Source organism: Paracoccus broussonetiae, from assembly GCF_031854425.1.
GTDB lineage: Bacteria > Pseudomonadota > Alphaproteobacteria > Rhodobacterales > Rhodobacteraceae > Paracoccus > Paracoccus broussonetiae.
In genome coordinates this window covers 1-54017 of sequence record NZ_JAVRQI010000010.1, presented here as the reverse complement: position 1 = coordinate 54017, position 54017 = coordinate 1, and the positions used below count along the sequence as shown (strand labels likewise).

The window sequence follows — 54017 nt, the reverse complement described above, 5'->3', positions numbered from 1 at the left end:
CGGTCTTTCACCAGCGCGAGGCGTTCGCCATCGGCACCGTGGACCGCGTAAAGCGCATCCGCATCCGGTACCTGCTTGCGGACGTCGTCGGGCAGCGAGTCAAGCTCGACCCGGCGGATATAGACCAGATTGCCCGAAGGCTCCGAGGCTTCCGGTCCGAATTCAAATTTCTCGTTCATCTGCGATCCCCTTTCATTTGCGGCTGATCGGAATGGTCTGCACGATGCTGTCGGGCACCGAACGGCACAGGTCGACGTTCAGCAACCCGTTCTCAAGCCCGGCCGAGACGACCTCGACCCCGTCGGCCAGAACGAAGCTGCGCTGGAACGCGCGGGCGGCGATGCCACGGTGCAGAAAGACGCGGCCTTCGTCCGGTTCGGCCTGTCGGCCCCGAATCACCAGCTGCCGATCCTCGAGCGTGATCGAGAGATCGTCATCCGAAAACCCGGCCACGGCCAGGGTGATGCGGAACCCGTTCGGGCTCAGGTGTTCGATGTTATAGGGCGGATAGCCCTCGGCCCCCTTGGCGGCCCGTTCGGCCAGGCGCTCCAACTGGTCGAACCCCAGCAGGAACGGATGTGTGGCCAGACTGATCTTGGTCATTTCCCCAAGCCCTTTGCATCAAAGCGACTGTCGGCCGGACCCCGGTATGGCGATCCGGCTGATCCAATATGTGGGCGGCATCGGCACGGCGCAAGGGCGGGGCGCCATTCACGATCAATGCGCTGCCCCATTAACAGTGCGGATTCGGTGGGTTATAAGAAGGGCAGTCCAGCCCGAGGCCCGACATGAACGCCCACCACGAAATGTCCCACGAGGAGATCGCGCGCACCCGCCTTGAGGTGCTCAAGCGCGAACACCGGGACTTGGACGCCGCCATTGATGCGCTGTCGAGCCAAAGCCTGACCCATTCCCTGACATTGCAGCGTCTGAAGAAGCAGAAACTGTCGCTGAAGGACCGCATCGCCCGGCTGGAAGACGAACTGACCCCCGATATCATCGCCTGAAGACCGGGCGCGATTGCATCGCTGCGCCGCCCGCGCTAGGGCGGGGGCAACAGGTGCGAACAGGGGGCTTTGCGTTGGAGAAACCCGTCGGAATCATCATGGGCAGCCAGTCGGACTGGCCCACCATGCGCGAGGCTGCCGCCATTCTGGACGAATTGGGGATTGAGTATGAGGCCCGGATCGTCAGCGCGCATCGCACGCCCGACCGCCTTTGGGATTATGGCAAGACCGCCGTTTCGCGCGGTCTGAAGGTCATTATCGCGGGGGCGGGCGGAGCGGCCCATCTGCCCGGCATGATGGCGTCCAAGACGCGGGTGCCGGTGATCGGCGTCCCGGTCCAGACGAAGGCGCTGTCCGGCGTCGATTCGCTCTATTCGATCCTGCAGATGCCCAAGGGCTATCCGGTGGCGACCATGGCGATCGGCGCGGCGGGCGCGGCCAATGCCGGACTGATGGCGGCGGGGATCCTGGCGATCACCGATCCCGCTCTGGCCGCGCGGCTTGATGCCTGGCGCCAGGCCCTGTCCGATTCCATCCCCGAGGAGCCGAAGGATGACTGAACTGAAACCGGGCGCGACGATCGGCATCCTGGGCGGCGGACAATTGGGGCGGATGCTGTCCGTTGCGGCCAGCCGGCTGGGCTATCGCACCCATATCTATGAACCGGGTGCGGCCCCGGCGGGTGACGTGGCGCATCGCGTGACGAATGCGCCCTATGAGGACGAAGCCGCGCTGCGTGCCTTTGCCGGTTCGGTGGACGTCATCACCTATGAATTCGAGAACGTGCCGACGGCGGCGCTGGATCTGCTGGAATCGATCCGTCCGATCCGCCCGAACCGCCGCGCATTGGCCGTGTCGCAAGACCGGCTGACGGAAAAGGACTTCCTGACCGGTATCGGCCTGACCACCGCGCCCTATCGCAACGTCGAGACCGAGGCCGATCTGCCCGCCGCGCTGGCCGAACTGGGCGCGCCCGCGATCCTCAAGACGCGGCGCATGGGCTATGACGGCAAGGGGCAGATCCGGTTCAAGGATGCGGACAGCCGCGACTGGACCGGGGCGCCCTCGGTCCTGGAAGGGTTTGTCGATTTCTCGGCCGAGATCAGCGTGATCGTTGCGCGCGGCGCGGATGGGCAGGTCGCGGCCTTCGATCCCGGCCTGAACGTCCATCGCGAGGGCATCCTGCGCACGACCACCGTGCCCAGCGGATTGCCGCAGGCGCTGCTGACCGATGCGGTGCTGATGGCGGCGCGGATCGTCAACGCGCTCGATTATGTCGGCGTGATGGGGGTCGAGCTGTTCGTGACGCCGGGCGGCCTGATCGTCAATGAGATCGCGCCGCGGGTCCACAATTCGGGACACTGGACGCAGGCGGGTTGTGCAGTCGACCAGTTCGAGCAGCATATTCGCGCTGTTGCGGGGCTGCCTTTGGGCGACGGCCAGCGCTATGCCGATGTCGAGATGGAAAACCTGATCGGCGAGGACATGGACCGCGTGCCCGAATTGCTGCGCGCGCCGCGTGTGCAGGTTCATCTTTACGGCAAGGGCGAGGCGCGCTCCGGCCGCAAGATGGGCCACGTCAACCGGCTGCTGTAAGCGCCGCGCGAAGCCGGTCGAATTCGTCCCGGTCCGCCGGGATGCCCAGCCGGACCCAACGCGGATGCCAGGGAAAGATCCGGCTCCAGATTCCGGCGCGGGCCAGACGGTCCCGCGCCGATTGCGCATCCGGCGTCCTGTAAAGGCGGAACAGGTGGGTGCCGCCCTGGGGCTGCCAGCCCGCGGCACTGACGATCTGGTCAAGGTGCAGGCTGGCCTCGGCCAGCCAGGTCACGGCCGCATCATTCCAGGCATCGTCCATAAGCGCGGCCGTCCCGGCCTGGATCGCGGGACCGGAAACGGACCAGGGTCCGGCCCGCTCGGCCAGTCGGGCCAGCAGGCCCGGCTCCGAGATCGCAAAGCCCAGCCGCAGGCCCGCCAGACCCCAGAATTTGCCGAAGGACCGCAGCACAGTGACATTGGCCGGCCGCACCGCCGCGACCGACAGGTCGGGCCGGGCATCGGCGAAGCTTTCATCCACGACCAGATGCCCGATGCGATCCGCGATCCGCGCGATAAGGTCGGGCGTCAGGCTGCGCCCATCGGGATTGTTGGGGTTCACCACCACCGCAAGCTCGCCAGTCAGCGATTCGGGGTCGGTGGTCTCGGCCACGTCCCATCCCGCTGCCCGCAGGCTTGAGGCATGTTCGTTATATGTCGGCGACAGGACCGAGGCCCGGCGACCCGCGATGACATGCGGCAGAAGCTGGATCGCTGCCGAGGCCCCGGCCAGAGGCAGGATCTGGGATTCGGGCGCGCCATAGCGGCGGGCGGCGGCGCGGATCAGCCCAGCCTCATCGGCGCGGGTCGGCAGCGCGGTCAGGGCATGGGCCGACATCGCGGGGACCGGCCATGGCCGGCGGTTGATGCCGGTCGACAGATCGATCCAGTCCGTGCCTCCGAAGACCTGCGCGGCGCGATCGATATCGCCACCGTGGTCGCGTGCCGTGCCATCCGTCATGCCCGGTTCTCCTGCCCGCTGCGGGGGGAATGCAATTGCAGCAAAACTGCGGCGTGTAGCATCATTTCCTCTTTACACCCAGATGGAACGGTAACACGATATATTGTAGGCGCGCCCGGAGACAACGCCGGGTGTAGCTGGGGTCCACCAAGGTTGGGGTGGGCTCACCCTACTCTGGAAAGGCAGGGAAAATGGCGCAGCTTGGTGACTTCATTCACAGTGACGAGATCCATCCCATCGACATCGTCGAGACGGTCGCGACCCATCACGAATGGGATTTCGATCGCCTGGCCGAGGACCAGATCGCCATGGCGGTCGAAGGGCAGTGGCGCAACTATTCGATCACGCTGGCATGGTCCCCGCGTGACGAGGTGCTGCGCCTGATCTGCACCTTCGACATGGACCCGCCCAGCGACCGGCTTCCCGCGCTTTACGAGGTGCTGAACCTTGCCAACGATCAGGTCTGGGATGGCGGGTTCACCTTCTGGGTGCCGCAAAAGCTGATGGTCTGGCGTTATGGTCTGGTTCTGTCGGGCGATGCCATCGCCAGCCCCGAGCAGATCGACCAGATGATCCGCAACGCCATCGATTCGGCCGAACGCTTCTATCCTTGCTTCCAACTGGCCTGCTGGGGGGACTCGACACCTGCCGCAGCTATGGACATCGCGATGTCCGAGGCCTACGGACGAGCCTGAGGAGCCGCCCCTGAAACCGGTTCGGGCGGCCAAGCAGGGGGAATGCAATGGATATTTCGGCGTTGAATGCCCGTGGGCTGGTCCTGGTCGGTTGTGGTCGCATGGGCGGGGCGCTTCTGGACGGGTGGCTGAAGAACGGGCTGGAACCGGGCGCAGTGCATGTGGTCGATCCCAATCCGCGTGCGGAACTGTCAGGGCTGGGTATTTCCATAAACGGTGAATTGCCGAAGTCTCCGGCCGTTCTGGTGATTGCGGTCAAACCGCAGATGATGGCGGGCGTGCTGCCCCAGTTGACCGGCTATGGCGCAGACACGCTGGTCCTGTCGGTCGCGGCGGGCGTCACCATTGCGGCCTATGAGGCGGCGTTTCCGACCTCTCCCATCGTGCGCGCCATGCCGAATACGCCCGCTGCGATCGGGCAGGGCATCAGCGCGATCATCGGCAATGACAAGGCCTCGGCCGCCGATGTCGCGCTGGCCGAGGCGCTGCTTCTGGCCGTTGGCCGCGTCGTGCGGCTTGATCGCGAGGATCAGATCGACGCGGTAACGGCGCTGTCGGGATCGGGGCCGGCCTATGTCTTCCATCTGATCGAGGCGATGACCGCCGCCGGCGTGGCCGAAGGCCTGTCGCCGGATCTGTCGCTGGCACTGGCGCGGGCGACCGTCGCTGGCGCCGGCGCGCTGGCTGTCCATGCCGATGAGGATCCGGCAAAGCTGCGCGAGAATGTCACCTCGCCGGGGGGGACCACGGCTGCGGGGCTGCGTGAATTGATGGATCCCGAAACCGGCCTGCCACCCTTGATGCGCCGCACCATCGCCGCCGCGGCCGAACGCGGGCGGGAGTTGGGGAAATGAGCGCGGGAGAAAACGGCGCCAGCGCACAGATCGGCTGGGACGATTTCGCGGCGGTGGATATCCGCACCGGCCGGATCACCCGCGCCGAACCCTTCCCCGAGGCGCGGCGTCCCGCCATCAAGCTGTGGGTCGATTTCGGCCCCGGGATCGGAGAGCGCAAATCCTCGGCCCAGATCACCCGGCATTACTCACCCGAAGGGCTGGTTGGCAAACAGGTGCTGGCCGTGGTCAACTTCCCCCCGCGCCAGATCGGACGCTTCATGTCCGAGGTTCTGGTGCTGGGCCTGCCCGATGAATCGGGCGAGGTCGTGCTGATCGCGCCGGACAAGCCGGTGCCCGTCGGGGGAAGGATGTATTGATGAAGCTTCTGGTGACACGCCGCATGACGCTTGCGGCCGAACAGGCCCTGGCCGAGCGGTTCGAAACGGTCGTTCTGGACCGCGAAGGCGGGCTTTCCCCCGAAGAAGCCGCGACCGCGATGCGCGATTTCGACGCGGTGATGCCCACCTTGGGCGACCGCTTCGCCGCCGAGGCGTTTCGGGGTGACCTGCGCTGCAAGCTGATCGCCAATTTCGGTGCGGGCTTCAATCATATCGACGTGGCGGCTGCGGCGAATGCGGGCATCATCGTGTCGAACACGCCCGATGCAGTGACCGAGGCGACTGCGGATATTGCCCTGACCTTGATCCTGATGACCGCCCGTCGCGCGGGCGAGGGAGAGCGGCTGCTGCGTCGCGGCGAATGGCGCGGCTGGCAGCCGACGCAATTGCTGGGCCGCCATGTCACCGGGGCGACGGTCGGCATCATCGGCATGGGTCGTATCGGCAAGGCCATCGCGCGCCGCTGCCATTTCGGTTTCGGGATGGAGGTGCTGTTCCACAACCGCTCGACCGTCTCGGCGCTGGACTTCCCGGCGCGGCAGGTCGAGGGGCTGGACGAGCTGCTGCGCAGCTCGGATTTCGCCGTGGTTGCCGTGCCGGGGGGCGCGGGCACACGTCATCTGATCGGTGCGCATGAGTTGGCTCAGCTGGGCCCGCATTCGTTCCTGATCAACATCGCCCGTGGCGATGTCGTGGACGAGGCCGCGCTGGTCGAGGCGCTGCAACAGGGCCGCATCGCGGGCGCGGGACTTGATGTCTACGAACGCGAGCCGCAGGTCTCTCCAGCACTTTGCGCGATGGAGAACGTGACGCTGCTGCCGCATCTGGGCACCGCTGCCGAAGAGGTCCGCACCGCGATGGCGATGCGTGCGATGAACAACCTGGTGGCCTTTTCCGAAGGACGGCCCTTGCCCGACCGGGTGAACTGATGCGGTCGGTCGATCGGGCGATGGACCTGATCCGCGCGGGCATTGCTGCGGCGGATCCCGCCGCGGCGGTGCGCCGTGGCATGGCCGAGGTGCTGGCCGACCCGCCCGGTCCGGGCGGGCGCTGGCAGGTGATCGCGCTGGGGAAGGCGGCCCGCGCCATGGCCGAAGCCGCGCTTGCGGTCCTGCCGGGGGCGGGGGCGCTGGTCGTTACCAATGCCGGAAACGATGCGCCGCTGGACGGGGCGCGGGTCTTGCGTGCTGGCCACCCCCAGCCCGACGCGGAAGGCGCCGCGGCCGCGGCCGAGGTCGAGGGCCTGCTGCGCGCGACGGTGCCGCACGACCGCGTGCTCGCGCTGATCTCGGGTGGAGGATCGGCCATGCTGCCCGCCCCGGCGCCGGGCATGACGCTTGCCGACAAGCAGGAAGTGAACCGCCTGCTGCTGGGTTCGGGCGCGGATATCGCTCAGGTGAATCTGATCCGCCAGAACCTTTCGCGGCTGAAGGGTGGGGGCTGGTTGCGCCTGTCCCCTGCGCCGATTGTGGCGCTGATCCTGTCGGACGTGCCGGGGGACGACCTGCGGGTCATTGCCTCGGGGCCGACCGTGGCCCCGGTCGGAGGACGGGCCGAAGCGATGGCATTGGCGCGGCAATTGGGTATCTGGGACCGGATGCCGGAAACGGCCCGCGCCGCATTGCTGCGGCCCGATGGAAACCCGGCCTTGCCGCCGGCGCGCAATATTCTGGTCGGATCGAACTCGATCTCGGTCACCGCGATGGTTGAAGGCGGCGCGACCGCCGCGCCGATCCCGCTGGAGGGCGACGTGCAGGAATGCGCCGAGGCGATCTGGCGCCTTGCCCCCAGCCTGGAGCCGGGACAGGCGCTGGCCCTGGGTGGAGAGACCACCGTGCGCCTGACCGGGGACGGCATGGGCGGTCGCAACCAGGAACTCGCCCTGCGTCTTGCGCTGCTGGCCGAGGCGCGACCCGTGGATTTCGACTGGGCCTTTGCCTCGGTCGGCAGCGACGGGCGCGATGGGCCGGGCGAGGCCGCGGGCGGGCTGGTCGGACCGGGCACCCCTGCCGCCATCCGCGCGGGTGGCATCGATCCGGTGGTGGCGCTGGCGCGAAACGATTCCACCCCCGCGCTGCAGGCCGGGGGCGCGCTGGTCATGACCGGACCGACCGGCACCAATGTCGCCGACCTGGCGGTGCTGGTCAGGGCCTGAACCTATTCGGCGGCGATGCCCGGCCCCTCGATCACGGGGCCTTCGTCGGTGCGACCGGTGCGACACAGCAGATGAGAGAACCGCGACCTTGCCTCGCCGCCCAGATAGGCAAGGCGGCCGGCGCAGATCGTTGCCTCGACTTGCCCGGTCCGGCGCGACAGGATGATCATGTCGGCTCGGCAGCCCTGATCCAGCCTGCCGCGATCGGCCAACCCCATGATCTCGGCCGGACGGGTCGAGAACAGCGGCCATATCCGGGGCAGGGCGGCCAGATCGCACCCGGCCAGTGACAGGGCGACGGGCACCATGCGGTGTGGTGCACCGTCAGAGACGATGGCATCCCCCAGCCCCGCGCGCAAAAGGTCGTGCAGCCGGTCTTCGTCCGCAGCCGACAGCAGGACCGGATCGCCCATTGCCCGCGCCGCCGCCGCCGCGGAATGGGCGGCGGGGCAGGCGGCAAGACCTGCGCCGATCATGGAATGGGTCTCGCGCATGGCACCGCCGGTATCGCCGATGCTGCCATAGCGGGCGCGGATGTCGTCAAAGGCTTCGGCCAGACGGCACAGGTGCCGCGGAACCTCGCGCCGCCGTGTGGCGGCTTCCTCGATGTCGCGCGACAACGCGGGGATGGTCATGCCCAGCCGCGCGGCGGCCTGCGCAAAGGCCGCCGGGTCGTGCTGCAGCAGGTTGTGAAGCCTCGCGAAGTCGCTTTCGAACCACCCCGCCTCGATCCGCAGGCGCTGGCACAGGTCGGCCAGCCGCTGCGTGCAATCCGTGCGATAGCTTTCGATCCGCAATGCGGGGCGCAGATCGGGCAGGGACTGGCGCGGCATCGCGGCCAGCAGCGCCTCGGCCGCATCGGGGCTGTTTACACTGCCATCCCAGGACCAGGACGGGGCCAGCCACGCGGTCGTGATCCCTGCCGCCGCCGCCCGCTCGGCCGAGGCGCGCAGTCGCTGGCGGGCACTTCCCTGCACCTCGGGGCGATACAGCAGGTCGACGATCCCCGGCAGGATCAGGTAGCCGTCCAAATCGACGCCGGGCAATGGCCCCTTGCCGATCCGGCCGCCAATGATGGCGACCGACCGCTGGCGCAGCTCTCCTTCACGCAGGATGGTGGCGCCGACAAGGCGCAGAGGTGGCAAGTGGGGCATGGCAATACTCGGGCCGGTTGTCCCATGAAGAATGCCGTGACGGTGTGAAATGCGCATGACATTCCTGTCTGTCGCAAAAACCTTGCTTGCGATGCCACGCTTGACCCCGGCGAGCGCGCCCAGCAGTCTGGCGCGACGGCGCAAGGACGAAACGAATGCTGCATGCCTATGTCCGGTCGGGAACCGGCTTGACCCTTTTGCAACCGGCCGAGCCGCTGGACGCTGCGCTGTGGATAGACCTTTACCGCCCGCTGGCCGAGCAGGTCGAGGCGGTGAACGCGCTTGGCTATGACGTGCCGACGCTGGCCGACATGGAAGAGATCGAGATCTCGAACCGGCTGTATATGGAAAACGGGACCTATTACATGACCGGCGTCCTGCCGGGCCAGCTTCCCGATGGCAGCCCCGTGGCCATGCCTGTGACGTTCATTCTGGATGGCAAGCGGCTGGTCACGGTCCGTCACCACGCGCCGCGTCCATTCGTGACCTATCCGGCCCGCGCCGACCGCTCAAGCAGCGGCTGCACCAGCGCCGAGCGCATCTTCCTGGGTCTGGTCGAGGAAATCGTGGGCCGGCTTGCCGATATTTCCGAAGGCGTGGGGCGTGTCCTTGACGCAACCGCGGCGCAGGTGCTGGGCAAGACAGCCAGCGGCAATTCGGCAGATCTGGAAACGGCGCTGGTCACCATCGGCCAGCAGGCCGAACTGATGGGCCGCGTGCGCATGGGGCTGCTGTCGATGGACCGGATCCTGGTCTATCACCGCGCCGGAACCGGGCAGGACCGCGAGAAAGAGGACGCCGGCACCCGCGCGGTCCGGTCGGCCGTGCAGCGCGACATTCAGGCGCTGGAGGTCCATGCCGATTTCCTGACCTCGCGCATCGGCATGACCATCGACGCCACGATGGGCATGATCGGCCTGCAGCAGAACGAGCGCGTGCGTCTGCTGTCGGTGGTGACGGCGCTGTTCCTGCCGCCGACGCTGATCGCCAGCATCTATGGCATGAACTTCCAGCACATTCCCGGCCTGCAACGCGTCCTGGGCTTTCCGATGGCGCTGGTCCTGATGGTCGCCTCGGTCGGAGGGGTAATCGCGCTTCTCAGGTGGAAGAAGTGGTTCTAGCGCGCAACGGGAAATCTTCGATCCGGTGCATGCGGCCCTCGGCGTCCTCGCCGACCAGCGAGACCGCCCGGACCTCCATCGGTGCCGCGATCAGCGGTTTTACCACGGGGGCAAGTGCCGCGACCAGCGCCGTGGCCCGGTCCTGATCCAGCCCGCCCGACAGGGTCAGGTGATAGTTGAACAGATCAAGGACAAAGGGATAGCCCCAATGATCCAGATGCGCCCGTGCCTGCGGGGGCAGGGCGTCCGGGCGACGGCGATCACGTTCGGCTGCGGTCAGGGGCGCACGCAGATCGTCCAGCCGAGTCACCAGCGCCTGTTCCAGCGCATGCAAGGCGGGCGGCTGTGCATGCGGTCGCAGGGCGACGAAACCCCAGTCCAAACTTAGCCGCAGGTCCAGCAGGAAAGGTGACAGGTGGTCGCAGACCAGTCCGCAGCGCAGGATCAGGTCGTCCACCGAATGCCCTTCGGCCAGCCGGAAGGGTGCCTTCAGCGTCGCGTGGAAGCCGTAGCGGCGCGGGACGTCGGTCAGCGCCTCGGCCGTGTCGGGCAGGCCAGCCACCGCCGGCCGATCAGCCGCTTTCACCCCGCGTGCGTCCCAGCCCAGCCATGCCGCACCGAAATCGCCAAGCGGGCCCTCGGGCAGGTGATAGATCGCAAACCGCCTGAAATTCATCCGCTTCTCCTGCTCGTGCCGCAATTCCGGCAAATTTGCGCCACCCCGGGTTGTCCGGTGGGCGCCTGCAGCTTATGGCTGCATATGCTGGTCCACAATCGGGGACGACGGATGAAATCCACACTCCGCTACATGACCTGGCCCTTCATCGTCACCGCAATCGGGCTGGTGCTTGCGGGGCTGATCGGCCTGCAATACCAAAGCACCGCGGGGGGCGCGCTGTCCTTTTTCCTGATCGCCGCCGTGCTCGCGGTGCTTGAGATCTCGCTCAGCTTCGACAACGCCATCGTCAACGCGAACAAGCTGAAACAGATGACGCCGCGCTGGCAGCGCCGCTTCCTGACCTGGGGCATCGTAATTGCGGTTTTCGGGATGCGGGTCCTGTTTCCGCTGCTGGTGGTGGTCATCGCCGCGCGCCTTGGCCCGATCGAGGCCCTGCGTCTTGCCGCGACCCAGCCCGTCGAATATTCCCGCATCATCCACGAGGCCCATTTGCCCATCGCGGGCTTCGGCGGCGCCTTTCTCATGCTGGTCGCGCTCAACTACTTCTTCGACCAAAGCAAGGATGTTGACTGGATCGCGGGCGTCGAAGGGGCGCTGCGCAAGCTCGGAGAGATCCGCGGCATGGAGGTCGGCTTCGTCCTTGTCTGCATGATGACAGTCATGCATTTCCTGCCCGCGGAAAAAGAGCACAGCTTCGTCATCTCGGCGATCTGGGGCGTCATTACCTATCTTCTGGTCGAGGCGCTGGGCCATATCCTGGACCGCTGGGGTGGCGGCGCGCCCTCGGCCGGCGACGTGGCGCGGGGTGGCTTCGGCGCCTTCTTATATCTCGAGGTGCTGGACGCATCATTCAGCTTTGACGGCGTGATCGGCGCCTTCGCCCTGACACAGAACCTGTTCCTGATCGCCATAGGCCTTGGCATCGGCGCGATGTATGTCCGCTCGATGACGGTGATGCTGGTCGAAAAGGGAACGCTGGCCCAGTTCCGCTATCTTGAACATGGCGCGTTCTGGTCGATCTTCGTGCTGTCGATCATCATGTTCGTCCAGACCCTGCGCCCCATCCCGGAATACATCACCGGCCTTCTGGGCGCGGCCTTCATCGCGGTCGCCTTCGTGAACTCGCTCAGCTGGCGGCGCCGCCACCCGGATCGGATCAGGCCGGACTAGCGCGACCGCCGGGCTTTCACCGTTTTTAAAATACCCGAAAGTCGGTGCGCCGCGACCTGCGCGGCGCCCGATGCCTTCAGCCCCGCGCCAGCGGCCGGGTGGCCGCGTCCAGCCAGGGGCGCGTGGTCTCTGCCACCAGGGGGCCGATCTCGGCCAGGACGCGCGCGTGATAGGCGTCCAGCCAATCCATCTCGGCCGGGGACATCAGCGCGGGATCGATCAGGCGGCGGTCTATCGGACACCAGGTCAGCGTCTCGAACCCCAGCATGTCGCGCCCGTCCGGACTTTCCGCCGGCTCGACGACGATCAGGTTCTCGATGCGGATGCCGTATTCGCCCTCGCGGTAATAGCCCGGCTCATTCGACAGGATCATCCCGGGTTGCAGGGGAATGTCCGACACGCGCGAGATGCGGACCGGCCCCTCATGCACGGACAGTCCCGCGCCGACGCCGTGTCCGGTGCCGTGATCGTAATCCATGCCCTCGGCCCACAAGGGGGCGCGGGCCAGTGCGTCCAGGTGCCCGCCCGCGACGCCGCGCGGAAAGCGAGCGCGCGAAATCGCGATCATGCCCTGCAGGACACGCGTATAGGGCCGGCGGACGGCCGGATCGAAATTGCCCATCGGCAGCGTCCGGGTAATGTCGGTCGTCCCGTCCGGGTATTGCCCGCCCGAGTCGATCAGCACGATATCGCCGGGCAGGATGCGCCGGTCGCTTGCTTCCGAGACGTGGTAATGCGTGATCGCCCCGTTCGGACCCGAACCCAGGATGGTGTCGAAGCTGATGTCGATGATGCCGCGTGCCAGCCGCAACTCTTCCAGCTTGCGACAGACATCGATCTCGGTCAGCGGATCATCGGCAAGGCTGGGCGCGCGCGCCTCCAGCCAGCACAGCAGGTCCGCGACCGCCGCCCCGTCGCGCAGATGCGCGGCGCGCATCCCCGCGATCTCGGCAGAGTTCTTCGTGGCCTTGGGCATGATGACCGGATCCGCGGCCTCGCGGATCGGGGTGTCCATGCTTTCGATCAGGCGAAAGACCTGGTCGGGCGCCGTGGCCGGATCGACGATGACCGGCCCGGACAGGTTGGTCAGCGCCGGGATCAGCGCATCGGGGGGAAGCACCGTCACCTGGTTGCCCAAGGCCGCCCGGATCTCGGGGCCCAGCTTTGCCGGATCGGTGAAGACGGCGACGCGCCCGTCATCCTCGATGATGGCGAAGGACAGCATGACCGGGTTCTTCGGCACATCCGCGCCGCGAATGTTCAGAAGCCACGAGATGGAGTCGGGCAGGGTCAGGACCGCGGCCTGCGCTTCGGACCGGTTCAGCAGGGCGGCGATGCGCGCGCGCTTATCCGCCGCGCTTTCGCCCGCCAGTGCGTCGGGCCACAGCCGGACCTGCCCGACAGGGGGCGCGGGCTGATCCTTCCAGATCGCGTCGACGGGGTTCGTCTCGACAGGAACCAGCCCGATTTCGGACCCGAGCAGGCCCCGCTCGATCTCGTTGATCTCGCGGCGGGTATGCAACCAGGGGTCATAGCCGATGCGTCCGCCCTCGGGCAGCGCTTCGCGCAGCCAGGCCGCCGTCTTGATTTCCGGCCAGTGAACCGGGGTGAAATGGCCCAGGTCGATTTCGGACTTCACCTGCACGCGATAGCGCCCGTCGATGAACACGCCCGCACGATCTGGCGTCACCACGGCAAAGCCGGCGCTGCCGGAAAAGCCGGTCAGCCAGGCCAGCCTGGCGTCATGGGCGGCGACATATTCGCTTTGATGGGCATCGGCGCGTGGAACGATGAAACCGTCAAGCTCGCGTTTCGCCAGCTCGGCGCGCAGCGCGACCAGTCGCGGCACATGCTGCGTCGGATTCGAATGGCTGTCGAAGCTCTGGAACATGTTCACCTCTTTTTCTTGTTCTCAGGTGGTTCTTGCCTGCCGCAGGCGAAGCTCCGCGCCCGGAAGGGTGCGGGCCAGGCCGTCGGCGACGGCCTCGGCGCTGCGGCGATGATGGAACGCCTCGGCCACCCGCGCGCGCGAGGCATGGGCCAGGCGCTGTGCCGTCTCGGGATCGGCCAGCAACCCCGCAATGGCATCGGCCATCAGGTCCGGGCGTTCGGGCGGCAGCAGGATGCCGTCCTGCCCCGACGTGATCAGTTCGTGGTTCCCCCCGACATCGGTGACGACGACCGGCATCTCCATCGCCATCGCCTCCATGATCGCGACCGAGATACCCTCGTTAAGGCTGGCCAGGGCAAAGACATGGGCGCGTTCCAGCGCATCGCGGACCGCGCCTTCGCTGACCGCGCCCAGCAGCCTGACCGCATCGCCAAGACCCTTGGCGGCGATCAGGGCCTGCAATTCACGATGATATCCGCTGCCGCCCTGCTCGTCCTCTCCGGCGATTTCCAGATGAGTGTCGATGCCCCTGGCCCGAAGCAGGGCGACCGTCTCGACCAGGTGGTCATGCCCCTTGATCGCATTCAGGCGACCGCAGCTGAACAGGCGCAGCGGCTTGCCGGGGGCGGGCGGATGCCAGGGATGGCTGCGGCGGATCTGGGACAGGTCCACGCCCATCGGCGCGATATTGACCACCGCCGGCAGGTCGGGGCCGATCTCGCGCGTCGCGACCCCGGCCAGCAGGCGAGAGATGATCGTGGCAAAGCGGGCATGGCGCCATTTCTGGCGCTGGTTCGGGCCATAACCCTCCAGTGTCGGGCCATGCAGCGTCAGGCTGTAGCTTGGCCCGCCCAGCCGCTGGGCCAGCATGGCGATATTGGCGCTGTCGGCGCAGGAATGGACATGGACGTGATCCCAGCCGCGTTCTCGGGCAATCATCTTCAGCCGTGCGGCCATTGCCAGCAGGCCCAGCATCCGCAATCTCTGCTTGGCGCCCCCCCGCGTTTCGGCCGCCAGTGCCGCCGAGACCCCGCGCGCCAGCCCCGTGGGTGCGCGCAGCGCCTCGACCCCGGCCGAGGCTAGCCCAGCGGTCGAGACGGGCATCAGATAGCGTGTCTGGCGCTGCGCCTCGGCCGCCCAGCTATGCGAGGCAACCGCGCGCGGCGGCGGCCGGGTCGAGACGAGATCCGCCTCGATCCCCATTTCCGCCAACGCCTGTCGTTCACGCCACAGGAAGATATGGGTCTGACCCGGAAATTCCGGAATGAAGAAGCCTATTCGCAGCACGTCGCGCCTCCACCGATGTCGCAGTGGTCGCATGAGGCGCGAGGCCAAATCAAGCGATCACAGCGCATGGCACGGCGCGCGAGGGGACTAGCCCCGACGCGCCGCATTCATGCCAAGGACGCGGGCCCGCTTCCTGGGATCGGCTTCAAACAGGGCGGCAAGCTGTTCGGTGATGGCGCCCGCCAGCTGCTCGGCATCGGTGATCGTCACCGCGCGCTGGTAATAGCGGGTGACGTCATGGCCGATGCCGATCGCCAGCAGTTCGACCTGACGGCGCTTTTCGATCATGGCGATCACGTCACGCAGGTGCTTTTCCAGGAAATTCGCCGGGTTCACCGACAGCGTGCTGTCATCGACCGGCGCCCCGTCCGAGATCACCATCAGGATGCGCCGCGCCTCGGGGCGGCGGGTCAGGCGACGATGGGCCCATTCCAGCGCCTCGCCGTCGATGTTTTCCTTCAGTAAACCCTCTTTCATCATCAGACCAAGGTTCGGGCGCACGCGCCGCCAGGGCGCATCGGCGGCCTTGTAGATGATGTGGCGCAGATCGTTCAGCCGACCGGGATGGGCGGGACGGCCGTTGGCCAGCCATTGTTCGCGGCTTTGGCCGCCCTTCCATGCGCGGGTGGTGAAGCCCAGGATCTCGACTTTGACCTGGCTCCGTTCCAGCGTGCGCGCCAGAACGTCCGCGCAGATCGCCGCGATGCTGATCGGACGCCCCCGCATCGAGCCGGAATTGTCCAAGAGCAGCGTCACCACGGTATCGCGGAACTCGGTATCCTTTTCGATCTTGAAGGACAGCGGCATGGTCGGGTTCGCGACCACGCGGGCAAGGCGACCCGCGTCCAGAACGCCTTCTTCCTTGTCGAATTCCCAGCTGCGGTTCTGCTGCGCCTGCAGGCGGCGTTGCAGCTTGTTGGCAAGGCGGCTGACCGCGCCGCGCAGGGGCTCAAGCTGCTTGTCCAGATAGGCGCGCAGGCGTTCTAGTTCCTGCGGGTCGGCCAGATCCTCGGCCCGGATCTCTTCGTCGAAGATCTGGGTATAGACGCGATAGTCGGGACTGGCTTCGCTGACGGGCGGAGGGATGTCGGGCGGGCTTTCCGCCTCGGACATCTCGGCTTCGTCGGCCATTTCCTCGTCGGACTGGTCGTCCATGCTGACCTGGGCCTGACGCTCGTCCTGGGTCTGTTCCTGGCTGCGCTCTGGCGCGGCCTCGGCCTCATCGTCCTCGCTCTGGTCGCGGGACTGGTTGTCGCCGGCTTCCTCGTCCTGCTCGGCGTTCTCCTCGGCGTCGTCATCCTGCGGCTCGTCCGGGTCTTCGCCCAGCTGGTCGCCATAGCCAAGATCCGCGATCACCTTGCGCGCAAGGCGGGCGAAACCGGCCTGGTCGGCCAGCGCCCTGGACAGATCGTGAAGATCGCCGCCGGCCTGCTGCTCGACAAAGGGGCGCCACAGGTCCGCCACATGCTGGGCCGAGGGCGGCAGCGCGCGGCCGGTCGCGATCTGGCGCAGCAGATAGCCCGCCGCGACCGAAAGCGGCGCGTCGGCGGGGGACTTGATCTGGCCATAGCCCTTGCGGTCGGCTTCCTGCCCCAGCTTGGCGTCGATGTTGGACAGCGCGCCGGGCATGTCGCGGGCGCCAAGAGCCTCGCAGCGCGCGGTCTCCATCGCCTCGTAAAGATCGCGAGCCATCGGACCGGCGGGCGCATATTTCGCGTGGGTCGCCACATCATGATGGCGCAGCTTCATCGCCAGCGCATCCGCCGTGCCGCGCGCCAGCAGCACCTCGTCCCGCGTCATGCGGCGGCTGACCTGAGGCAGACGCATGGTGTCGCCCGAGACGCCTGAGGGGTCGGCGCTGAAGGTGACGTTCAGCTCATGCTCCTCGGCCATGGCGCGCGTCGCCTCGGTCAGGGCCTTCTTGAACGGATCGGCGGGGTTGTCGGATTTTTTCATGGTGTCACCTGCTGGAACCCAAGGCTTCCTTGCCGTGCAGGAGAAGCTGGATGAATTCGCGTGCTCGCCCGGTTTTGAGGGCAGGCGGGTTCGTTCTTGATCGAGGACAGGAAATGCCTTGCACCTGTTCGATGCTGCCTGATGTCAGCCGTTGAGTCTGGTGGGCATGGGGTTCCGAGCCGTTTGGGCCGACCCCGAAGCCGAGGCGGCGCCCCGCCTTCGGGCCCGGGCAGCACCTTTGACCATCGGCCAGCAACAAACTGGCCGCGGTCAACAGCGCGTGCCGGACCCCCGCGCCCATCACCCCGCCTTGACCGCCGCGCTTTCGGGCAGTTCCTCGTCGAACAGACGCTGGTAGAACTCGGCGACGGTCTGGCGCTCAAGTTCGTCGCATTTGTTCAGGAAGGTCAGGCGGAAGGCGTAGCCGACATTGTCGCCGAAGATGCGCGCGTTCTGTGCCCAGGTGATCACCGTGCGCGGCGACATCACCGTGGACAGGTCGCCCTGCATGAAGGCGGTGCGGGTCAGGTCGGCCAGCGTCACCATCTGGCTGATGACCTTGCGGCCCTTTTCGGTGTTGTAGGTCGGGTTCTTGGCCAGCACGATCGCGGTTTCGGCATCGTGGCTGAGATAGTTCAGGGTCGAGACCAGCGACCAGCGGTCCATCTGGCCCTGGTTGATCTGCTGGGTGCCGTGGTAAAGGCCGGTCGTGTCGCCCAGGCCCACGGTGTTGGCGGTGGCGAACAGGCGGAAATACGGATTCGGCGTGATGACTTCGTTCTGGTCCAGCAGGGTCAGCTTGCCGTCGGCTTCCAGCACGCGCTGGATCACGAACATCACGTCCGCGCGGCCCGCGTCGTATTCGTCGAAGACGATGGCGGTCGGGTTCCGCAGCGCCCAGGGCAGGATGCCTTCGTGGAAGACCGTGACCTGCTTGCCGTCGACCAGCTTGATCGCATCCTTGCCGATCAGGTCGATCCGGGAAACATGGCTGTCCAGGTTGACCCGCACGCAGGGCCAGTTCAGGCGCGCCGCGACCTGTTCGATATGGGTCGATTTTCCAGTGCCGTGATAGCCCTGGATCATCACCCGGCGGTTATAGGCAAAGCCCGCCAAAATCGCCATGGTGGTGTCGGGATCGAATTTGTAGGTCGGGTCGATCTCGGGCACGCGATCGGTTCGGTCGGCAAACCCCTTGACCTTCATCTCGCTGTTCAGACCAAACGTCTCGCGCAGGTCGATTTCTTCGGTGGGTTTGGCGTTCACGTCCAGCATCACTCGGGCCCTTTTGTCGCAACATCGTCTTGATTGCGCATTCGGGCAGGACGTGCAAGCACCCGCGCATGGGCGGAACTTCGCCTGTGGCCTTGATTGACGGCCCGGCGCGCTGTTTCTAAGCTTTCGCGAATTGCTGGAAGAAGGACCCGCCCGCTTGACCGACGCGCGCCGGATCGCATTGGAAGGGTTGATCATGCGTGTCGCACAGGGCGACCGGTCGGCCTTCGACGCGCTTTATGATGCGACCTCGGCCAAGCTGCATGCGGTCTGCCTGTCGCTGCTGAAGGACCGCCCCGAGGCGGAAGAGACGCTTCAGGAAGTCTATCTCAACATCTGGCGCGGGGCCTCGCGCTATTCGGCGAACGGGTTGTCGCCGATGACCTGGCTGATCACCATCGCCCGCAACCGCGCCATCGACCGGCTGCGGGCGCGCGATTCCCGTCCCGCCTTTGCCCCGGCCGAGGCTGCCGCGTCGATCCCGGCCTTGGGCGCTTCGCCGGAACAGGCGGCGATCCGCGGGCAGCAGCACAGCCTGCTGGCCGCCTGCCTGGACGAGCTGGAGCCCGGCCAGGCAGGTGTTGTCCGCGCCGTCTATCTTGAGGGGCTGACCTATGCCGACCTGGCCGAGCGCCAGGGCGTGCCGCTGAACACCCTGCGAAGCTGGTTGCGCCGGGGCCTGCTGCGGCTGAAGGAATGCGTGAACAGATGAGCGAGGATACGCCCCCGGATCCCGGCCACGAACCGGACCTGACCCCCGAGCAGCAGGACGATATCCTGGCCGCCGAGATCGCCCTTGGCCTGGCTGCCCCGGACGACGCGCAGCAGGCCGTGGCGCGCCTTGCCGCCGATCCCGCATTCGCCCAGCGCGTCCGCGACTGGCAGGAACGGCTGGCGGTGCTTGCCGAGGAACTGACCCCGGTCATGCCCCCGGTGCGCGCGCGTCAGCGCATCCGCGAGGATCTGGGTCATATCTCTGCGCCGCTGAGCCATATGATCGACAGCCGCATCCGCTGGTGGCAGCGCCCGCTGCCGCTGATTTCCGCGGCCGCGGGCGCAGTCGCGGCCGTGGCGCTGGTGGTGATGCTGGCGCTGCCCGTGCTGCGGGGGCCGGAGCTGCCCAGCTATCAGGCCGCGCTGGCCTCGTCCGATGCGACCATGCGCGTCGATGCCCGCGTGGACGGGCGCGAGGTCGAGGTAATGCTGATGGATGGCACCGTGCCCGAGGGGCGAGACTGGCAGGTCTGGTGGATCAGCCCGGACGGCTCGGCCCCGGTCTCGCTGGGGCTGGTGGCGCGCAAGGGGCCGATGCGCACAAGCCTGCCCGAAGGGATCGATATGGTCGAGGGCGTGCGCATCGCGCTGTCCGAGGAGCCGGCAGGCGGCTCTCCGACCGGTCAGGCGACCGGGCCGATGTTCGCCATGGCTCCGCTGCGCCGGTCCTGACCTTCGGGAAAATGCGCGGCGCGGCGAACCGCACTTGCGCGCCCTGCGTTCGTTTCGCACAAGGGCATCACAGGGCCGTGAACGGCCGCAGGCGAAAAGGATGACGGATGAGCGGTTTGCTGGCGCTGCTGGATGATGTGGCGGGAATCGCCAAGATTGCGGCGTCTTCCGTCGACGACGTGGCGGGGCAGGCGGCCAAGGCGGGCGCCAAGGCCGCGGGTGCGGTCATCGACGATGCGGCGGTGACACCGAAATACGTCCACGGCTTTTCCGCCTCGCGCGAGGTGCCGATCGTCCTGCGCATCGCGCGAGGATCGCTGATCAACAAGCTTGTGATCCTGCTGCCGGTGGCGCTGCTGCTGTCTGCCTTTGCCGACTGGGCGATCACCCCGCTTCTGATGCTGGGGGGCAGCTATCTTTGCTTCGAAGGTGCCGAGAAGGTCATGCATGCCCTTGGCCATCACAAGGTGAACGAGCCGCAGTTGCAGACGACCGAGGATGGCGCTGCCGGGCTTGAGGAAGAGCGCGTCAAGGGCGCGATCAAGACCGATTTCATCCTGTCGGCCGAGATCATGACCATCGCGCTGGCCGCGATCCCCGATGGCGACCCGATCTGGAAAGAGGCGCTGATCCTGGCCATCGTCGCCGTCGGGATCACGGTGGCGGTCTATGGCTTTGTCGCGATCATCGTGAAGGCCGACGATTTCGGCCTGCACCTGGTCGAACGGGGTGGGGCGCTGGCAGGCTTCGGGCGCGGGCTTGTCCGCTTCATGCCGGGTTTCATGAAGGTGCTGACCGTGGTCGGCACCGCCGCGATGATCTGGGTCGGCGGGCAGATCGTGGTCCACGGGCTGCACGAACTGGGAATGCACCAGCCCTATCAATGGGTGCGCGAGCGGTCCGAGGCCGCGGCACAGGCCTTGCCGCAGGTCGCGGGGGCTGCCGGCTGGGCCACGACGGCGTTTCTGGACGGGATATTCGGTCTGGTGCTGGGCTTTATCCTGATTCCGCTGGTCCAGCATGTGATCTCGCCCGTGATCGGCGCGGTCAGGGGGATTTTCGGTGGCGCGCGCGCCTGACTCCTCTTTCCCTGCCGGGGATGCGCATGGCCCGCTTGTCCTTGGGGCACGCGCGGGATTATGACCGGCCTGCAATCAGGAGGGACACCATGCCGATACCCGTTCAGGCCGCCGAGGCGCTCAGCCAGCTTCTGGGCGCGCGCTTTTCCCAGTCGCAGGCCGATCGCGATTTGCATGGCGTATCCGAAACCTTTCACCGCGCCCCGCCGCCTGACGCGGTCGTCTGGCCCCTTTCGACCGACGAGGTCGCGGCCGTCATGCGCATCTGCCATCAGCACCGCATTCCGGTGATCGGCTGGGGTACCGGCACGTCGCTTGAGGGGCATGCGCTGGCCATTCATGGCGGCATCGTCATCGACCTGATGAAGATGGACCGCGTGATCGAGGTGCGTGCCGGCGACCTGCAGGCCAGCGTCCAGCCTGGCGTCACGCGCGAGGCGCTGAACACCGAATTGCGCGCGACAGGCCTGTTCTTCCCGGTTGATCCCGGTGCCAATGCCAGCCTGGGCGGCATGGCGGCGACCCGTGCCAGCGGCACCACAGCCGTGCGCTATGGCACCATGCGCGACAACGTCCTGGCGCTTGAGGTCGTTCTCGCCGACGGGCGTGTCATCCGCACCGGGACGCGGGCGGCGAAGTCCAGCGCGGGCTATGATCTGACCGCGCTGTTCGTCGGATCGGAAGGCACGCTGGGCATCATCACCGAACTGACCCTGCGCCTGCACGGCCAGCCCGAGGAAATGGCCGCGGCCGTCTGCGCCTTTGGCACGCTGGAGGAGGCGGTCGAATGCGTGACCGCGACCATCCAGTCGGGAATTCCGATGGCGCGGATCGAATTCGTCGATGGTGATGCCGCGCGCGCCTTCAACCAATATGCGGGCACGCATCTGCACGAAGGCCCCCACCTGATGGTCGAGTTCCACGGCTCGCCCGCGACGGTCAAGGAGGACGCCCAGAAGTTCGGCGAGCTTGCGGCCGAATTCGGCGGGCAGGGCTTTGACTGGGCAACCACGCCCGAGGATCGCGCGGCCCTGTGGAAGATGCGCCACGGCGCCTATCGCGCCTGCCTTGCGCTGCGTCCGGGCGCGACGGCGGTCGTGACCGATGTCTGCGTGCCGATGTCGCATCTGGCCGAGGCCGTGGCCGCCGCCGCCGCCGATATCCGGGCCGAGGGGCTGATTGGCCCGATGGTCGGTCATGTCGGCGACGGCAATTTCCATTCGCAGCTTCTGATCATGCCGGGGGATGCGGCAGAGCTTGCCGCCGCGAAACGAGTCGCGACCCGCATGGCGGAACGCGCGCTGGCCGTCGGCGGCACCATCACCGGTGAACATGGCGTCGGGGTTGGCAAGCGCCCGCTGATGCGCGCCCAACATGGAGAGGGGGTCGCGGTGATGGCGGCGATCAAGCAGGCGCTGGATCCCGAAGGAATCATGAATCCCGGCAAGCTGATTCCCGACGCGAACTGACGCGGATAAGCCAAGGACAGAGAGGGACAATGGCCCTGACGCTTGTTCCCGGCTTTATGCTGGACCGCGATCTTTGGACCGATATCGCCCCGGCGCTGCAGCGGTTCGGACCGCTGACCCATGCCGATCCGGCCCGGGCGACCACGATTGCCGAAATGGCCCGGGACACGCTGGACGCCGCGCCCGCCCGTTTCGCGCTGATCGGCTTTTCCATGGGCGGCTATGTCGCGCGCGAAATGGCACGGATCGCGCCCGAGCGTGTCTCGCGCCTGGTCCTGATCGCGACCTCGTCGCGAAGTGACAGTGAGTTGCAGGAGCGTCGGCGCGCGGTCGCGTTGGGGGCAAACGCCGCCGTGTTTCGGGGCGTCTCGCGCCGTTCCATCGCGCAGTCCCTTGCGCCCGAACACGAGGGCGATTCCACCCTGATCTCGCGCATTCACGACATGAGCCTGCGGCTGGGAGGCGAGACCTTTCGCCGCCAGGCCATGTTTCGCCGCGAGGGCGACCTTGACCAGCTGGCGTCGATCCGTTGCCCGACGCTGGTGGTGGCCGGGGACCGCGACCGCCTGCGCAGCGTCGAGGAATCGGTGGAAATGGCGCAGGCCATTCCCGGCGCGCGGCTGGAAATCCTGCCCACTGGCCACATGATCCCGCTTGAGGCCCCCGATCTGTTGGCCCGGTTGCTGGTAGATTTCCTGATAGAAGCCGCCTGAGCCCGGTCGCAAGGCGGGTTGTCTGCGCAGGTCTCAGCCATGGACCGGAGGCACCGCTGCCCGACAGGGAGAGGCCGTATTCCGCCGATGCCGTGCGCTGGGTCCTGCCTGCAACACTCCAAGCGAGATCGACTGACATGATCGTGACTGTCACGGCATCGTGACAGAACTCTGTGCCTTTGCGATAAAGGTCCAAAGCTCCGGCAAGACGGGCAAAGGACAGAGGGCAGTGATGAATATTCTGGGCAAGTTCCTGTGCGTGGTTTTACTGGTCAGTCTCGCGGCCTGCGGCGGTGGCCGCAGGGGACCGTCGGCGGTGACCGTGGGTTACGGGGCGGGGCCGCAATTCGGCGATTCCCAACCCCATGCCTGGGTCGGTGGTCATCCCTATGACCACCCGGTCCACGGCATCGACATCTCGCGCTATCAGGGCAACATCGACTGGGGCAGGGTGCGCGGATCCGGGGTCAGCTTCGCCTTCATCAAGGCGACCGAGGGCGCTGACCATGCTGACCCGAACTTCCGCCGCTATTGGTACGAAGCCGGGCAGGCGCGCATTCCGCGCGGCGCCTATCATTATTTCTACTTCTGCCGCTCGGGCGCGCAGCAGGCGGCGTGGTTCATCGCCAATGTTCCACGTGAACGCGGAGCGATGCCGCCGGTCATCGACCTGGAATGGACCGCGTCCAAGACCTGCCCCCGCCGTCCGCCCAGCGACGAGGTGCTGCGCGAGGCCAAGATCTTCAAGGACATCCTGCATCGCCATTATGGCCAACGGCCGATCATCTATACCACGGTCGACTTCTACCGGGACAACAACCTGGGCAGCTGGCCCGAGGAGTTCTGGCTGCGCTCGGTCGCGGGCCATCCCCGTATCGTCTATCCGGGCCAACCCTACAGCTTCTGGCAATATACCGGCACCGGCATCGTGCCCGGCGTGCAGGGCAACGTGGACCTGAACGTCTTCGCGGGCGGGGCCAAGCAATGGCGTCTATGGCTGAGCAGGCGACTTCAGTAGGCCGGCGCCTGCTTTGGGCCGAGTTCGGGGCGCTCTATATCGGGGCGCCCTTGGGCATCGCGCTGTTCATGCCCGGCCACATGCTGTTCCGGGCGCTGGCCGTCTTCAGTATCATCGGGCTTGGGCTTCTGTGGCTGACCGGCGGGTTCGCGTGGCGGGGTCTGGTGCGGGGCTGGAGGGCCTTGCCCTGGCGCGAGCTTCTGGGAATGGCCGTCGCCAGCTTTGTCATCGGGGTCGCGCTGCTGTGGTGGTTCTATCCTGGCGCGCTGTTCAACATGGTGCGCAACCGCCCCGAATTCCTGCTGGTAGTCTGGACCTTCTATCCGATTCTGTCCGCGCTGCCGCAGGAACTGATCTTTCGCCCGCTGTTCTTCCACCGTTATGCCCCGCTGCTGCCGCAGGGGCATCCGGCAATCGCGCTGAACGCGGCGATCTTTTCCTTTGCCCATCTGATGTACTGGTCCTGGGTGGTCGCGATCCTGACCTTCATCGGCGGATGGTTCTTTGCCCGCGCCTATCTGCGCCACGGCTTCCCCTCGGCCTGGCTGCTGCATGCGGTGGCGGGGAACGTGCTCTTTGCCGTGGGGATGGGCACCTATTTCTATTCCGGCAACGTGGTCCGGCCCTTCTGAAAGCTTGACTTCCCCCGGCACAAGCGGTTCATGCGTGCGCTGATACCAAGGGGAAAAGATGATGAGCGTCTATCGCAGCCACACCTGCGGCGAGCTGACCGCCGCCAATGCCGGTTCCGAAATCCGACTGTCGGGCTGGGTCCATCGGGTCCGTGATCATGGCGGCGTGCTTTTCATCGACCTGCGCGACCATTACGGCATCACCCAAGTGATCGCCGACAGCGACAGCCCGGCCTTTGCCGCGCTGGAAAAGCTGCGGGCCGAGACGGTGATCCGCATCGACGGGCGCGTGAAGCTGCGCGATGCCAGCCTGATCAACCCCAAGCTGCCGACTGGCGAGATCGAGGTCTATGCCACCGCGACCGAGGTGCTTGGCCCGTCCGATGACCTGCCGCTGCCGGTTTTCGGCGAGCAGGACTACCCCGAGGAAACGCGGCTTGCCTATCGCTTCCTCGACCTGCGCCGCGACAGCCTGCACCAGAACATCATGCTGCGGTCCAAGGTGATCCGCTCGATCCGCAACCGGATGTGGGATCAGGGCTTTACCGAATTCCAGACCCCGATCATCACCGCCTCCAGCCCCGAGGGCGCGCGCGACTTCCTGGTGCCGTCGCGTCTGCATCCGGGCAAATTCTACGCGTTGCCGCAGGCGCCGCAGCAGTTCAAGCAGCTGATCATGGTCGCTGGCTTCGACAAGTATTTCCAGATCGCGCCCTGCTTCCGTGACGAAGACCCGCGCGCCGACCGCTCGCCCACCGATTTCTACCAGCTTGACCTGGAAATGTCCTTCGTCGAGCAGGAGGACGTGTTCGCTGCGATCCAGCCGGTCATTCAGGGCCTGTTCGAGGAATTTGGCAAGGGCCGTCCGGTCGATGCCGAATGGCCGCGCATCCCCTATGCCGAGTCGATGCTGAAATACGGCAGCGACAAGCCCGACCTGCGCAATCCGATCGAGATGCAGATCGTCAGCGACCATTTCCGCGACTCGGGCTTTGCGATCTTCGCGAAACTGCTGGAGCAGGACGGGACCGAGGTTCGCGCCATTCCCGCCCCGACCGGCGGTAGCCGCAAATTCGCCGATCGCATGAACGCGTTTGCCCAAGCGCAGGGTCTGCCGGGCATGGGCTATATCTTCTGGCGCAAGGCCGAGGATGGCTCGACCGAGGCTGCCGGCCCGATCGCCAAGGCGCTGGGCGCCGAGAAGACCGAGGCGATCCGTCTGCAACTGGGTCTGGGCGAGGGCGATGCCGCCTTCTTCCTGGGCGGCAAGCCCGAGAACTTCGAGGCTGTCGCCGGTCGCGCCCGCAACGAAATCGGTCGCGAACTTGGCCTGACCGACGAAAACCAGTTCAGGTTCGCCTGGATCGTCGACTTCCCGATGTATGAAAAGGGTGACGAGGGCCGGATCGATTTCAGCCACAACCCCTTCTCGATGCCGCAGGGCGGGATGGAGGCGCTGTCGGGCGACCCTCTGACGGTCAAGGGCTATCAGTATGACCTGGCCTGCAACGGTTATGAGCTGATCTCGGGCGCGATCCGCAACCACAAGCCGGAAATCATGTTCAAGGCCTTCGAACTGGCCGGCTATGGCCATGACGAGGTCGAGAAGCGTTTCGGCGGCATGGTCAAGGCCTTCCGCTATGGCGCGCCGCCCCACGGTGGCTGCGCGGCCGGCATCGACCGCATCGTCATGCTGCTGGCGGATGAGCAGAACATCCGCGAGGTCATCATGTTCCCGATGAACCAGCGCGCCGAGGATCTGATGATGGGCGCGCCGAGCGAGCCCACGAACGAGCAGATGCGCGAACTGCGCCTGCGTGCGCTGCCGCGCGAATGATCGCGGCCTGACCATGTGCTTGCCGGGGGCGCAAACCCTCGGCAAGACTCCGCGGCCGCGCCGCCTGCTGTCGAAAGCGTGTGCTGACCTTGCCCGCCGGGCATGAGATAAACTGCGCCGGGACATTTCTTCCCGGGTTGCAGGTTCTCGCATGGTATTCGATTCTCCTCAGGCTGCGGCGATCCGGCTTGGCTATGGCCTGTCGCCGCTGACGCCGCCGCCCCCAAGCCCCGTTGCGCTGCTTCAGGGCATCGCGGCCAGCACGCGGACGGGCGCTGAAGCGGTCTCGACAGCGCAGGCGCAGAAGCGGGCCTTGCGCCTGAACGAGCTGCGCAAGGCGCGCGACAGCGGCGAAGCCGCGAAAGAAGAGTTCCAGGCCTATAACGTCGAAAACAGCCGCCTGACCGTGCGCGACCTGCAGCGTCGGCTGGCCCGCGCGGTCGAGGATCCGACCGGATTCGGCGAAAGGCTGGCGCAGTTCTGGTCTGACCATTTCACGGTCCGGCCCGATGGCGTGCAGACGAACGCGCTGGCGATGGCCTTTCACGACGAGGCGATCCGGCCGCATATCAATGGCCGTTTCGAGGATCTGTTCTTCGCCGCCGATACCCACCCGATGATGCTGGTCTATCTGAACCAGAACACCAGCCGCGGGCCGAACTCGCAAATGGCGCGGCGCCGCGCCGAAAAGGCCTTTGGCCTGAACGAGAACCTGGCGCGCGAAGCGATGGAGCTGCATTCGCTGGGCGTGGGCGCGCCCTATACCCAGCGTGACGTGCGCGAGCTGGCCGAGCTGATGACCGGGTTGAGCTATTCCGCGAAAGACGGCTTCTCCTATCGTCCGCAGATCGCCGAACCAGGGGCCGAGACCGTGCTGGGCAAGTCCTATGGCGGGAAGGGGCCGGGCGAGCTGCGTGACATCCGCGCCGCCTTTCGCGACATCGCACGCCGGCCCGAAACCGCGCAATTCGTGTCGCGCAAGCTGGCCGTGCATTTCGTCTCGGACAGCCCATCGCCCGAGCTGGTCGATGCAATGGCCGCGACCTGGCGCGACACGAACGGGCAATTGCCGCAGGTCTATCGCGTGATGCTGACCCATCCCGAGACGATGGCCAGCCTTCGCGCCAAGGTGCGCCAGCCCTTTGATCTGATGGTGGCGGGGTTTCGGGCGCTGGGTGTCACTGGCGATCAGGTGCGGCACCTGGACTTTCCGAATCTGCCCGGTCTGACTGCGAACCACATGATGCTGATGGGCCAGCCCTGGCTGCGTCCGACCGGACCCGACGGCTGGGCCGAGGGACCGGAAGCCTGGATCGAGCCTCAGCTTCTGGCCGCACGCATCTCGTGGGCGATGCGCGCGCCGCGCAATCTGGTGCCGCAGTTGCCCGACCCGCGCGAGTTGCTGGACACCGCCTTGGGCGATACCCGCTCGGATCAGTTGGCCTGGGCAGTGCCCAAGGCGGAAAGCCAGGCCGAGGGCGTGGCGCTGGTCCTGGCCTCGAACGACTTCAACCGGCGATAAGGAGCGATGCGATGATCGAACTGGACCGGCGTCTGTTCCTGAAATCCGCCGCTTTGATCGGCTGCTCGGCTGCTGCGCATCCGCTGATGACCTCGATGACCTTCGCGGCGCTGCCTTCGGACAACCGGCTGGTGGTCATCATCCTGCGGGGGGCCATGGACGGGCTGGACGCGATCCAGCCTTACGGCGACCCGATGCTGGCGAAGCTGCGCCGGAACATCTCGACGGGGCCGGACAATGGGGCGCTCGACCTGGACGGGTTCTATGCCCTGCATCCCCGGCTTGGTCCGCTGATGCCGCTGTGGGAAAAGGGCGAGCTGGCCTTTGCCCATGCGGTTTCGACCCCCTATCGCGACAAACGCAGTCACTTCGACGGTCAGGACCTGCTTGAGGCGGGAACCGGCAACGACCTTCCGGTGGACTGGCGCATCGGCGGCTGGCTGAACCGGCTGCTTCAGGCGATGCCCGGCACCACGGCCGAAACCGCCTATGCCGTCGGGCTGGAGCAGATGAAGATCCTGACCGGAGAGGCCGCGCATCTGGGCTGGGCGCCCAAATCCTCGCTGGACCTGTCGCCGCAGGCGCAAATGCTGCTGGACCATGTCTATCACGACGATCCCATGTTCCGAGACGCGGCGCGCGATGCCTTTCGCATCTCCGCCGAGGCCGGAGAAACCGCGCGCGGCAAGGGGCCGACCGCGGACGAGGCCGCACTGGGCGCCTTTGCCGCCTCGCGCCTGAACGGCGCCGCGCGCATCGCCGCCTTTTCGATCGGGGGCTGGGACAGCCACGCGAACCAGGGGCCGGTGATCGGTCGTGCCCTCGACAAGCTGGCAGCCTCGATCCTGGCGCTGCGCGACGGGCTGGGCCAGAACTGGGGATCGACCACCGTCCTAGCCATGACCGAATTCGGCCGCACCGTGCGCGAGAACGGCTCGAACGGGACCGACCATGGCACCGGCGGCGCGATGCTGATGGCGGGCGGCGCGATCCAGGGGGGCAAGGCCTTCGGCGACTGGCCGGGCCTGCGCGACGGCGATCTTTACGCCGACCGCGACCTGATGCCCACCCGCGATATTCGTGCCTATGCCGCCTGGGCGATGCGCGGGCTGTTTGGTACCGAACGCGAGACGCTGGAGCGCGCGATCTTTCCGGGCCTTGACCTTGGCCAGGATCCGAGGATGCTCGCCTGAGTTTTCCAGATCGAGGCAGGCATGTCCGAACGCAAGATTGGCCCCGTCGTTACCGGCTTTCACCAACCCCCGGCGCCGGGCGAAACCATTGCCGGTCGCTTCGTGACGCTTGAGCCGCTGGACCCCGTGCGCCACGCCGAGGATCTGTACGAAGCCAATCGCGGTCATGACTGGCTGTGGGACTATATGGGCTATGGCCCGTTCCCGGATATTGCCGCCTATCGCGCGTGGCAGGAAAGCGTGGCGGGCAAGCCCGATCCCTGTTTCTACGCCCTGCGCGACAACGCGACCGGAAAGGTCGGTGGGCTTGCCTCGTTCATGCGGCTTGACCGGCCGAATGGCGTGATCGAGATCGGCAATATCCAGATCTCGCCCGTGCTGCAGCGCGGACCCGCCACGTCCGAGGCGATCATGCTGATGATCCGCTGGGCATTCGAGGCGGGCTATCGCCGGGTCGAGTGGAAATGCAACGCGCTGAACGAACCCTCGATAGTGGCCGCACGCCGTTACGGCTTTCTTTACGAGGGCACGTTCCGCCAGCACCTGATGGTGCGCGGCCGCAACCGGGATAGCGCCTGGTTCTCGATCATCGACGGTGAATGGCCCGCGGTGCGTGAGGCCTTTGACGCATGGCTGTCGCCCGAGAATTTCGCGCCCGATGGCAGCCAGCGGCGCCGCCTGTCCGAGATGACGGCGGCTTTGCGTCAAAGCCCCTGAACCGAGGCCAACCGGTCCTGCACCATCCCGCTGACGCGCGCGAGTTCACCCGCGAGCGCCTGTCCGCGGGCATGGTCGCGGGCAAGCGCAGTTGCCGCATCTTCCAGCGGGCGGTCATGCGCCGACCGCGCCACACCTGCAAGAAAGCGCGCGATATAGTCGATGGCGGTTTCGTCATCGGCGACGGACAGGACCTCGACCACATGGGCCAGATCGTCGCGCAGCGTGGCATGGTCGGGCACGATCATCTCGTCGGCCACCAGTCGCGGGCCGGTGGGGCGGGCTTGCCCTGGCAACGACGCCAGGATGGTCTGCTGAAACTGCGCCAGGCTTTCGATGGGCTTGGCGATGAAGCCGTCCGCCCCGGCCCGCATCGCGGCGTCGCGGTTCCCTTCATCCCCGGAAATGCCCAGGATGACGGGAACGCGCGGAAGCCCGCGCGCGATGGTGCGGATCATGTCCGCGCCGTCCCCATCGGGCAGGCCCATGTCGACGATGATGACACCGGGACGATAGGTCTGCAGATGCCGCAGCGCCGCCCGGATCGTGTCGGCACGCCGGATCCGTGCGCCGGAACGCAGGCACAGCAAGCGCACCGCTTCGGACGCATAGCGCGAATCCTCGACCACCAGCACGGTCAATCCGGTCAGCGGGCGGTGGGGCAGGTTCAGCCGCCAGGTGGGGGCGTCATCCAGCAGATTCGTCAGATCATCGGTCATCGTGGAAACCCCTCAAAGAATGCCTTGCTGCGGCCAAGGTCGCGCCTTTCCCCTAAGAAGCGGTTAACGGCCGGGTCCGGTTTTCGCTTTTCCACCGCTGCCGGGCGTCCTAGAACAACGGGAAAGACGGAGGAGCGCATGATCGGACGTTTGAACCACGTGGCCATTGCCGTGCCGGACCTGGCCGCAGCAGCCGCGCAATATGCCGGAACGCTGGGTGCATCGGTCGGCGCCCCGCAGGACGAGCCGGATCACGGCGTCACGGTCATCTTCATCGAATTGCCCAACACCAAGATCGAGCTGTTGCATCCCCTTGGCGACGACAGCCCGATCCGGGGGTTCCTGGACAAGAACCCCTCGGGCGGCATTCACCACATGTGCTTCGAGGTCGAGGATATTCTGGCCGCCCGCGATCGCCTGAAGTCCGAGGGCGCGCGCGTTCTGGGGTCGGGCGAACCAAAGATCGGGGCGCATGGCAAGCCGGTGCTGTTCCTGCATCCGAAGGACTTCAATGGCTGCCTGATCGAACTGGAGCAGATCTGATGAACCTGACTGGCGGCATCGTCCTTTACACGATCCTGTGGTTTCTGGTCCTGTTCGTCCTGCTGCCAATCGGCCAGCAAAGCCAGGCCGAAGCAGGGGAGGTGACCCCTGGCACCCCGGCTGGCGCCCCCCATGAGCCCAAGCTGAAGAAGAAGATGCTGCTGGCAACGGTGATCGCCGGGGTCATCTGGGCGGTGCCGGCCTATATCATTCTGGGCGGCGTCATCACCCGCGCTGATATCGAGGCCTGGACCAGCTAGCGCCGGCCCAGGTGGTAAAGGTGGGTGAACCCCGCCGCCGCCAGCACCGGCACCAGCACGTTCAGGAACGGCACCGTCAACAGCAGCGCGATCAGCACGCCAAGCGTGGTGGTCTGCGCGGTCCGGGTTTTGCGCAGGGCGGTCGCCTGCGCGGGATGCAGGTGACGGCGCGCCGCCATCTGGAAGAACTCTCTTCCCAGCAGCCAGCCATTGCCCAGGTAAAACAGGATCGAGGCCAGCGGCCCGAGGAACGGCGTCAGGATCAGCGAGACGACGGCCACCGCAAGGACTGCGCCCACGACCGCAAGCGATTCCAGCAACCCCTCCATGAAATCCACGGGCAGGCCCTTGGTGCCGGGATAATGCGTCTCTTCGACCGCATCGGCGACGCGTTCGGCGAACAGGCCGGCGAACCCCGCCGTGACCGGCGCCATCAGGAAGATCGACATGATCGGGAACAGGATCAGCGATCCCCATGACAGCGCGTGCCCAAGCGTGACCTGTCCGATCCAGGGCAGGGTCATCGTCTCGGGCGCGAAGGCACGGATCGCCCAGAAGGCGCCGGCCTGAAGCAGCACGAACAGGACCAGCGTCAGCAGCACGCCAAGCGTAACCACCCCGAAGATGCGCGGGCGAAGCAGGTCGCCCCATGCCCGCGCCAGGGCGGTCAGCACCGTCACAGGAAGACCGTCTTGGCCGCGATGTCCGGGCGGGGACGGTCCGAAGGCGCGGTGCCACGCTGGCCGATATGGATCAGGCCGACGATGCGCTCACCCTCGGCAATGCCCAGATGGGCCTGCGCAAATTCCGGGGCGGTGGCCGGCCCCGTCAGCCAGGCCGCGCCATAGCCCGCCGCAAGCGCCGCATTCAGTAGCTCAAGACAGACCGCGCCGGCGGACAGGAACTGTTCCCATTGCGGGATCTTGGGGCTGTCAACGGGGCACGAGACAACTGCGACGATGACGGGGGATGCAAAGGCCGAGCGCGCCTTTTCGACCGCCGCGGCGTCCCCGCCGGTCGCCGCCACCTGTTCGCCAAGGATCGGGGCCAGTCGGTCCAGCGTCGCGCGCTCCAGCACCACGAAGCGCCATGGCTCCAGCTTGCCGTGGTCGGGCACGCGCGCCGCCAGCTCCAGCAGGTCCATCAACTCCTGGCGCGAGGGCGGCGGTCCGCTCAGCAATTTTGGCGGATGCGAGCGGCGATTGCGAAGGAAGGAAAGCGTGGCGGGATCGGTATGTTGCACTTCAGACCTCGAAAAAATCTGCAATCTCGGCCAGATGATCCGAGATGTGGTTGAGCCAGCGGGCACCGGGCTGTCGCGCCGCGATCACCCCGGCCAGCGGGTCCGGTGCGGTTATGTCGGAACCGGCAAGCTGCGCGATCGCGGCATGACCGCAGAACGGCACATAGGCTTCGGAATAGCCGCCCTCGTGGACCAGCACCAGCCGGTTCGCACAAAGCTCGGCGGCTGCTTGCTGCATCCGTTCGGTCATGGCGCGGAAGCTTTCAGCCGACAGCAGCATCCGGCCCAAGGGGTCCAGCGCCGCCGCATCATAGCCGCAGGCGACGATGATGATCTCGGGGCGATGCCGGCGCAGAAGTGGCAGCACGACACGGTCCATCGCCTGAAGGTAGGTTTCGTGCCCACAGCCGGGAGGCAGGGGAATGTTGGCATTGCTGCCCGCAGTACCCCTGACCTCGACCCCGCCGGTATCCAGCGGATAGTTGCGCTCCTGATGGATCGAGACGGTCAGCACATCGGGGTCGTCAAGGAAAATGGCCTCGGTTCCGTTGCCATGATGCACGTCCCAGTCGACGACCGCGAAGCGATGCGCAAGTCCCGCCGCCCGCGCGGCATGGATGGCGACGGCGATGTTCGCCAGCAGGCAGAAGCCGTTCGGATCGTCGGGCAGGCAATGATGCCCCGGCGGTCGCGACAGGGCATAGGCGGTGGTCAGCTCGCCCCTGAGCACGGCGTCGACGGCGGCCTTCGCAAGCCCCGCCGACAGCGCCGCGATTTCAAAGCCACCCTTCAGGAATGGCGCATGGTGGCCGATTTCGCCCCCCTTGTCGTCAGACAGCGCCTTGAAGCGGTCAAGATAGCTGGCCGGATGCACCCGCAGCAGATCTTCGCGCAGCGCGGGCGGGGCCGAGCGCAGGTCAAGCCCACGCATCAACCCGGTCACCTGCATCAGGTTCACCAGCCGCCGCTTGCTTTCAGGGCTTTCGGGCAGGCCCGCGCCGGGCTGGACCAGCCCACCAACCGGCAGCGTCAGCGCATAGTCGCCACCGCCATGCCACAGCGTCAATTCGTCGTGGAAAAAGCCCGTCGCCATTGATTTCCTTCCCGGAAGCCGATTTCACGGGAACCATGACCGATCTCAGCCATCTCGCGCAACCCGGAGCGGAAATCGCCGTCCGCGTCACCCCGCGCGCCTCGCGCAATGCCGTGATCGTCGAGGACAGGGCGATCCGCGTCTATGTCACCGTGGTCCCCGAGGATGGCAAGGCCAATACCGCGGTGGTCAAGCTGCTGGCCAAGGCCCTGGGCATCGCGCGCAGCCGCCTCGTGCTGGTGCGCGGAGCGACCTCACGCGACAAACTGTTCCGGGTCGACTAGGGGCGCTTCGGCCGCCGTTCCAGCCGATAGTTCCCCTCGGGCAGGTTCAGCGCGGCGCGCAGTTCCTCCAGTTGCTCGATGGTCAGGACCACCTGCGCAAGTTCGCCGGTGTCGGGATCGAACTGCTCGATGACCACACGGTCGTCGAAGCTTTGGATCACGACATCCTCGTTCAGCGGGCGCGCGCCCACCGGACTGCCCTGCGGCAATTCGTCGACAAGGGTGATGACGGTCGCGTCAAAATCATGCTCGATGGTGAACATCGCGGGCTTTCCCAAACAATTGCGAGCCAACTTTCGCGTGAACCGCGCGCATGGGCAAGAGCGGGGGTTGGCGCTGCCCGAACTGCGCGGATATGGTGGCGCGAACGTGCGGCGCTTTGACCGGACGGCAAGGAGAATGCACATGCTCAAGGCCTGGAAGGCAGCGGCAATTTCGGTACTGGCCCTGGCTGGCTGCGTCGCGCAGCCCATCTCGGTGCCCCAGTCCCCTGCTGTGCCGCCCCACGGGCCGATCACGCCGTCTCCGGATACGCCGCGGGGTGCCCGGGCCTCGGCAAGGGCGTTCATCGACGTTCTCAGCCGGATGGAACCGGCCGTTGAGCGCGAATGCGTCCAGCGCCGCAGCCAGCCGATCAACTGCGATTTCCAGTTCGTGGTCGATGACCGTCCGGGGCTGGAGCCGAACGCCTTCCAGACCGTCGACAATCGCGGCCGCCCGATCATCGGTTTCACCTTGTCGCTCATCGGCGAAGCGCGAAACGCGGACGAGCTTGCCTTTGTCGTCGGGCACGAAGCCAGCCATCACATTCTTGGCCATATCGACCGCAAGTCCAGCGCCGCCTCGATGGGGGCGGTGATCCTGGGCGGCCTTGCCAGCGCCTATGGCGGCAATCCCGAAGCGATCGAAAGCGCCCAGCAGATGGGCGCGCAATTCGGCTCGCGCTACTACTCCAAGGACTGGGAGCTTGAGGCAGACTATCTAGGCGCGATCATCGCTTTGAACGCGGGCTTCGATCCGGCGCATGGCGCGCAGTTCTTTGCCCGAATTCCCGATCCGGGCGACAAGATCCTGGGCTCGCACCCATCCAATGCCGCGCGTATGGCGCAGGTGGCTCGCGCGGTCGGCGACTATCGCGCAGGGCGAGTAAGATAAATCCCAGCTGTGACCCGGATGCTGCAGTCCGAGACGGCTATCTTAGCCAATTTGCTCTGATTATTCAGGAAATTGCAGGAAATCGCGTTTCGCTTGCTGAAGCGTGGAACGGCTGTGTGCGCGCCGTTAAGGATTACAACCCCTCGTTGAACATAAAACTTCCGTCGGCAAGAGTTCGCCGATAGTTTCCCTCCATAACAACCGTGGCCCGCATCAAGCCGGGCACAGAGTTTCCTGGGGGATGGAAATCATGATCGGAGTTGTGCTTTGGAGCAGCGCGCCAAGGGAGAAGGCCATCATCTGGTGCGAAGACCACGCGGCCCTTGCCTATCTTCAGGGGCGTGCAAACCTGACCAGCAAGGGGGATTGGCCGGAATCCGGTGACCTGGTCGAACTGGATTACGAAACCGAGGGCGAGTTGCGTCACGCCCGCCGGGTCGAGGTCGTGTCGGGCTATCGCCGGTCGGACCTGTCCCATCTGCTGCGCGAGGCCGGGCAGGGCGCAACCGCCCAGCCCGTTCTGCGCGTGATCTCGAATGACAAGATCCGGGGGCCGGAGCCGCAACCCCGCAAGGTCGCGGCCGCCGGCTGAAGCATCAGACGCCGCGCGCCAGCGCGGCGACGCCCGTGCGGGCCAGGTCGGACAGACCCAGGGGCCGCATCAGTTCGGCAAAGGCGTCCAGCTTTTCAGGCGCGCCGGTGATTTCGAACACAAAGCTTTCCAGCGTTGAATCGACCACGTTCGCCCGGAAGATCTCGGCGATGCGCAGGGCCTCGACGCGGCGCTCTCCCTTGCCCGACACCTTGAACAGTCCCAGTTCGCGTTCGACGCTGGGGCCCTCGACCGTCAGGTCGTGGACTTCGTGCACGGGCACGATCCGGCCAAGCTGTGCCTTGATCTGCTCGATCACCGCGGTCGTGCCGCGCGTCACGATGGTGATGCGCGAACGGTGGCCCAGATGGTCCACCTCGGCCACGGTCAGGCTGTCGATATTGAAGCCACGCCCGGAGAACAGGCCGATGACACGGGCCAGAACGCCCGCCTCGTTGTCGACCAGCACCGCAAGGGTGTGGCTTTCGATCACCTGGGCATTCGGGTCGCGCAGGTCATAGGCGGAATGGCTGGATGCGCCTTTTTCGATTTTCAGTGCCGACATGTTCGTTTTCCTGTTGCTCAGACCAGCGCGCCGCCGGCACCCGTGATGGCGTCCTCGGTCGAAGCCTCGCCCAGGATCATCTCGTTATGCGGCTTGCCCGAGGGGATCATCGGGAAGCAGTTTTCATGCTTCTCGACCATCACGTCGAGGATGAAGGGCCCGTCGTAATCCAGCATTTCCTGAATTGCGTCGTCCAGATCCGCGGGGTCGCTGACCAAGCGGCCCTTGCAGCCAAAGGCCTCGGCCAGCTTGACGAAATCGGGCAGGCTTTCCGACCAGCTCTGGCTATAGCGTTCGCCATGCAGCAGTTGCTGCCACTGGCGAACCATGCCCAGACGTTCGTTGTTCAGGATGAACTGCTTGACCGGCGCGCGGAACTGAACCGCCGTGCCCATTTCCTGCATGTTCATCAGCCAGCTCGCCTCGCCCGCGACGTTGACGACCAGCGCCTCGGGGTGGGCGACCTGCACCCCGATCGAGGCTGGCAGGCCATAGCCCATCGTGCCCAGCCCGCCCGAGGTCATCCAGCGGTTCGGATCCTCGAAATGCAGGAACTGCGCGGCCCACATCTGGTGCTGGCCGACTTCGGTCGTGATGTAGCGATCCTTGCGATGCGCGGTCAGCGCCTGCAAACGCTCCAGCGCGTGCTGGGGTTTGATGACCTTGTCCGAGTTGCGATAGGTCAGGCATTTCACGGCCTTCCATTGCTCGATCTGGGTCCACCACTGGCGAACGCCTTCGGCATTGGTCTTGCGGCCACGCGCCTTCCAGATCTTCAGCATGTCTTCCAGCACATGGCCGACATCGCCGACGATCGGCAGGTCGACATGGATGACCTTGTTGATCGAGCTGGGGTCGATGTCGATCTGCACCTTGACCGAGCCGGGGCTGAAATCCTTAACCCGGCCGGTGATGCGGTCGTCGAAGCGAGAGCCGACGGCGATCATCAGGTCGCAGTCATGCATGGCCATGTTGGCTTCATACAGGCCGTGCATGCCCAGCATGCCGATCCAGTTCTTGCCCGAAGCCGGATAGGCCCCCAGACCCATCAGGGTCGAGGTGATCGGGAAACCGGTCGCATCCGCCAGTTCGCGCAGCAATTGTGCCGCGCCGGGGCCCGAGTTGATGACACCGCCGCCGGTATACAGGATCGGGCGTTCGGCCTTTTCCATCAGCTCGACCAGACGGGTGATCGCGTCCAGGTCGCCCTTTTTCACGGGCTGATAGCTGGGCGTCTCGATCTGTTTCGGGCCGACATATTCGCCGGTCGCAAACTGGACGTCCTTGGGGATGTCGACCAGCACCGGGCCGGGACGGCCCGAGGTCGCGACATGGAACGCCTTGTGGATCGTCTTGGCCAGATCATCCGTGTCGCGCACCAGCCAGTTGTGCTTGGTGCAGGGGCGGGTGATGCCGACGGTATCGGCCTCCTGAAAACCATCGGTGCCGATCAGGAAGGTCGGAACCTGGCCCGACAGAACGACCACCGGAATCGAATCCAGCAGCGCATCGGTCAGGCCGGTGACGGCATTCGTTGCGCCGGGGCCCGAGGTCACCAGAACGACGCCGGGCTTGCCGGTCGAACGCGCATAACCTTCGGCCATGTGGACCGCGCCCTGTTCGTGGCGGACCAGGACGTGCTTGATGTCGTTCTGCTGAAAAATCTCGTCGTAAATGGGTAGTACCGCGCCACCCGGATAGCCGAATACGGTGTCGACGCCCTGATCGCGCAGAGCTTCGATAACCATCCTTGCACCCGTCATGGTTCGGGACATGCCCATTCTCCTTGATTTGTCATAAATGCGGGCTGTCACGGGAAAACCCGCGCGCCGCGCCGCCGGAAACTATGGGGCAAGACGAACCGGGTCAATGCCGATTGTCCAAGAAAATGACCCCGATCGACGATTTATTGAAATTATATTTCAATAAACGCTCGAAATGGGTAATTACCTTGGCCTTTGTGGCAAGGTGATCCGCGCAACCTGTTCGACGATGGGATCAATCGATAGGGGGTGGATGTCGGAATTGTGCTGCTGGGGATCCCCGATCGGCTGCCATACTCCGCCCTTGTAGATCTCCAGCGCGGAAAAGCGGGACTTGTATTCCATCTTCCGGCTGCCCGGCACCCAGTAGCCCAGATAGATGAAGGGCAGCCCTGCGCTTCGCGCCAGGTCCACATGGTCCAGGATCACGTGCGTGCCAAGGCTCGATGCTTCGAAGGCGGGGTCGTAGAAGCTGTAGACAAGGCTCAGCCCGTCATCCAGCACGTCGGTCAGGCAGACCGCGACAAGCTGGTCATCCTGCGAAGGGCGGCAGCCCGGCTCGGTCAATCGATATTCGATGACGCGCGTGCGGACCGGGGTTTCTTCGATCATCGCGGCGAATTCGAAGATGTCCATGTCCGCCATGCCACCATCGGCGTGGCGTTCGTCCAGATACCTGCGGAACAGCTCATACTGTTCCTCGGTCGCCCAGGCGCTTGTGGCCAGCCGCCGCAACCCGGCATTCTTGCGCTGGATCCTACGCTGCGACCGCGATGGCGTGAATTCGGCGACCCGGATGCGGGCGGACATGCAGGCCACGCAGCTTTCGCAACTGGGTCGGTACAGCACGTTCTGCGACCGACGGAAGCCCTGCCGCGACAGCGCGTTGTTCAGCTCATTCGCCGAATCCCCGGTCAGGGCGGTGAACAGCTTGCGCTCGGCACGGCCATGCAGATAGGGGCAAGGCTGCGGCGCCGTGACATAGAATTGCGGGGCATGGGGGACAGTATGCCGCATCAGTCGTGGCCTGCCCCGGCTGGTCCGCCGCTGCCACTCCCCGGGAATGATCGGAGCCTGATCAAAGATGCGCGCATCGGCAAAGAACGGCCAACTGGTTTGACTGGAATTGCGGTGGAGCAAAGCCTAACAACAGTTGCGGCCAAGGCCAAGCACGGAAACCGCATGGCAAGGTTGCAATCGCGTGGCATGGGCGATTGACGTTGCCGGGGCGGCGGATAGGCTTTCCGAATGACATTTGCCGCACGCATCACCCGCCTTCCGATTCCGGCCGACATGGCCCGCGCCGAAGCCGCCCTGCACACGCTTGGCCCGATCCCCGACGGCCTTGAAAAGCTGATCATGGGGGCCGCGGGATGCAGCCCCTATCTGTCCGGGTTGATGCAGATCGAGGCGGGCTGGCTGTCCGCGCGGCTGGCAGATCCCGACGCGCTGGACCGCGACCTGGTGGCTGATGAAACGGCTGGCTTCCAGTCTCTGACTGCCGCGGAATTGGGGCCGGCGCTGCGCCGGGCCAAGCGGCGGGTGGCCCTGTGGACCGCGCTGGCCGACCTTGCTGGCGTCTGGCCGCTGGAAAAGGTGACCGGCGCGCTGACCGACCTTGCCGGGCGTGCGACCGATCTTGCCCTGCGGGTCCATGTCGCGGACGAGGTCGCGCGGGGCAAGCTGCCGCCGACCGATAGCGATGCCGGCGGGATCACCGCGCTTGCGATGGGCAAGATGGGTGCGGGAGAGTTGAATTACTCCTCGGATATCGACCTGATCGTGCTTTACGACGACGCGGCCTATGCCCGCGACGACCAGTTCGAGGCGCGGGCGGCGCTGATCCGGGCGACGCGCCGGGCCGCGGCCACGCTGTCGGACAATACCGACCAGGGCTATGTCTTCCGCACGGACCTGCGCCTGCGTCCCGATGCCGCGGTGACGCCGGTCTGCATCTCGGTCGCCACCGCTCTGTCCTATTACGAGGCCGAGGGACGGACATGGGAGCGCGGCGCCTATATCAAGGCGCGGCCCTGCGCCGGGAACATCGCCGTGGGCGAACGCTTTCTGCGTGAGCTTGGCCCCTTCGTCTGGCGCAGGCATCTGGATTTCGCGACCATCCAGGACACCGACGACATGCGCCGCCGCATCCGCGATCACAAAGGTCTGCATGGGCGGATCGACGTGCCGGGCCACAACATGAAGCTGGGTCAGGGCGGGATCCGCGAGATCGAGTTCTTCACCCAGACCCGCCAGTTGATCGCGGGCGGGCGCGATCCCGACCTGCGTGTGCGCGGCACGGTCGAGGGGCTGGCGCGACTGGCCGAAAAAGGCTGGATCCCGCAGGATGTGGCGGATGAGCTGACGGCCCATTACCGCGAACATCGCGATATCGAACATCGCATCCAGATGGTGAACGATGCCCAGACCCATCTGGTCCCGGCTTCGGCCGAGGGGATCGCCAACATCTCCCTGATGATGGGGGAGCCGGACAGCAATGTCTGGTCCCGGCGGCTGGCGGAACGGCTGGTGCGGGTCGAGGCGCTGACCGCCAGCTTCTTCACCCCAGCCGAGCGGGGCGAGATGCCGCAGCTTTCCGCCCATGCCCGCGCCATGATCGAAGGCTGGCGTGGCTATCCCGCATTGCGGTCCCAGCGCGCGCGGCAGGTCTTCGCACGGATTGAGCCGGACCTTCTGACCCGGCTGTCCGCCTCGGACCATGCCGAGGAGGCGCTGGCCCGGTTCGACGCCTTTCTCGCCGGTTTGCCTGCGGGGGTGCAGCTTTTCTCGCTTTTCGACGCGAACCCGCAGCTTATCGATCTGATCTGCGATATCTGCGCCACCGCGCCCGGGCTGGCCACCTATCTCGCGCGCCATCCCGAGGTTCTGGACGGAGTCCTTGCAGGCAGCTTCTTCTCGAACTGGCCGGGGGTCGCGGAACTGCGCGAGCAGTTGGACCGCCTGCTTGCGCAGGTGCTTTCCGCGCCTGATGGCGGGTATGAGGGCGCGTTGGATCAGGCGCGCCGCTGGGCCCATGAATGGCAGTTCCGCACCGGCGTCCATCACCTGCGCGCCCTGATCGGCGCCGAGGAGGCAGGTGGCCAATATGCCGACATCGCCGATGCTGCCGTTGCCGCACTGTTTCCGGTCGTGACCGCCGAGTTCTCGCGTCGCCACGGCCCGCCGCCCGGACGCGGGGCGGTCGTGCTGGGCATGGGCTCGCTTGGCGCTAGGCAGTTGAGCGCCGCGTCGGATCTGGATCTGATCGTGATCTATGACGCCGACGGGCAGGACAGCTCCGACGGGCCAAAGGCGCTTGCGCCCCGTGCGTATTACGCCCGGCTGACGCAGGCGATGATCACCGCGCTGTCCGCGCCAAGTTCGGTGGGGCGGCTTTATGAGGTCGACATGCGCCTGCGGCCCTCGGGTCGCCAGGGGCCGGTCGCGACCTCGGTCCAGTCCTTCCGTGACTATCAGATGACCGAAGCCTGGACATGGGAGCATCTGGCCCTGACCCGCGCCCGCGTGATCGGGCAATGCGGGAACAACGGTGCGGCGCTGGGCGATGAGGTTGAAACCCTGCGTGTCGAGGTGCTGGAGGCCCGTGGCAAGGATCCGCGCGTCATGCCTGATCTTGCCGAGATGCGCGCCCGCATCTTTGCCGCCAAGGCCCCGGATGGCGCATGGGAGGTCAAGGTCGGTCGCGGCAGGCTGCAGGATATCGAGCTTCTGGCGCAGTCCTTCGCGCTTCGCGCAGGGTCGTCTACCCGCGCCGCCAGTGCGCAACTGCGCGCCGGTCCCCGTGCGGGTCTGATTGGTCGGGCCGAGGCCGAGACTCTCGCCTCTGCCCGGCGCTTCCTGTGGAGCCTGCAATGTTCGGGCCGTTTGCTGACCGACCGGCCGCTGGATGCTGAAAGCATCGGCAAGGGTGGCCAGGCCTTTCTGCTGCGCGAGACCAACACCGACTCGTTGGATGACCTGTCTCGGCGGCTTGAGGAGACGCTTGCCACCGCCGGGCGTATCATCGACTCGGCGATGGTGGCGGATCAGCCCGCCGCTGTCTGACCCGGCGCGACGCGCAAGCCTGCGTGGGCGCGGGGCGGCCGCGAAAGAGGCATGCCCGCCGTCATGTCGGGCACCCGCCCGCGCAATGGCAGCGGTTGCGTTTCGGGCTCCGGCAGAGTCGAGGGGGCAGCCTCTGTCTCGGTCCCCGGATCGTAGATGCCATGCTGGGTCTTGTCCCAATAGAAGGGGCGGTGCACGACCTCGTGGATCGCCTTCCACCCGGCAAGACAGCCCAGCGGAAAGTAAAGATGCATCGTCGGAACCCAGGGCAGCAGGTGGCGATGAGCGCTGCCGCGCACGGCCCAGGCGGCGATGGCCATGTTCAGGATCTCGGACGCGATGAAGACGGCGATCAGCGCGGGCAGCGCATAGCCGTTCAGCCGTCCCGCCAGCAGATCGCGCACGGGATGGGGCAAACCCAGCGTCAGCAGCCAAAAGCTCCATAGCACCGGAGCCAGCAGATATTGCGAGACCGAGGCCGCAAGCTGGACCTGAAGCGCAAGGAACCGGCGCGGCCCCAGATCACGCCACAGCGCGCGGGGATCGCGCATATGGACGCCCCAGGTCATCGCGAAACCCTTGAGCCAGCGCGAGCGCTGCTTGATCCAGGGGATCAGGCGGCAATTCGCCTCCTCATGGGTGACGGTGTCCAGCATCTCGGTCCGAAATCCGCGGCGTACCAGGCGGACGCCAAGGTCGGCATCCTCGGTCACGTTCCAGGCGTCCCAGCCGCCGACCTGTTCAAGAATGTCGCGGCGGAAGAACAGGGTCGTCCCGCCCAGGGGCACGACCAGATCCAGCGCCGCCGCGCCGGCCAGCGTACCCCGGAACCATGCCGCGTATTCGATGGTGAAGGCGCGGGCCAGCCAGTTGCTGCGCGGGTTATAGTAATCCAGCGTGCCCTGCAGGCAGGCGACATCGGGGCGGGCAAAGTGAAAGCCGCGCGCGACCTTGTGCAACTGGTCGGGTTCGGGCCGGTCCTCGGCATCCCAGACGCCGATCAGGCTGCCCCGGCAGAAGTTCAGGGCATAGTTCAAGGCCCGCGGCTTGGTGCGGACAGGACCGTCGGGCACCTTCACCACCCGGATCCAGCGGGGCAGGGTGGCGTCGTCCAGCGCCGAACAGGTCAGGCGGTCGGTTTCCTCAACCACCAGCAGGATGTCCATCAACTCGCGCGGGTAATCCAGCCGGGCCAATCGCCCGATCAGGTGATCGGCGATATCGGCCTCGGCGAAAAGCGGCACCATGACCGAGATGACGGGAAGCGGCCCCGACATTTCACGGCGAGCCAGCCGGCCCGAGGCGACGGCGCGGTCGACGACGCCGTCTTCGGCCCTTTGGCGCAGGATCGCGCGAAAGGACAGCGCCTTCAGCAGCATCGAGGCGATCAGCGTCAGGACCGACCACGCCGTCAGCAGGGCGATGACCGGCACCGGCGCCAGTGCTATCCCGGCAAAGGCCAGCAGTGCCAGCACCAGCGCCACGCGGGCAATGCGGACCTCGTTCCGGGTACGGCAGCTTTCGGCGGCGGGGACGCGCGACTCGGCCTCACGGATCAGGGCGGTGCGGCGGGTGCCGAGAATCGCCTCGCGCGCGGCGTTCTCGGAACAAAGCAGCATCCGCACCGTGCCGAAATCGTCGGGCAGGCGGGATCGCAGGGACTGGAACTCGTCTGGTCGGGCAGTCGCGACATAGGTGACGCCCCCCACTCGGCGCCAGGGCACGATGGCTTCGGCAAGGCAAAGGCCGGGGCCAGCCATGTCGATCAGTCGCGGATCGGGGGGCAAGCGCACCATGTCCACGACCGAGCTGCGCCGTTGCCGCGACAGCGCGCTTGTCAGGGCCTCTTCGGTGACAAGGCCCTGGGCCAGCAGGATCTGGCCCAGTCGTGCATTCTGGCGTTGGCGCATGGCGACCGCGCGCAAAAGATCGCCAGGTTCGATCGCGCCATCTTCGACCAGGATCTGGCCAAGGGGGCGCAGATCACGTTCCTCGATCAGTTGGGTCGATGGGCGCGCGGCCGGCCCGTCGCCGGTCGGCCGGTCGCGGTGAAAAATGCTGAGCGCTGGACTGCCGGCCATCTGCGATTCTCCATCCTTTGGCCCTCAGATCGCATGACGAGGGTTAAGGATGGATTAACCGCGGCCGTTCTGCGCCCCTTAACCGCGGCGCGTGCGCATCGCGTCAGAGAAACGCTGGAACAGATAGGCGCTGTCCTGCGGGCCGGGGCTCGCCTCGGGGTGGTATTGCACCGAGAAGACCGGACGGTCGGCCATGCGCAGCCCGCAGTTCGAGCCGTCGAACAGGCTGACATGCGTTTCGATCACGCCTTCGGGCAGGGTTTGCGCATCGACAGCGAAACCGTGGTTCATCGAGGTGATCTCGACCTTGCCGGTCTCGACGTCGCGGACCGGATGGTTCGCGCCGTGATGGCCGTGACCCATCTTTACCGTCTTTGCGCCAAGAGCCAGCGCAAGCATCTGGTGGCCAAGGCAGATCCCGAAGATCGGCAGATCCTTGTCCAGCAACTCGCGGATCATAGGCACGGCATAGGCGCCGGTCGCGGCCGGATCGCCCGGGCCGTTCGACAGGAATACGCCTTCGGGATCATGTGCGAGAACATCTTCGGCGGTGGCGGTGGCCGGCAGAACGATCACCTCGGCCCCGGTTTCAGCCAGCGAACGCAGGATGTTCCGCTTCGCGCCATAATCCAGCGCGACCACGCGATAGGGCTTTTCCTGATCCGACTTGCCGAATTCGCCCGGCCAGGCCCACAGGCCTTCATCCCAGCGATAGCTTTGGCGGCAGCTGACTTCCTTGGCGAGGTCAAGGCCGACAAGGCCCTTCCAGTCGCGGGCGCGCGCAATCATTTTCGCGATGTCGAAATTGCCGTCCGGGTCATGGGCCAGCACGACATGGGGCGAACCCTGCTGGCGGATCGCCCGCGTCAGGCGGCGGGTGTCGATGCCGCCGATGCCGATGCGGCCGCGCTTTTCCATCCACTCGACCAGGTCGCTGGTGGCGCGCCAGTTCGACGGCTCGGTCGGGTCCCATTTCACCACGATCCCCGAGGCGACGGGATCGGGCGCTTCGTCATCCTGCGCGGTGACGCCGGTATTGCCGATATGGGGGAAGGTGAAGGTGACGATCTGGCTGGCATAGGAGGGATCGGTCATGATCTCCTGATAGCCGGTCATCGCGGTGTTGAACACCAGTTCGGCCACCACGTCGCCGGTGGCGCCGAAACCCCTTCCGTAGAATACGGTGCCGTCTGCAAGCGCAAGACATGCGGTCGGTTTCTGAGCCATCGTCATCTCTCCGGGTAAATCGGCGGGAACCTAGGGTCAGCGACCGCCCCCGTCAAGGCTGGAAAAGCCCGGAAAGGGCGGCTTTCGGCATGGTGGAACCCGGATGCGGGGCCACGGGTTGACGCCGAATGCGAAGCCTAGGACAAGCGCGGACTAATTCATTCAGCGAGGATCACATGGGATTGCGCGAACGCATCACGGCGGACACCAAGGAGGCGATGAAGGCCAGGGACACGGCCCGGCTGTCGACCCTGCGGCTGATCTCGGCCGCGATCAAGGACCGCGAGATTGCCGCGCGGGTCGAAGGTGGCGACGAGACGGGGCTTGGTGACGCCGACCTGACCGCCATCCTGTCGAAGATGGTCAAGCAGCGCCAGGAATCCGCGAAAGCCTATGAAGAAGGCGGGCGTCTTGAACTGGCCGAGCGTGAACAGGACGAGATCAAGGTGATTCAGTCCTATTTGCCGCGCCAGCTTTCCGCCGAGGAAGTCGGCGCCGCCATCGACAAGGCCATCGCGGATCTTGGCGCGACTTCGATCCGCGACATGGGCCGCGTCATGGCGGAACTGCGGGAACGTCACGCGGGTCAGATGGATTTCGGCGCGGTGGGCCCGGTCATCAAGAACCGCCTGATGGGCTGAGGCACCGATAGCGGACTTGGGCGGACGGGGCAGGGACAGGGTCCCCGCCCCCCGTGTCACCTCTTCCCCCTCAGGATCGGATGACAGGACCGCGCGACGTTGCGCGGCCGTCGCTCGATCCGTCAATCTCACCCTTGCCGCGTGCCTGTCCTTGATCTGGATCAAGCCGCGGTGATTTCTTCAGACCCTTTCTCCGCGCACCCAGGTTGCGCGAACGACCGGACGATCCGCGACCATGCCAAATCGGATCAGGTCCGCCCGCAACCCGGGCTCGATCCGGCCACGATCCGGCAGCCCCGCGGCCTGCGCCGGATTGGCTGTGACGGTGGCTATGGCGCGGGGCAGGTCGTCCCAGATCCCTGCCAGCACCATCGCGCCCCCGATCAGCCCCGAGGGCACGTAATCCGACGACAGGATGTCCAAATGCCCCGCCCGTGCGAGATCGGCGGCCGAGACATTGCCGGAATGCGAGCCGCCGCGGATCAGGTTCGGCGCACCCATCATCACCATGATGCCCTGCGCGTGGCAGGCGGCAGCGGCTTCGGGCGTGGTCGGAAACTCGGCCAGCCTCACGCCATGCCCAGCCGAGCGCATGACATGTTCGGCGGTGGTGTCGTCATGGCTCGCCAGCACCGCGCCCAGCCGATGGGCGACCTCGACCGCGGCGGCCTCATGCGCGTCACCATAGCGTTCGCGCAGCGCCTTCATCCGGGCGACATGTTCGTCGAACTCGGCGTCCGAAAGCTTGTAGCGGCCCTGCACATATTGCGCGAGCTTCGAGATGTCGCGGAACTGGCGCTGGCCGGGCGTGTGATCCATCAGGCTGATGATGCCGACACGATCCTCGGGGCCGAACTCGTCCAGCTCGGCAATCAGGGTTTCCGAACAGACCTCGGCGCGCAAATGCAGCAGGTGACTGATCCGCAGCGCGCCGTCGCGGCGCAGGGCGATCAGTTCATGCGCCAGCTCGCGGGCATATTTTTCGTAATCCTCGTCGGGGCCTTCGCTGACGACCGAGCCAACGCGCATCGCATCGAAGACCGTGGTGATGCCGCAGCCAGCAAGCTCGGCGTCATGGGCGATGATCGCGCTGGCATGGGGCCAGTCGACACCGGGGCGCGGGCGCATATGGCGTTCCAAATTGTCGGTATGCAACTCGACCATGCCCGGGGCCAGGAAGTCGCCGGCCATGTCCAGCGCGCCGGCCGGTATGCCTTCGCCCGGACGGATGCCCGCGATCATGCCGTCCTCGATCACGACGCTGCCGGGGGTGACCCGGTCGGCAAGGATCAGGCGGGCATTGGCAAGGATCGTCTGGGTCATGGCACCGGCTTTCTGGCAGAGGGGGCAAGAGGTGACCGAGATGCGGCGTTTGGTCAAGCGCCCCTCAGCCGCAAAGCTCGTCCACCCATTCGGGCACCACGCTGGTTGCCGGCCCGATACGGTGCTGGGCAAAATCCCGGCTGACCGCCGAGCGGGCAAGGTTCAGCTCGATCGTCGCGGCCCCCGCACGGCTGGCATGCTGGGCCAGCCCCGCCGCGGGATAGACCTGCCCGGAGGTGCCGATGGCCGCGAACATCTCGGCGTCCTCGACCGCGGCCCAGATGCGTTCCATGTGATAGGGTATCTCGCCGAACCAGACGATGTCCGGCCGTGTCGACTGCTTGCCGCAAGCCGGGCAGCGGTCCAGCGAGCGCATGACCAGCGTTGCCGGAAAACGGTGCCCGCAAGCGGCGCAAAGCGCGCCAAGCAGGCTGCCATGCATATGGATCACGTCGGTCGAACCGCCACGTTCGTGCAGGTCATCGACGTTCTGGGTGATCAGCGTCACCTGGTGCCGCCGGGCCAGCCGCGCCAGCGCGCGATGCGCCGCGTTCGGCTGTGCGCGGGCGGCGTCCGCCCGGCGCATGTTGTAAAAGCGGTGGACCAGCACGGGGTCCCGGCGAAACCCTTCGGGCGTCGCCACGTCCTCGATGCGGTGATCTTCCCACAGGCCGTCGGTCGCGCGAAACGTCCTGATGCCGCTTTCGGCAGAAATTCCGGCGCCGGTCAGGACGCAGATGCGCATGGCGGTCTCAGCGCGAGCAATAGGCCTCGGCGGTCGAGGCAAAGTTCTGGTAGCGCGCCCAGAAGGCGTTGTCGGCGTCGGTCTTCGACATCCGCACGGCCTGCGCTTCCTCGGCATCCTTGAAGAAGCGCGCGGCGCGGCGCTGGTCGGAACGCGACAGCGTCGAGTCGGCGACCTGCTGGATGCAACCACAAAGCGCCCCGTTTCGGGCGCCGCGTTCGGATCGGACACAAGCGGAATCGATGGGGCCGGCGACGGCAAGCGGCGTGGTCAATACGACCGCTGCCGCAGCGGTGATCAGGCGGTTCAACATAACTGTCTCCTCGGCTTCAGCCAGTGCGGCGGGGCTGAACACCCTCACGCGGCCGCGTCTTATCCGCCGGAGCCTAGCAGAATCTGCCCCTTCGCTCAATCGCGGGGGCCCGGAACCAGCGTTGGTCCGCCGACCGGACCCAGCCGCAAGATATGCTGTCGGCGATCCCGGCCATGCGGTGGCAGAGGGGCGAATCACCCGCCAGTGCAAGGCCCGTCCCGGCAGGGACTTCCAAGGCATCGGGGCAGGCCATGTCCGGCCTTGTCCATGCCAAGGCGTCGCCCGGGGGGCACAGCCCGCAGGAACCCCCGCTTTTGCCCGCTTTCCGGCTGGACCGCCCCGCAATCGCAGCATATGGCGAGGGCTGGAACTCCCCGAATTGCAAAGGTCGGACCGATGGGCGGCGAAAATTTTCGTGCGGCGATGCTGATGCTCGTCTCGATGGTGCTGTTTGCCGCCGAGGACATGTTCATCAAGCTGCTTTCGGCCGAGCTGCCCTTTGCCGAAGTGCTGGGCATTGTCGGGTTGCTGGGGCTGATCTGCTTCTGGACCGCGCTGCGGTTGCAGGGGGGGCGGCTTTGGACGCGCGACCTGCTGCGCCCGCTGGTCGTCTTGCGCAACCTGTCCGAGGCCGTCGGATCGATCGGGATCGTCGTCGCGCTGGCCCTGACCGAACTGTCCTCGACCTCGGCGATCATGCAAGCCCTGCCGCTGGCGATCGTGCTGGGCGCGGCGCTGTTTCTGGGCGAGCCGGTCGGCTGGCGACGCTGGACGGCCATCGCCGCGGGCTTCGTCGGCGTTCTGCTGGTCCTGCGGCCCGGCTTGTCCAGTTTCGAGCCCGCCTCGCTGATGGCGCTGGTCGCCGTCGTGGGGCTGGCGGCGCGCGACATCGCGACCCGTCGCATCCCGTCGCAGATCCATTCGTTGCAGCTTGCCGCATCGGCCTTTTTCGCGATCCTTGTCGCCTCGATCGCAATGGGATTGGTGCTGGGTCAGGAATTCGTCATGCCCACGCCGCGGCAAGGATTGCTGTTCATCGCCTGCATGGCGGTGGGCGTCGGCGGCTATGCCCTGCTCGTCACGGCAACTCGGCTGGGCGAGGCCTCGGCATTGGCCCCGTTCCGCTATGCCCGCCTTGTCTTTGCGCTGACGCTGGCCGTCATCGTCTTTGGCGAGCGGCCCGATACGCTGACGCTGACCGGGGCCGCGATCATCGTCGCCTCGGGCTGCTATGCCATGTGGCGAGAGGCCGTTCTGCGCCGTCGCCAGCTTCGTGCCGCTGGCTTCGAACCCCTGCGCGGCTGACCCGCGCGCGATCCCCCTTCCCGCAACGCATTTCCCCCTGTATAGCCCGGCCATGACCGACCTTGACCTCATCCGCAATTTCTCGATCGTGGCTCACATCGACCACGGCAAATCCACGCTGGCCGACCGCCTGATCCAGATGACGGGCACGGTCGCCGAACGCGACATGAAGTCCCAGCTGCTCGACACAATGGAGATCGAGCGCGAGCGGGGCATCACCATCAAGGCCAACACCGTGCGCATCGAATATCCTGCCAAGGATGGGCGCACCTATGTCCTGAACCTGATCGACACGCCCGGCCATGTCGACTTCGCCTATGAAGTCAGCCGGTCGATGCGCGCGGTCGAGGGGTCGCTGCTGGTCGTAGATGCCTCGCAGGGTGTCGAGGCGCAGACCCTGGCCAACGTCTATCAGGCGATCGATGCCGGCCACGACATCGTGCCCGTGCTGAACAAGATCGACCTGCCCGCGGCCGAACCCGAACGCGTCAAGGAAAACATCGAGGACGTGATCGGCATCGACGCCCATGACGCCGTCGAGATTTCGGCCAAGACCGGTCTTGGCATTCCGGATGTGCTGGAGGCCATCGTCACGCGCTTGCCCGCACCCAAGGGCGAACGCAATGCGCCCTTGAAGGCAATGCTGGTCGACAGCTGGTATGACGCCTATCTGGGCGTCGTCGTCATGATCCGCGTCATGGACGGCGTGGTGAAGAAGGGCGACCGCATCAAGATGATGCAGACCGGCGCGATCTATGGCATCGACAAGCTTTCGGTGTTGAAGCCAGCCATGGTCGACATTGCCGAACTGGGGCCGGGCGAGATTGGGGTGTTGACCGCGTCGATCAAGCAGGTCCGCGACACCCGCGTCGGCGACACCATCACGCATGAGAAAAAGGGCACCGATACCCCGCTTCCGGGCTTCAAGCCGGCGCAGCCGGTGGTCTTCTGCGGCCTTTTCCCCGTCGATGCGAACGACTTTGAAGCATTGCGCGACGCGATCGAAAAGCTTGCCCTGAACGATGCGAGCTTCAGCTACGAGATGGAAACCTCGGCCGCGCTTGGCTTCGGTTTCCGCTGCGGTTTCCTGGGTCTGCTGCATCTTGAGGTGATCCGCGACCGGCTTGAGCGCGAATACGATCTGGACCTGATCACCACCGCGCCTTCGGTGGTCTTCAAGCTGCACATGCGCGACGGAGAAGTGCGCGAGCTGCACAACCCCGCCGACATGCCCGACCTGACCTATGTCGACCATATCGAAGAGCCGCGCATCAAGGCCACGATCATGGTCCCGGACGAATACCTGGGCGACGTGCTGAAGCTGTGCCAGGACCGCCGCGGCATCCAGATGGATCTGACCTATGCCGGCAACCGCGCGATGGTGGTCTATGACCTGCCGCTGGCCGAAGTCGTCTTCGATTTCTACGACCGCCTGAAATCCGTGACCAAGGGCTATGCCAGCTTCGACTATCAGATCAGCGAATACCGCGAGGATTTCATGGTCAAGATGTCGATCCTGGTGAATGACGAGCCGGTCGACGCGCTGTCGATCATGGTCCACCGTGACCGCGCCGAAAGCCGTGGCCGCGTCATGGTCGAGAAGCTGAAAGAGTTGATCCCGCGCCACATGTTCAAGATCCCGATCCAGGCCGCCATCGGCAGCCGCGTGATCGCGCGCGAGACGCTGTCGGCAATGCGCAAGGACGTGACCGCCAAATGCTATGGTGGCGACGCGACCCGGAAGAAGAAGCTGCTGGAAAAGCAGAAGGCCGGGAAGAAGAAGATGCGCCAGTTCGGCAAGGTCGAGATCCCGCAGACTGCGTTCATTCAGGCGCTGAAGATGGACACCTGAAGGCACGATCCCGGCTTTGCCGGGATTGGCCTGCCCGCCGCGATGCGGCGGGCATATTCATGAAACTGGATGAAGGGCGCGCATGCCGCCTTGTCGCGGACCGGCCCCGCTTTTGGCATCGCGCCCGGTGGAATACCGATGCGGGCCGCGCGGGGATGCCCGCCGACCCGGATAGGATGTGGATCAACCCGCGGTCTGCGCGGCAGGACCGACTTAATAGGGGGCGGGCGTCGCCGCCGGCGCGGCATAGGGATCGGTTGCCGTCGTCGTCGGATAGGTGCCCATCTGGGTCTGGCTGTTCGCCGCCTGGTCCGTCAGCAGGGCACCGGCGGTCTGCATGTCCCTTCCGGCTCCCTGCATCGTCTCGCAGGCGCCCAAGGCGACAATCCCCAAAAGGGGGGCAAAGCGCAAAAACTGTCCCATGGCTTGTCCTTTCATTGCTGCTCTTCTTGTTTTTCAGGAAATCTAGACCACCTGCCGCGTGCCCGCCGCTCACGGTCGCGCGAGACGGCAAGATTCCTGGCGGATCGGCGGAAATTCACTCATTTTTCGGGCGCAAAAGAACGGCGCGCGAACGGATTCTTGCTCGCCCACGCCCGCTTTTGTCCAAAGCCAATCGGGATCACATGCCCGATTGCACCTCGCGGCTTTCGCGGGTCACGGCCTGTCCGGCGGCCTGCATGTCGCGGCCCGCACCTTGCACCGTTTCGCAGGCGGCCACCGCCAGCAGGGCAAGAAAGGGGGCCAGTCCGATCAGTCGACGCATTGCAAAACTCCTGCACAGCATTTTCCGCGGCTTAATGGCGCATTCGCCGCCGCGTTTCCACTGCCATTTAAGACTTGCTTAACCGGGACCGGGCAAGGTGCAATCATGCGTATCGCCATGATTCTCCTGTTGCTTGTGCTTGCCGCCTGCGCCTCGCCCTCGCCCGAGTTCCTGGCCGCGCCGCGGCACGACCTGCAGATCGATGGCATCGACTTCGCGGTGTTTCAGAAGGCCAACCGGGCAGAGGTCATCCGCCTGGGTTATTTTTCCCGCAGGGACCGCGAACGCGTGCCCGGCCTGATGGTGCAGGCGGCCGAACAGGCCAGCGGATGTCGCGCCATCCCCTTCAGCCTGAAGACCCGCGTGCCGGGCGACACGGCCGAGGCGCGGATCAACCTGAAATGCTGACGCCTCAGTCCAGGAATGCCGCGACCGTTTCGGCCACTTCGGCGGGGCGGTCGGCATGCAGCCAATGGCCCGCCCCGGCGAATATGCGAATCTTCGCCTGCGGGAAGTGGTCGCGGATCGCATCGATCTGCGGTTCGCGGCAATAATCGGATTCGGCACCGGCAAGGAACAGGGCAGGGCCATCAAAGCCGCCTTTGGGTGCATCCGCGGGCCAGCCGACCAGCACCGGCATCTGCGCGCGCAGCGCGTCAAGGTTGAACTTCCAGCGCGGCGGGGCGGATTTCAGATCCAGCGACTGCAGCAGGAAAGCGCGAACCCCAGCCTCTCCCAGATAGGTCGAAAGCCGTTTGTCCGCGTCCGAGCGCAGCTTGACCCCCTGCAGATCCACGGCCTCCATCGCGTCGATCAGCGGGGTCTGGCTGTGAGCATAGGCAAAGGGTGCGATGTCCAGAACCACCAGTCTGCGCACCATCTCGGGGTGGGTCAGCGCCAGCATCATCGCGGCCTTGCCGCCCATCGAGTGGCCCAGCAGATCGGCCTTGCCGCCATGCGCCGCAATGACCCTGGCCAGATCGCCCGCCAGCGCGGCATAGCTGTGATCGGGATCGTGAAAGCTGTCGCCGTGGTTGCGCATGTCGACCGAGATGACGCGGCGCGTCTCGGCCAGGCGGCGGGCCAGTCCGCCAAGGTTCTTGCCCGATCCGAACAGCCCATGTGCCAGCAGCACGGGGATCTGGCTCGAATCCTCTCCGGTAACGGTCAGGTTCAGCATCATGCCGCGGACCCTAGCGCCGCTGGCGAAAAGGTGCCAGAGGCGTTAGCCTTGCATGAGCGAGGGGAGAGTGATGGGCATCGAAAACATCCGGCCGATGGCGGACGAGGTGGCGGGGCTGATGGCCGCGCGGTTCGGCGGGCTGCGCCGCGGGCATTATGCCGACCTGGAAAGCATGATGCGCAAGCGGGGCGGTGCATTGCCGCGCCGATTGCGGCGCGAGGCGCGCCTGCTGGTGCAGGCGGATCGGGTCGTGGGGCATCCGAAGCTGGCGCGACAATGCGATTTTCAGAAGCTGGAACATGCGCACAAGGCGCTGACCCATTACCTGCGACCGCTGGGCCAGGTCGCCCGCTTCCGCGGTGGCGTGATCGGGACTGTGGCCAGCGTCATCATGTCGCTTCTGCTGCTGGGTGCGCTGGTCCTGTGGCTGATGACGCAGCGCGGGCTTTTATAGTCCCGCGCTGCGGTTTTGTTCACATGCCCTGGTAGAGG

57 protein-coding genes (1 of these 57 running past the window's edge) are annotated in these 54017 nt (G+C 66.0%); 32 read left to right on the top strand and 25 right to left on the bottom strand.

What is annotated here, in order from left to right; all coding sequences use genetic code 11:
* A protein-coding gene (locus RM190_RS13800; protein ID WP_311760036.1) for a DUF1150 domain-containing protein crosses the window boundary here: on the bottom strand, window positions 1-179 show its 5' portion. 58 nt of this gene lie to the left of the window's left edge; the window shows 179 of its 237 coding nt (coding positions 1-179); it begins with the start codon at window positions 177-179; the stop codon falls past the left edge of the window.
* A 13-nt stretch (window positions 180-192) separates the two neighbouring features.
* Window positions 193-603 (bottom strand): Hsp20 family protein, encoded by a 411-nt coding sequence (locus tag RM190_RS13795; RefSeq protein WP_311760035.1) that lies wholly within the window; start codon window positions 601-603, stop codon window positions 193-195.
* 185 nt (window positions 604-788) lie between these two features.
* Here RM190_RS13795 and RM190_RS13790 point away from each other — a divergent pair, with 185 nt between their 5' ends.
* The 3 genes from RM190_RS13790 (at window position 789) to RM190_RS13780 (ending at window position 2603) form a co-directional block, all read left to right on the top strand.
* Window positions 789-1007 (top strand): YdcH family protein, encoded by a 219-nt coding sequence (locus RM190_RS13790; protein WP_311760034.1) that lies wholly within the window; start codon window positions 789-791, stop codon window positions 1005-1007.
* Window positions 1008-1081: 74 nt separating this feature from the next.
* A complete protein-coding gene (gene purE / locus RM190_RS13785; protein WP_311760033.1) occupies window positions 1082-1567 on the top strand; it encodes a 5-(carboxyamino)imidazole ribonucleotide mutase in 486 nt (161 codons plus the stop codon).
* Window positions 1560-2603: a 5-(carboxyamino)imidazole ribonucleotide synthase gene (locus RM190_RS13780; protein WP_311760032.1), complete on the top strand. Its 1044-nt coding sequence runs from the start codon at window positions 1560-1562 to the stop codon at window positions 2601-2603. The genes purE and RM190_RS13780 overlap by 8 nt, the downstream gene beginning before the upstream one ends.
* Here RM190_RS13780 and cobD read toward each other — a convergent pair.
* A complete protein-coding gene (gene cobD / locus RM190_RS13775) occupies window positions 2587-3564 on the bottom strand; it encodes a threonine-phosphate decarboxylase CobD (protein ID WP_311760031.1) in 978 nt (325 codons plus the stop codon). The two genes, RM190_RS13780 and cobD, sit on opposite strands and share 17 nt — an antisense overlap.
* A 191-nt stretch (window positions 3565-3755) precedes the next feature.
* On the opposite strand from cobD, the gene RM190_RS13770 reads away from it, so the two are divergent.
* From RM190_RS13770 to RM190_RS13750, 5 genes are read left to right on the top strand one after another with little or no spacing between them, the layout of a single operon-like run.
* Window positions 3756-4259 (top strand): type III secretion system chaperone family protein, encoded by a 504-nt coding sequence (locus RM190_RS13770; RefSeq protein ID WP_311760030.1) that lies wholly within the window; start codon window positions 3756-3758, stop codon window positions 4257-4259.
* 47 nt (window positions 4260-4306) lie between these two features.
* Window positions 4307-5113 (top strand): pyrroline-5-carboxylate reductase, encoded by an 807-nt coding sequence (proC, locus tag RM190_RS13765; RefSeq protein ID WP_311760029.1) that lies wholly within the window; start codon window positions 4307-4309, stop codon window positions 5111-5113.
* Window positions 5110-5472, top strand: coding sequence for a tRNA-binding protein (locus RM190_RS13760; RefSeq protein ID WP_311760028.1), 363 nt, complete (start codon window positions 5110-5112; stop codon window positions 5470-5472). Before proC ends, RM190_RS13760 begins: the two co-directional genes overlap by 4 nt.
* Window positions 5472-6422 carry a 2-hydroxyacid dehydrogenase gene (locus RM190_RS13755; protein ID WP_311760027.1) on the top strand — a complete coding sequence of 317 codons (951 nt, stop codon included), beginning with the start codon at window positions 5472-5474 and terminating at the stop codon, window positions 6420-6422. The genes RM190_RS13760 and RM190_RS13755 overlap by 1 nt, the downstream gene beginning before the upstream one ends.
* Window positions 6422-7648 carry a glycerate kinase type-2 family protein gene (locus RM190_RS13750; protein ID WP_311760026.1) on the top strand — a complete coding sequence of 409 codons (1227 nt, stop codon included), beginning with the start codon at window positions 6422-6424 and terminating at the stop codon, window positions 7646-7648. Before RM190_RS13755 ends, RM190_RS13750 begins: the two co-directional genes overlap by 1 nt.
* A 2-nt stretch (window positions 7649-7650) precedes the next feature.
* Here the strand turns inward: RM190_RS13750 and RM190_RS13745 are convergent, their stop codons facing one another.
* Complete coding sequence (locus tag RM190_RS13745) at window positions 7651-8802, bottom strand: alkylphosphonate utilization protein (protein WP_311760025.1); 1152 nt, start codon at window positions 8800-8802, stop codon at window positions 7651-7653.
* Window positions 8803-8957: 155 nt separating this feature from the next.
* On the opposite strand from RM190_RS13745, the gene RM190_RS13740 reads away from it, so the two are divergent.
* Window positions 8958-9923, top strand: a complete 966-nt coding sequence (locus RM190_RS13740; protein ID WP_311760024.1) for a magnesium transporter CorA family protein — start codon at window positions 8958-8960, stop codon at window positions 9921-9923.
* On the opposite strand, the gene RM190_RS13735 is transcribed toward RM190_RS13740, so the two are convergent.
* Window positions 9901-10599, bottom strand: a complete 699-nt coding sequence (locus tag RM190_RS13735) for a DUF1045 domain-containing protein (RefSeq protein WP_311760023.1) — start codon at window positions 10597-10599, stop codon at window positions 9901-9903. The genes RM190_RS13740 and RM190_RS13735 overlap by 23 nt on opposite strands.
* 111 nt (window positions 10600-10710) lie before the next feature.
* Between RM190_RS13735 and RM190_RS13730 the strand changes: the two genes are divergently transcribed.
* Window positions 10711-11772: a DUF475 domain-containing protein gene (locus RM190_RS13730; RefSeq protein WP_311760022.1), complete on the top strand. Its 1062-nt coding sequence runs from the start codon at window positions 10711-10713 to the stop codon at window positions 11770-11772.
* Window positions 11773-11848: 76 nt separating this feature from the next.
* Here RM190_RS13730 and RM190_RS13725 read toward each other — a convergent pair whose 3' ends face one another.
* The 4 genes from RM190_RS13725 to cobS all read right to left on the bottom strand — a co-directional run bounded on the left by RM190_RS13725 (window position 11849) and on the right by cobS (window position 18181).
* The gene (locus RM190_RS13725; protein WP_311760168.1) at window positions 11849-13663 is read right to left on the bottom strand and encodes an aminopeptidase P family protein; all 1815 of its coding nucleotides are present in this window, start codon (window positions 13661-13663) and stop codon (window positions 11849-11851) included.
* 21 nt (window positions 13664-13684) lie between these two features.
* A complete protein-coding gene (epsE, locus tag RM190_RS13720; protein WP_311760021.1) occupies window positions 13685-14950 on the bottom strand; it encodes an exopolysaccharide biosynthesis GT4 family glycosyltransferase EpsE in 1266 nt (421 codons plus the stop codon).
* A gap of 87 nt (window positions 14951-15037) precedes the next feature.
* Window positions 15038-16906: a cobaltochelatase subunit CobT gene (gene cobT / locus RM190_RS13715; RefSeq protein ID WP_311760020.1), complete on the bottom strand. Its 1869-nt coding sequence runs from the start codon at window positions 16904-16906 to the stop codon at window positions 15038-15040.
* Between the two features lie 300 nt (window positions 16907-17206).
* The gene (cobS, locus tag RM190_RS13710; RefSeq protein ID WP_311760019.1) at window positions 17207-18181 is read right to left on the bottom strand and encodes a cobaltochelatase subunit CobS; all 975 of its coding nucleotides are present in this window, start codon (window positions 18179-18181) and stop codon (window positions 17207-17209) included.
* Between the two features lie 157 nt (window positions 18182-18338).
* Here cobS and RM190_RS13705 point away from each other — a divergent pair, with 157 nt between their 5' ends.
* From RM190_RS13705 to RM190_RS13655, 11 genes are all read left to right on the top strand, one after another.
* The gene (locus tag RM190_RS13705; protein WP_311760018.1) at window positions 18339-18893 is read left to right on the top strand and encodes a sigma-70 family RNA polymerase sigma factor; all 555 of its coding nucleotides are present in this window, start codon (window positions 18339-18341) and stop codon (window positions 18891-18893) included.
* Window positions 18890-19627 (top strand): anti-sigma factor, encoded by a 738-nt coding sequence (locus tag RM190_RS13700; RefSeq protein ID WP_311760017.1) that lies wholly within the window; start codon window positions 18890-18892, stop codon window positions 19625-19627. Before RM190_RS13705 ends, RM190_RS13700 begins: the two co-directional genes overlap by 4 nt.
* A 107-nt stretch (window positions 19628-19734) precedes the next feature.
* Window positions 19735-20706 (top strand): DUF808 domain-containing protein, encoded by a 972-nt coding sequence (locus RM190_RS13695; RefSeq protein WP_311760016.1) that lies wholly within the window; start codon window positions 19735-19737, stop codon window positions 20704-20706.
* Between the two features lie 89 nt (window positions 20707-20795).
* A complete protein-coding gene (locus RM190_RS13690; protein ID WP_311760015.1) occupies window positions 20796-22175 on the top strand; it encodes an FAD-binding oxidoreductase in 1380 nt (459 codons plus the stop codon).
* Between the two features lie 29 nt (window positions 22176-22204).
* On the top strand, window positions 22205-22888 hold the full coding sequence (locus RM190_RS13685) for an alpha/beta fold hydrolase (protein WP_311760014.1): 684 nt from the start codon (window positions 22205-22207) through the stop codon (window positions 22886-22888).
* Between the two features lie 232 nt (window positions 22889-23120).
* Window positions 23121-23906, top strand: coding sequence for a glycoside hydrolase family 25 protein (locus RM190_RS13680; RefSeq protein WP_311760167.1), 786 nt, complete (start codon window positions 23121-23123; stop codon window positions 23904-23906).
* Window positions 23882-24538, top strand: a complete 657-nt coding sequence (locus tag RM190_RS13675; RefSeq protein WP_311760013.1) for a type II CAAX prenyl endopeptidase Rce1 family protein — start codon at window positions 23882-23884, stop codon at window positions 24536-24538. The genes RM190_RS13680 and RM190_RS13675 overlap by 25 nt, the downstream gene beginning before the upstream one ends.
* Window positions 24539-24599: 61 nt before the next feature.
* A complete protein-coding gene (gene aspS / locus RM190_RS13670) occupies window positions 24600-26375 on the top strand; it encodes an aspartate--tRNA ligase (protein WP_311760012.1) in 1776 nt (591 codons plus the stop codon).
* A 151-nt stretch (window positions 26376-26526) separates the two neighbouring features.
* Window positions 26527-27897: a DUF1800 domain-containing protein gene (locus tag RM190_RS13665; RefSeq protein ID WP_311760011.1), complete on the top strand. Its 1371-nt coding sequence runs from the start codon at window positions 26527-26529 to the stop codon at window positions 27895-27897.
* Between the two features lie 11 nt (window positions 27898-27908).
* Window positions 27909-29090 (top strand): DUF1501 domain-containing protein, encoded by a 1182-nt coding sequence (locus tag RM190_RS13660; protein ID WP_311760010.1) that lies wholly within the window; start codon window positions 27909-27911, stop codon window positions 29088-29090.
* A gap of 21 nt (window positions 29091-29111) precedes the next feature.
* Window positions 29112-29807 (top strand): GNAT family N-acetyltransferase, encoded by a 696-nt coding sequence (locus RM190_RS13655; RefSeq protein ID WP_311760009.1) that lies wholly within the window; start codon window positions 29112-29114, stop codon window positions 29805-29807.
* Here RM190_RS13655 and RM190_RS13650 read toward each other — a convergent pair.
* Window positions 29795-30526, bottom strand: coding sequence for a response regulator (locus RM190_RS13650; RefSeq protein WP_311760008.1), 732 nt, complete (start codon window positions 30524-30526; stop codon window positions 29795-29797). The genes RM190_RS13655 and RM190_RS13650 overlap by 13 nt on opposite strands.
* Window positions 30527-30664: 138 nt before the next feature.
* On the opposite strand from RM190_RS13650, the gene mce reads away from it, so the two are divergent.
* Entirely contained in the window at window positions 30665-31069 is a 405-nt protein-coding gene (gene mce, locus RM190_RS13645) for a methylmalonyl-CoA epimerase (protein ID WP_311760007.1), read from the top strand.
* Window positions 31069-31329: a DUF1467 family protein gene (locus RM190_RS13640; RefSeq protein WP_311760006.1), complete on the top strand. Its 261-nt coding sequence runs from the start codon at window positions 31069-31071 to the stop codon at window positions 31327-31329. The genes mce and RM190_RS13640 overlap by 1 nt, the downstream gene beginning before the upstream one ends.
* Here the strand turns inward: RM190_RS13640 and RM190_RS13635 are convergent.
* From RM190_RS13635 to RM190_RS13625, 3 genes are read right to left on the bottom strand one after another with little or no spacing between them, the layout of a single operon-like run.
* The gene (locus RM190_RS13635) at window positions 31326-32003 is read right to left on the bottom strand and encodes an EI24 domain-containing protein (protein WP_390908404.1); all 678 of its coding nucleotides are present in this window, start codon (window positions 32001-32003) and stop codon (window positions 31326-31328) included. The two genes, RM190_RS13640 and RM190_RS13635, sit on opposite strands and share 4 nt — an antisense overlap.
* A gap of 2 nt (window positions 32004-32005) precedes the next feature.
* Complete coding sequence (locus tag RM190_RS13630; protein ID WP_311760005.1) at window positions 32006-32572, bottom strand: nitroreductase family protein; 567 nt, start codon at window positions 32570-32572, stop codon at window positions 32006-32008.
* A 1-nt stretch (window position 32573) separates the two neighbouring features.
* Window positions 32574-33665: a class II histone deacetylase gene (locus tag RM190_RS13625; RefSeq protein WP_311760004.1), complete on the bottom strand. Its 1092-nt coding sequence runs from the start codon at window positions 33663-33665 to the stop codon at window positions 32574-32576.
* A gap of 35 nt (window positions 33666-33700) precedes the next feature.
* On the opposite strand from RM190_RS13625, the gene RM190_RS13620 reads away from it, so the two are divergent.
* Entirely contained in the window at window positions 33701-33949 is a 249-nt protein-coding gene (locus RM190_RS13620; protein WP_311760003.1) for a DUF167 domain-containing protein, read from the top strand.
* On the opposite strand, the gene RM190_RS13615 is transcribed toward RM190_RS13620, so the two are convergent.
* The gene (locus RM190_RS13615) at window positions 33946-34212 is read right to left on the bottom strand and encodes a hypothetical protein (RefSeq protein WP_311760002.1); all 267 of its coding nucleotides are present in this window, start codon (window positions 34210-34212) and stop codon (window positions 33946-33948) included. The genes RM190_RS13620 and RM190_RS13615 overlap by 4 nt on opposite strands.
* 142 nt (window positions 34213-34354) lie before the next feature.
* Between RM190_RS13615 and RM190_RS13610 the strand changes: the two genes are divergently transcribed.
* Window positions 34355-35104: a M48 family metalloprotease gene (locus RM190_RS13610; protein ID WP_311760165.1), complete on the top strand. Its 750-nt coding sequence runs from the start codon at window positions 34355-34357 to the stop codon at window positions 35102-35104.
* A 250-nt stretch (window positions 35105-35354) separates the two neighbouring features.
* On the top strand, window positions 35355-35696 hold the full coding sequence (locus tag RM190_RS13605) for a hypothetical protein (RefSeq protein ID WP_311760001.1): 342 nt from the start codon (window positions 35355-35357) through the stop codon (window positions 35694-35696).
* 4 nt (window positions 35697-35700) lie between these two features.
* Here RM190_RS13605 and ilvN read toward each other — a convergent pair whose 3' ends face one another.
* From ilvN to RM190_RS13590, 3 genes are all read right to left on the bottom strand, one after another.
* Window positions 35701-36261 (bottom strand): acetolactate synthase small subunit, encoded by a 561-nt coding sequence (ilvN, locus tag RM190_RS13600; RefSeq protein WP_311760000.1) that lies wholly within the window; start codon window positions 36259-36261, stop codon window positions 35701-35703.
* 17 nt (window positions 36262-36278) lie between these two features.
* Complete coding sequence (locus RM190_RS13595; RefSeq protein WP_311759999.1) at window positions 36279-38036, bottom strand: acetolactate synthase 3 large subunit; 1758 nt, start codon at window positions 38034-38036, stop codon at window positions 36279-36281.
* Window positions 38037-38207: 171 nt separating this feature from the next.
* Window positions 38208-39041: an arginyltransferase gene (locus tag RM190_RS13590; protein WP_311759998.1), complete on the bottom strand. Its 834-nt coding sequence runs from the start codon at window positions 39039-39041 to the stop codon at window positions 38208-38210.
* 231 nt (window positions 39042-39272) lie between these two features.
* Between RM190_RS13590 and RM190_RS13585 the strand changes: the two genes are divergently transcribed.
* Window positions 39273-42089, top strand: coding sequence for a [protein-PII] uridylyltransferase family protein (locus RM190_RS13585; RefSeq protein ID WP_311759997.1), 2817 nt, complete (start codon window positions 39273-39275; stop codon window positions 42087-42089).
* Here RM190_RS13585 and RM190_RS13580 read toward each other — a convergent pair.
* Both RM190_RS13580 and carA read right to left on the bottom strand, forming a co-directional pair.
* The gene (locus RM190_RS13580; RefSeq protein WP_311759996.1) at window positions 42071-44170 is read right to left on the bottom strand and encodes a glycosyltransferase; all 2100 of its coding nucleotides are present in this window, start codon (window positions 44168-44170) and stop codon (window positions 42071-42073) included. The two genes, RM190_RS13585 and RM190_RS13580, sit on opposite strands and share 19 nt — an antisense overlap.
* 78 nt (window positions 44171-44248) lie before the next feature.
* The gene (gene carA / locus RM190_RS13575; protein WP_311759995.1) at window positions 44249-45397 is read right to left on the bottom strand and encodes a glutamine-hydrolyzing carbamoyl-phosphate synthase small subunit; all 1149 of its coding nucleotides are present in this window, start codon (window positions 45395-45397) and stop codon (window positions 44249-44251) included.
* A gap of 176 nt (window positions 45398-45573) precedes the next feature.
* Here carA and RM190_RS13570 point away from each other — a divergent pair, with 176 nt between their 5' ends.
* Window positions 45574-46038, top strand: coding sequence for a GatB/YqeY domain-containing protein (locus RM190_RS13570; RefSeq protein WP_311759994.1), 465 nt, complete (start codon window positions 45574-45576; stop codon window positions 46036-46038).
* Window positions 46039-46218: 180 nt separating this feature from the next.
* Here RM190_RS13570 and RM190_RS13565 read toward each other — a convergent pair whose 3' ends face one another.
* From RM190_RS13565 to RM190_RS13555, 3 genes are all read right to left on the bottom strand, one after another.
* Window positions 46219-47361: an alpha-D-ribose 1-methylphosphonate 5-triphosphate diphosphatase gene (locus RM190_RS13565; RefSeq protein ID WP_311759993.1), complete on the bottom strand. Its 1143-nt coding sequence runs from the start codon at window positions 47359-47361 to the stop codon at window positions 46219-46221.
* 64 nt (window positions 47362-47425) lie between these two features.
* Window positions 47426-48106 carry an NAD-dependent deacylase gene (locus tag RM190_RS13560; protein ID WP_311759992.1) on the bottom strand — a complete coding sequence of 227 codons (681 nt, stop codon included), beginning with the start codon at window positions 48104-48106 and terminating at the stop codon, window positions 47426-47428.
* A 7-nt stretch (window positions 48107-48113) separates the two neighbouring features.
* The gene (locus RM190_RS13555) at window positions 48114-48419 is read right to left on the bottom strand and encodes a hypothetical protein (RefSeq protein ID WP_311759991.1); all 306 of its coding nucleotides are present in this window, start codon (window positions 48417-48419) and stop codon (window positions 48114-48116) included.
* Between the two features lie 396 nt (window positions 48420-48815).
* Between RM190_RS13555 and RM190_RS13550 the strand changes: the two genes are divergently transcribed.
* A complete protein-coding gene (locus RM190_RS13550) occupies window positions 48816-49724 on the top strand; it encodes a DMT family transporter (RefSeq protein ID WP_311759990.1) in 909 nt (302 codons plus the stop codon).
* Window positions 49725-49776: 52 nt separating this feature from the next.
* The gene (lepA, locus tag RM190_RS13545; RefSeq protein WP_311759989.1) at window positions 49777-51576 is read left to right on the top strand and encodes a translation elongation factor 4; all 1800 of its coding nucleotides are present in this window, start codon (window positions 49777-49779) and stop codon (window positions 51574-51576) included.
* 213 nt (window positions 51577-51789) lie between these two features.
* On the opposite strand, the gene RM190_RS13540 is transcribed toward lepA, so the two are convergent.
* Both RM190_RS13540 and RM190_RS13535 read right to left on the bottom strand, forming a co-directional pair.
* A complete protein-coding gene (locus RM190_RS13540) occupies window positions 51790-51999 on the bottom strand; it encodes an entericidin A/B family lipoprotein (RefSeq protein WP_311759988.1) in 210 nt (69 codons plus the stop codon).
* 199 nt (window positions 52000-52198) lie between these two features.
* Window positions 52199-52342, bottom strand: a complete 144-nt coding sequence (locus RM190_RS13535; protein WP_311759987.1) for an entericidin A/B family lipoprotein — start codon at window positions 52340-52342, stop codon at window positions 52199-52201.
* 105 nt (window positions 52343-52447) lie between these two features.
* Here RM190_RS13535 and RM190_RS13530 point away from each other — a divergent pair, with 105 nt between their 5' ends.
* Window positions 52448-52750 carry a hypothetical protein gene (locus tag RM190_RS13530; RefSeq protein ID WP_311759986.1) on the top strand — a complete coding sequence of 101 codons (303 nt, stop codon included), beginning with the start codon at window positions 52448-52450 and terminating at the stop codon, window positions 52748-52750.
* 4 nt (window positions 52751-52754) lie between these two features.
* Here the strand turns inward: RM190_RS13530 and RM190_RS13525 are convergent, their stop codons facing one another.
* Entirely contained in the window at window positions 52755-53522 is a 768-nt protein-coding gene (locus RM190_RS13525; protein WP_311760164.1) for an alpha/beta fold hydrolase, read from the bottom strand.
* 73 nt (window positions 53523-53595) lie between these two features.
* On the opposite strand from RM190_RS13525, the gene RM190_RS13520 reads away from it, so the two are divergent.
* Entirely contained in the window at window positions 53596-53979 is a 384-nt protein-coding gene (locus tag RM190_RS13520; RefSeq protein WP_311759985.1) for a hypothetical protein, read from the top strand.
* The last annotated feature ends 38 nt before the right edge of the window (window positions 53980-54017 follow it).

Excerpts from the sequence above, each read along its gene's own strand:
- RM190_RS13795 (WP_311760035.1), bottom strand. The coding sequence starts at position 603 with ATGACCAAGATCAGTCTGGCCACACATCCGTTCCTGCTGGGGTTCGAC.
- RM190_RS13790 (WP_311760034.1), top strand. The coding sequence starts at position 789 with ATGAACGCCCACCACGAAATGTCCCACGAGGAGATCGCGCGCACCCGC.
- RM190_RS13780 (WP_311760032.1), top strand. The coding sequence starts at position 1,560 with ATGACTGAACTGAAACCGGGCGCGACGATCGGCATCCTGGGCGGCGGA.
- cobD (WP_311760031.1), bottom strand. The coding sequence starts at position 3,564 with ATGACGGATGGCACGGCACGCGACCACGGTGGCGATATCGATCGCGCC.
- RM190_RS13770 (WP_311760030.1), top strand. The coding sequence starts at position 3,756 with ATGGCGCAGCTTGGTGACTTCATTCACAGTGACGAGATCCATCCCATC.
- proC (WP_311760029.1), top strand. The coding sequence starts at position 4,307 with ATGGATATTTCGGCGTTGAATGCCCGTGGGCTGGTCCTGGTCGGTTGT.
- RM190_RS13760 (WP_311760028.1), top strand. The coding sequence starts at position 5,110 with ATGAGCGCGGGAGAAAACGGCGCCAGCGCACAGATCGGCTGGGACGAT.
- RM190_RS13755 (WP_311760027.1), top strand. The coding sequence starts at position 5,472 with ATGAAGCTTCTGGTGACACGCCGCATGACGCTTGCGGCCGAACAGGCC.
- RM190_RS13750 (WP_311760026.1), top strand. The coding sequence starts at position 6,422 with ATGCGGTCGGTCGATCGGGCGATGGACCTGATCCGCGCGGGCATTGCT.
- RM190_RS13745 (WP_311760025.1), bottom strand. The coding sequence starts at position 8,802 with ATGCCCCACTTGCCACCTCTGCGCCTTGTCGGCGCCACCATCCTGCGT.
- RM190_RS13740 (WP_311760024.1), top strand. The coding sequence starts at position 8,958 with ATGCTGCATGCCTATGTCCGGTCGGGAACCGGCTTGACCCTTTTGCAA.
- RM190_RS13735 (WP_311760023.1), bottom strand. The coding sequence starts at position 10,599 with ATGAATTTCAGGCGGTTTGCGATCTATCACCTGCCCGAGGGCCCGCTT.
- RM190_RS13730 (WP_311760022.1), top strand. The coding sequence starts at position 10,711 with ATGAAATCCACACTCCGCTACATGACCTGGCCCTTCATCGTCACCGCA.
- RM190_RS13725 (WP_311760168.1), bottom strand. The coding sequence starts at position 13,663 with ATGTTCCAGAGCTTCGACAGCCATTCGAATCCGACGCAGCATGTGCCG.
- cobT (WP_311760020.1), bottom strand. The coding sequence starts at position 16,906 with ATGAAAAAATCCGACAACCCCGCCGATCCGTTCAAGAAGGCCCTGACC.
- cobS (WP_311760019.1), bottom strand. The coding sequence starts at position 18,181 with ATGCTGGACGTGAACGCCAAACCCACCGAAGAAATCGACCTGCGCGAG.
- RM190_RS13700 (WP_311760017.1), top strand. The coding sequence starts at position 18,890 with ATGAGCGAGGATACGCCCCCGGATCCCGGCCACGAACCGGACCTGACC.
- RM190_RS13695 (WP_311760016.1), top strand. The coding sequence starts at position 19,735 with ATGAGCGGTTTGCTGGCGCTGCTGGATGATGTGGCGGGAATCGCCAAG.
- RM190_RS13690 (WP_311760015.1), top strand. The coding sequence starts at position 20,796 with ATGCCGATACCCGTTCAGGCCGCCGAGGCGCTCAGCCAGCTTCTGGGC.
- RM190_RS13685 (WP_311760014.1), top strand. The coding sequence starts at position 22,205 with ATGGCCCTGACGCTTGTTCCCGGCTTTATGCTGGACCGCGATCTTTGG.
- RM190_RS13680 (WP_311760167.1), top strand. The coding sequence starts at position 23,121 with ATGAATATTCTGGGCAAGTTCCTGTGCGTGGTTTTACTGGTCAGTCTC.
- RM190_RS13675 (WP_311760013.1), top strand. The coding sequence starts at position 23,882 with ATGGCTGAGCAGGCGACTTCAGTAGGCCGGCGCCTGCTTTGGGCCGAG.
- aspS (WP_311760012.1), top strand. The coding sequence starts at position 24,600 with ATGAGCGTCTATCGCAGCCACACCTGCGGCGAGCTGACCGCCGCCAAT.
- RM190_RS13665 (WP_311760011.1), top strand. The coding sequence starts at position 26,527 with ATGGTATTCGATTCTCCTCAGGCTGCGGCGATCCGGCTTGGCTATGGC.
- RM190_RS13660 (WP_311760010.1), top strand. The coding sequence starts at position 27,909 with ATGATCGAACTGGACCGGCGTCTGTTCCTGAAATCCGCCGCTTTGATC.
- RM190_RS13655 (WP_311760009.1), top strand. The coding sequence starts at position 29,112 with ATGTCCGAACGCAAGATTGGCCCCGTCGTTACCGGCTTTCACCAACCC.
- RM190_RS13650 (WP_311760008.1), bottom strand. The coding sequence starts at position 30,526 with ATGACCGATGATCTGACGAATCTGCTGGATGACGCCCCCACCTGGCGG.
- mce (WP_311760007.1), top strand. The coding sequence starts at position 30,665 with ATGATCGGACGTTTGAACCACGTGGCCATTGCCGTGCCGGACCTGGCC.
- RM190_RS13640 (WP_311760006.1), top strand. The coding sequence starts at position 31,069 with ATGAACCTGACTGGCGGCATCGTCCTTTACACGATCCTGTGGTTTCTG.
- RM190_RS13625 (WP_311760004.1), bottom strand. The coding sequence starts at position 33,665 with ATGGCGACGGGCTTTTTCCACGACGAATTGACGCTGTGGCATGGCGGT.
- RM190_RS13620 (WP_311760003.1), top strand. The coding sequence starts at position 33,701 with ATGACCGATCTCAGCCATCTCGCGCAACCCGGAGCGGAAATCGCCGTC.
- RM190_RS13615 (WP_311760002.1), bottom strand. The coding sequence starts at position 34,212 with ATGTTCACCATCGAGCATGATTTTGACGCGACCGTCATCACCCTTGTC.
- RM190_RS13610 (WP_311760165.1), top strand. The coding sequence starts at position 34,355 with ATGCTCAAGGCCTGGAAGGCAGCGGCAATTTCGGTACTGGCCCTGGCT.
- RM190_RS13605 (WP_311760001.1), top strand. The coding sequence starts at position 35,355 with ATGATCGGAGTTGTGCTTTGGAGCAGCGCGCCAAGGGAGAAGGCCATC.
- ilvN (WP_311760000.1), bottom strand. The coding sequence starts at position 36,261 with ATGTCGGCACTGAAAATCGAAAAAGGCGCATCCAGCCATTCCGCCTAT.
- RM190_RS13595 (WP_311759999.1), bottom strand. The coding sequence starts at position 38,036 with ATGTCCCGAACCATGACGGGTGCAAGGATGGTTATCGAAGCTCTGCGC.
- RM190_RS13590 (WP_311759998.1), bottom strand. The coding sequence starts at position 39,041 with ATGCGGCATACTGTCCCCCATGCCCCGCAATTCTATGTCACGGCGCCG.
- RM190_RS13585 (WP_311759997.1), top strand. The coding sequence starts at position 39,273 with ATGACATTTGCCGCACGCATCACCCGCCTTCCGATTCCGGCCGACATG.
- RM190_RS13580 (WP_311759996.1), bottom strand. The coding sequence starts at position 44,170 with ATGGCCGGCAGTCCAGCGCTCAGCATTTTTCACCGCGACCGGCCGACC.
- carA (WP_311759995.1), bottom strand. The coding sequence starts at position 45,397 with ATGGCTCAGAAACCGACCGCATGTCTTGCGCTTGCAGACGGCACCGTA.
- RM190_RS13570 (WP_311759994.1), top strand. The coding sequence starts at position 45,574 with ATGGGATTGCGCGAACGCATCACGGCGGACACCAAGGAGGCGATGAAG.
- RM190_RS13565 (WP_311759993.1), bottom strand. The coding sequence starts at position 47,361 with ATGACCCAGACGATCCTTGCCAATGCCCGCCTGATCCTTGCCGACCGG.
- RM190_RS13560 (WP_311759992.1), bottom strand. The coding sequence starts at position 48,106 with ATGCGCATCTGCGTCCTGACCGGCGCCGGAATTTCTGCCGAAAGCGGC.
- RM190_RS13555 (WP_311759991.1), bottom strand. The coding sequence starts at position 48,419 with ATGTTGAACCGCCTGATCACCGCTGCGGCAGCGGTCGTATTGACCACG.
- RM190_RS13550 (WP_311759990.1), top strand. The coding sequence starts at position 48,816 with ATGGGCGGCGAAAATTTTCGTGCGGCGATGCTGATGCTCGTCTCGATG.
- lepA (WP_311759989.1), top strand. The coding sequence starts at position 49,777 with ATGACCGACCTTGACCTCATCCGCAATTTCTCGATCGTGGCTCACATC.
- RM190_RS13540 (WP_311759988.1), bottom strand. The coding sequence starts at position 51,999 with ATGGGACAGTTTTTGCGCTTTGCCCCCCTTTTGGGGATTGTCGCCTTG.
- RM190_RS13535 (WP_311759987.1), bottom strand. The coding sequence starts at position 52,342 with ATGCGTCGACTGATCGGACTGGCCCCCTTTCTTGCCCTGCTGGCGGTG.
- RM190_RS13530 (WP_311759986.1), top strand. The coding sequence starts at position 52,448 with ATGCGTATCGCCATGATTCTCCTGTTGCTTGTGCTTGCCGCCTGCGCC.
- RM190_RS13525 (WP_311760164.1), bottom strand. The coding sequence starts at position 53,522 with ATGCTGAACCTGACCGTTACCGGAGAGGATTCGAGCCAGATCCCCGTG.
- RM190_RS13520 (WP_311759985.1), top strand. The coding sequence starts at position 53,596 with ATGGGCATCGAAAACATCCGGCCGATGGCGGACGAGGTGGCGGGGCTG.